The following is a 57,460-nucleotide window of genomic DNA, read 5'->3' on the forward strand; positions in this document are numbered from 1 at the left end:
GCTTCTTCGACGGCAATCTCGTCAAAGGGGTTCATGCTCATCTTGACGTTGGCGATGTCCACGCCTGTGCCGTCGGACTTCACGCGGACTTTGACGTTGTAGTCCACCACGCGCTTGACTGGGACCAATACCTTCATGGTTTTGCTCTTTCAGAAATTGTTGGTTAAAACGGTCGCTAACGCTTATACATCAAGCGCCAGCAGCTATGAATTCAATAATTTGAAATTGTGACTTCACAAATAGCGAGGTGATATGAGCAAAACGACTTACTCCGCCACCATGCCCTTGTCCTTCACCACCTTGGACCACTTGGTGTAGTCCGCTTCCAGACTGCGCTGCAGTTCTGCCGCTGGCATGAATTTGGCAATCGCTCCAGCGCCCAGAATGCGCTGCTGCACATCGGGCTGCGCCAGGATGTCCTGAACTTCCTGGTTCAGGCGCTCGACCACTGCAGGATCCATGCCCTTGGGGCCCAGCAATGCGCCCAGCGATACGGCTGAGAAGCCATCAATACCCTGCTCGGCAATGGTCTTGACTTCAGGGATGACCGAGACACGCTCGGGCGAGCCCACGGCAATCGCGACAAGCTTGCCGGACTTGATATGCGGCAGGGCCGCGACCAGGTCGGCATACATGATGGGCACCTGGCCACCAATGGTGTCGGTGATGGCGGGCACGCCGCCACGGTAGGCCACGTGCTGCATATCGAACTGGCCCATCTCCTTGAGCAGCTCCATGCTCATGTGGCCGAAGCTGCCAGCACCAGAGGTGGTGTAGTTCAGCTCGCCCTTTTTGGCGCGTGCAGTTTCAATCAGCTGCGGCAGCGTAGTCACGCCAGGCAGCTTCTCGGGATTGACCACCATGGCAATCGGCAGGTCATAGACCATGGAGATGGGTGTGAAGTCCTTGGTGACCTCATAGCCGGCGTTTCTGAAAAACAGCGGTGCAAACAGTGTGGGAGTGGCCAGCATCATCAGGGTGTGCCCATCAGGGGCTGCACGCTTGACCTGCTGTGCAGCAATCGATCCCGAAGCACCAGCCTTGTTTTCCACAATCACAGGTTGACCCAGGCGGTCTGCCAGCTCCTTGCCCACGATGCGCGAGACCACGTCGGTGGGCCCTCCGGGAGGGAAAGGAACAATCAGGGTAATGGGCTTGCTGGGCCATGCGGCCTGCGCCCAGGCCGATCCGGCCACCAGGGTGGCAGCGGCTGCCAGCAGGGTGCGGCGGGTGATGTTTGTCAAACGCATGATTCTGTCTCCGTTCGTTGTTGTTTAGTCGACCTTGGCCTCAGCCACTTCAATCAGCTGCTTCCAGATGGGGGCTGCCTCGGCATAGGACTGGGCAAAGGCCTCCGGGGTGCTGAACACGGGCAGAAAGCCTGCTCCGTCCAGGCGCTCCTGCACCTTGGGGTCCTGCGAGGCTTGCTGGAGCGCTGCATACAGCGCATCCACAACCTCTTTGGGCGTACCAGCAGGCAGCGCCATGCCGACAAAACCGGCGATGGTGTAGGCATCATCGGTCACGCCCTGCTCGTAGATGGTGGGCAGATCAGGCAGCACAGACATGCGCTGCTTGCCTGTTACGCCAATGGCCTTGAGGCGGCCAGTTTCAATAAAAGGCTTGGTGTTCTGTGCGCTGGAGAAGCACAGCTGCAGCTGACCGCCAATGAGTTCCTGAATCATGGGCGCCTCGCCACGGTAGGCCACATGGCTCATGTCGGCATCCATGGTCTTGCTCATATAGGCACCACCCAGGTGGGCGTAGGAGCCCACACCCCAGCTGCCGTACGACACCTTGCCCTTGTTGGCCTTCACCCAGGCCCGCAGCTCCTGCATGTTGTTGGCAGGCACAGAAGGATGGACCACCAGTGTGACGGGGGCGGAGGCAATCTCCGACAGCATCAGCAAGTCCTTCTGGGGGTTGTAGGCCATCTTGGAGTACAGAAACTGGTTGATGAGCAGCGAAGTGCTCAGCGACACCACCACGTTGTAACCATCGGGCGCCGACTTGGCGACCTGGTCCGTGCCCAGCATGGCCGATGCACCGGCCTTGTTTTCCACAATGATGGGCTGGCCCAGCTGCCTGGACATGGCTTCTGCCAGCACGCGCGCGACGATGTCGGTCGCACCACCGGGGTTAAAGGGCACGACAAAGCGGATGGGCTTGCTGGGATAGTTGGCCTGGGCCCAGGCAGGCAAGCCGATCAGGCTGGTACCTGCTGCCGCAGCCGCTGCTGCCAGGATGTGGCGGCGTGTTGTGGTGTGTGTGCTATCCATGTGGTTGTCTCCCAGAAATTGCGGTGTGGATATAGAAAGCAGCCGGGCCTCCTCCCTGAACACGCTGCCCTCTTTGGGAGCAGTCATGCACAGACCCGGCCAGAAAAATCAGCCCTGCTGCTCAGGCAGTGTGAGCACGCCTTTGTCCTTCAGGGACTGCAGCTGTTCATCGCTCATGGACAGCAGTTCCTGCAGCACAGCACGCGTGGAGTCACCCAGCGTGGGCGGTGCATTGCGGATGGGCAGGCGCTGACCGTCCAGACGATAGGGCGGCGCAAACACCCAGGTCTGGCCGACCACGGGGTGCGGCATCTGGTGGAACATGCCAGCCTGTCGTGTGCGCTCACTGGTCAGGGCTTCATGCAGGCCCGCAACTTCACCGCAAGGGATGCCTACGGCACGCATGCGTTCGAGCAACTGCTGACGTGGGTGGCTGGCGATGACCTGCTTGAGCAGCGGCAGGATTTCGTGGCGGTTCCGGGCACGTTCCACATTGGTGGCGTAGCGTGGGTCTTCAAACAGGTCGGGGCGCTCAATCACATGGCGACAGAAGGCCTCGTACTGGCGGTTATTGCCCACGCCGATGATGAGCGGGCCATCGGCCGCATCAAACAGGCCATAGGGCACGATGGAAGGGTGTGCATTGCCATAGCGCTGTGTGTCGTGGCCCAGCAGCATGGCGTCCAGCGCGTAGTAGCCATTGATGGTCAGGCCGCAGTCGTACAGTGCCAGCTCAATCTGGCGACCGCGCCCTGTGCGGCTCTTGCGGTAGAGCGCCGCCAGCACGGCCTGTGCGGCGTACATGCCGGTCATCAGATCAACCACGGCCACGCCAAACTTCAGCGGCGGTGTGCCCTCTTCACCATTGATAGCCATCAGACCCGCTTCAGCCTGGATGACCAGGTCATAGCCCGGGCGGTGTGCCTCGGGCGTGTCGCTGTTGTAGCCCGCAATGCTGCAGTAGATCAGGTCCGGCTTGATGGACTTGAGCTTTTCGTAGCCCAGGCCGAGCTTGTCCGCACCGCCGTGCTTGAAGTTGTGAATCACCACATCAAACTGCGGCAACAGCTCATAGATGATCTGCACACCTTCGGCGCTTTGCAGATCCAGCGTGATGGACCGCTTGTTGCGGTTCATGCTGTTGTAGTAGGTGGTTTCGGTCTTGCCAATGCGCATGCCCCAGTCGCGGGTGTCATCTCCGCGCAGCGGGTGCTCGACCTTGATCACCTCTGCACCAAAGTCAGCCAGTACCTGGCCACACAAAGGGCCTGCAAACACACGCGAGAGGTCCAGTACGCGCACTCCCTCCAAGGGAAAGTCCATGCCTTCAGGCAGTGTTGTCTGTGTCATTGTTCTCGTCTCCCTGAGCCTTGGGTTACACGCATCACACCTGTCTCCGCCGTGATGCGCAATGTGTTGGTCATGCCAGCCCTACTCTGTCAGCGGCACAGATGCAGGCTGGCGAAACTGCGGGCTGCGTTTTTCCAGAAAAGCGGCAATGCCTTCGCGAGACTCTGCGCTCTCCTGCGACTGCACCATGTACTGCGCTTCCAGCTCCAGCTGCTGCTCCAGCGTGTTGCGTGGTGCTTCACGGCACAGGTGCTTGATGCGCGACATGGCCAGCTCCGGTCCCTGAGCGACTTGCTGCGCCAGCGCCAGTGCATGCACGATGGCCTGCCCGGGCTCTGCCAGCCGGTTCACCACACCCAGCTGGGCCATGCGCTCGCCGCTGATGCGCTCGCCGGTCAGGCACAGCTCGGTCAGCACCTGGCGTGACACGAATTCCGAAAGAAAGGCCGTTGCACCACCATCGGGCGTGAGGCCGACCTTCACATAGGCCACCGAGAACACGCTGTTCTTGGCCGCCACCAGCATGTCGCAGGCCAGCGCCAGCGACAGCCCCGCACCTGCGGCTGCGCCTTCGACCGCGGCAATCACGGGCTTGGGGCAGTCGCGCACAGCGCGGATCAGGTGGTGCAGGCCCTCGAGCTTTTCGCGGCGCTCCTGCACAGGCAGTTCCCGGCGCTTGGCCAGCTGGCGCAGATCACCGCCTGCGCAAAAGTGGCCCCCCTCACCCGTGAGGATGACGGCGCCAATGCTGCTGTCCTCTGCCGCCTGCACCAGTGCCGTCGTCACGGCTGCATAGAACTCGGGCGACAGGGCATTGCGTGCAGCAACGTTGTTGTTGGAGAGGATGAGCACCTCTGCCTCACGGCGGATCAACAGGGGGGTATTCACAGCATGTCTCCGGATATGCAACGCTGGCCTTGCTGCCAGCGGGCAGCAGCCCCTGCACGGCAGGCAGGGGCTACACGTACCAGACAGCACCAGCTGTCTGGCGAGGCAGTGCTTACGCTGCCTGGTTCAGCGCAATAAAGCGCGCCAGATGGTGGTCTTCGTCACCGAACTGGTGGTCGATCATGACCAGACGCTTGGCGTAGTGCGCCAGTGGCAGCTCCCAGGTCATGCCAATGCCACCATGCATCTGGATGCTTTCCTGTGCCACCTTGGTGCCCACATAGCCCACGGTGTACTTGGCAGCAGCCAGCGCCTTGGCCTTGGCTGCACCTTCGGCGTTGTCGATGGCGTCTGCCGCATTGATCACGGCAGAGCGTGCCTGCTCCACTTCCAGCAGCACATCCGCCATGCGGTGCTGCAATGCCTGGAAGGTGCCGATGGCCACGCCAAACTGCTTGCGGGTCTGCAGGTACTCCAGCGTGTGCTGCTTGGCCACATCCATGGCACCGACGGATTCCGCAGCCAGTGCCAGCACGGCATAGCCGCTGATGCGCTCCAGCACTTCGTAGCCCTTGCCTTCAGCACCCAGCAGCGCGTCAGCGCTCAGCTGCACGTTGTCCAACTTCAGCTCTGCCACACGACCGCCTTCAAAGCGCTGCATGCTGCGCTTGGTGATGCCAGCCGCGCTGCCATCCACCAGGAACAGGCTGATGCCATCCTGGTCGTATTGGCTGCCCGATGTGCGGGCAGACACCAGCAGCAGATCCGCCTTGGCACCAAATGCCACCACGCCCTTGGCGCCGTTGAGTACCCAGCCGCTGGCCGACTTGGCTGCGGTGGTGGAAACATTGTTCAGCTCATAGTGGCTGCCGGGCTCGTCGTGCGCCAGCGCTGCAATCACGCCACCCGCGATGATGTCTTCCAGCTTTTGCTTTTGCGACTCGGTACCCGCAGCGATCAGGGCCTGGCCCACCACCAGTGCGCCCAGCAGGGGCTCGGCCACCAAGCCACGACCCAGGGCTTCAAACACCACGCTGATGTCAAAGCCTGCGCCGCCAAAGCCGCCGTCTTCTTCCTTGAACAGCGCGCCAATGGCGCCCAGTTCGGCAAACTGGGCATACAGCTCGGGGCTGTGGCCTTCTTCGCCATAGGCCAGCTTGTTGCGATGCTCGATGCCGTATTGCTCAGAGACAAAGCGGTTCAAGGTGTCCGCCAGCATGCGGCGGTCTTCGGTATGTTCGAAGTTCATGGTCTTGTTCCTTCTCTCGCCTGAATCAGAGGCCCAGGATCATCTTGGAGATGATGTTCTTTTGAATTTCATTCGAGCCGCCGAAGATCGACAGCTTGCGGTAGTTGAAGTAGGCCGCAGCGGCCGAGAATGCTTCCTCGGGGCCCACGGTAGGCTCCGTATTGGTGCCGTGCATGGCAGCTTCTTCAAACGGCACGGCATAGGGGCCCATGACGCGGCGGATCAGCGACAGAATTTCCTGGCGGATTTCCGTGCCCTTGATCTTGAGCATGGAGCTTTCTGCACCGGGCACACCGCCACCCGCCACGGCGGCGATCACGCGCAGATTGGTGGTCTTCATGTTTTCCAGATCGATCTCGACCTTGGCCAGACGGGCAGCGAACAGCGGGTCCTGAATCAGAGGCTTGCCGTTGTAGAGCGTGCGGCTGGCAGCCAGCTTGAGCTTTTCCAGCGAAGCCATGGAGAAGCCCACGCCCGCGATATTGGTGCGCTCGTAGGTCAGCAGGTACTTGGCGTAGGTCCAGCCCTTGTTCTCTTCGCCCACCAGGTTTTCCACAGGCACCTTCACATCGGTGAAGAACACTTCGTTGACTTCGTGCTCGCCATCCAGCGTGATGATGGGGCGCACTTCCACACCGGGGGTGTTCATGTCGATCAGCAGGAAGCTGATACCGGCCTGTGCCTTGACTTCCTTGTTGGTGCGCACCAGGCAGAAGATCATGTTGGCGTGCTGGCCCAGCGTGGTCCAGGTCTTCTGGCCATTGACGATGTAGTGGTCGCCATCGCGCACGGCCGTGGTCTTCACGGAGGCCAGGTCGGAGCCGGAGCCGGGCTCGGAATAGCCCTGGCACCACCAGTCAGCGCCATTCAGGATGCGGGGCAGCCAGTAGCTCTTCTGCTGCTCATTGCCGTACTTGATCAGGACGGGGCCCAGCATGTTCACGCCAAAGGGCACCAGGCGGGGGGCACCAGCCAGCGCGCACTCGGTTTCAAAGATGAACTTTTCGACCGCACCCCAGCCTGGGCCACCGTATTCCTTGGGCCAGTGGTTGGCCAGCCAGCCGCGCTCGTTGAGCACATCGTGCCAGCCCTGCAGGTCCTGCTTGCCCAGGATCTGGCCGCTCTGGACCTTGTGCGCCAGCTCGGGGCTGAGCTTTTCTTTCAGAAAGGCCTGCACTTCCGCGCGGAAGGCTTGTTCTTGGGGGGTAAATTGCAAATCCATTGCTATTCCTCGGGGAAAAACCAGATCAGAAAATTTCAAACAGGCCTGCTGCGCCCATGCCACCAGCGATGCACATGGTGACGACGCCGTACTTCACCTTCTGGCCCTGGGCCTTGCGGCGCTGGCCTTCGAGCAGGATGTGACCGGCCAGACGCGCGCCCGTCATGCCAAAAGGGTGGCCGATGGAGATCGCGCCGCCGTTGACGTTCAGGCGTTCCATGGGGATGCCCAGCTGGCGCTGGCAGTACAGCGCCTGGGAGGCAAAGGCTTCGTTCAGCTCCCACAGATCGATGTCATCCACCGTGAGGCCGTGGCGCGCCAGCAGCTTGGGCACGGCAAACACAGGGCCGATGCCCATTTCGTCAGGCTCGCAACCAGCGACGGCAAAGCCACGGAAGGCGCCCAGGGGCTTCAGGCCCAGACGCTCGGCCACCTTGGCCTCCACCACCACGCAGGCGCTGGAGCCATCGGACAGCTGCGAGGCATTACCGGCGGTGATGAAGTTGCCGAGGCCCTTCACGGGTTCGAGCTTGGCCAGGCCTTCCAGCGTGGTGCTGGCGCGGTTGCAGTTGTCCTTGGTGGCGACAACGTCACGGTAGGTGACTTCGCCGGTTTCCTTGTTCTTCTCCGCCATCTTGGTGGCGCAGGCAATGATTTCGTTATCAAACAGACCGGCAGCCTGTGCTGTGGCGGTGCGCTGCTGGCTCAGCAGCGAGAAAGCATCCTGGTCTTCACGCGAGATGTTGTAGCGCTTGGCCACCACATCGGCGGTGTCGATCATGGCCATGAAGAGTTCTGGCTTGTGCTCGACCAGCCAGGGGTCCATGTCGGTGGGCAAATTGTTGCCAGGGCGGATGCCGGAAATGCTTTCCACACCACCGGCAATCATGGCGTCCACCCCTTCAGCCACCACGCGGCCTGCAGCAATGGCAATCGACTGCAGCCCCGAAGCGCAGTAGCGCGTGATGGTCGTGCCCGCAATGCTCAGCGGCAACTCGGCACGGATGACGGTCTGGCGGCCCAGGTTGCGGCCCTGAAAGCCATCGGGGTTGCCGCAGCCGAGGATCAGGTCCTCGATCATCTCGGGGTCTACACCCGAGCGCTCCACGGCCGCCTTGACGGAAAACGCGGCCAGCTGTGCGGCTGGCGTGATGTTGAACTCGCCACGGTGCGACTTGGTCAGCGGTGTGCGTGCGGTGGAAACAATGACGGCTTCACGCATGGTATGTGTCTCGTTACTGTTTTTGATAGCTGCCAGCGCTTTCCAATACTTGTTTTCAAATAGTTTTCTATCTGAAAAGCTTGTCAATCAAGCGCTGGCAGCTACGTTTTTTATGAATATGGCAAGGAGCGTCTTTGCGCTCTCTCACCACGCTCCCTGATGGGGCTTGGTGCCCCTTCCTCCTGGTCACATGCCTCAGGCCGCAGCCTTGTTCAGCGAATCGAAGTTCTTGCCTTCGGCCACCAGCTTTTCCAGCAGCGCAGCAGGCTTCCAGAACAGCGGGTCTTCCTTCTCGAATTCCTTGATGTCCGCCAGGATCTTGTCCAGACCCTGCATGTCGGCCCACTTCAGCGGGCCACCACGCCAGCGGGGGAAGCCGTAGCCGGAGATAAAGGTCACATCCACGTCCAGCGGACGCAGGGCAATGCCCTCTTCCACGACCTTGGCACCTTCGTTGACCATGGAAGCCATGTAGCGGCGGATGATTTCTTCCGGCGTGAACTTGCGGGGTGTCACACCCTTCTTGGCACGCTCTTCGTCCACAATGGCCAGCACTTCGGGGTCAGGCTGGCCCACACGTGCACCCTGTGGGTACAGATAAAAGCCACGGCCGGTCTTCTGGCCAAACCAGCCACGCTCGCAGATGCGGTCGGCAACGTGAACGTAGCGTGCCTTGGGGTCACGGGTCGCAGCACGGCGCTTGCGCGTGGCCCAGCCAATGTCACCACCGGCCAGGTCCGTCACCTGGAAGGGGCCCATGGGGTAGCCAAAGGCGCGCACGGCTTCGTCGATTTCGTAGGGCGAAGCACCATCTTCCATGATGTAGTCAGCCGCCTGCTTGTACACCGCCAGAATGCGGTTGCCGATAAAGCCATCGCACACACCGGCACGCACGGGCACTTTCTTGAGCTTCTTGGCCAGCTCAAACGCGGTAGCCACCACGTCTGCAGACACCTTGGCGGGCACCACGATCTCCAGCAGCTTCATGATGTTGGCGGGGCTGAAGAAGTGCAGACCAATCACGTCCTGTGGGCGGCTGGTGGAAGCAGCAATCGCATCAATGTCCAGGTAGGAGGTGTTGGTCGCCAGCACGCTACCGGGCTTGCACACACGGTCCAGTTCCTTGAACACGGCTTTTTTCACGTCCAGGTCTTCGAACACGGCTTCGATCACCAGGTCCACGTCCTTGAGGTCGTCATAGCTGGTCGAAGGGGTGTAGCGCGCCATGATGGCGGCCTTACCTTCTTCAGTCATACGGCCCTTGGCGATCAGGCCGTTGTAGACCTTTTCCACATTGGCCTGACCACGGGCGATGGACTCGGCATCACGCTCAATCATGATCACGGGGAAGCCTGCATCCAGCGCCGCCACCGTGATGCCTGCGCCCATGGTGCCGCCACCAATGATGGCCAGCTTGGCAAACGCACGGGGAGCTGCGGCCTTGGCCTCGGGAATCTTGCTGACTTCACGCTCGGCAAAGAAGGCGTGAATCAGGCCCTGGCGCTGAGGGCTTTCCAGGCACTGCAGGAACAGCTCGCGCTCCTTGGCCAGACCCTGCTCAAAGGGCAGCTCCACCGCCGCCTTGGCGCATTCAATGATCTTCATGGGCGAGAACAGGCCACGCGCCTTCTTGGCCGTCTCGATGGCCAGCGCTTCCAGATCGGCCAGTGCAGCCATCTTGTCAGCGATCTCGATGTCACGGGTGCGGCGCACGGCGCCACCGGCTGCCAGCAGTTCACGGGTGTAGGCCAGGCCAGCGGCCAGGGCGTCGTCACCCTCGACCAGCTTGTCGACCAGGCCAGCTGCCGCTGCCGCCTTGGCGTTCAGGTGCTTGCCGCTGAGCATCAGCTCGGTCGCGGCCCTCACACCCATCACGCGGGGGGCACGCTGCGTACCACCGGCGCCAGGCAGCAGGCCCAGGTTCACTTCGGGCAGACCCAGCTGCGCCTTGGGCAGGGCCAGGCGGTAGTGGGCCGACAGGGCAATCTCCAGGCCACCGCCCAGTGCCGCGCCATGGATGGCAGCCACGACCAGCTTGCCGCTGGCTTCAATGGCGTTGCACACCTCGGGCAGCGAAGGAGGCATGGCAGGCTTGCCAAATTCACGGATGTCCGCACCGGCGATAAAGGCCTTGCCTTCGCCCACGATCAGCATGGCCTTGACGGCAGCATCCGCCGCAGCTTGTTCCACCGCAGCCAGCAGGCCAGCACGTACGGCCTGGCCCAAAGCGTTCACGGGTGGATTGTTGACAGTGACCACCAAAACCTCGCCATCGAGGCGGGTCTGAACTACGGATGCGGTGCTCGCAGAACTCATTACACAGGTCTCCGGATATGCGTTGTACGGGGAAAAGCCGTTTTTACTACGACAATGGTTCTTTACAATCGCTGCATAAGTTGACAGAGCGTCAAATAACTTTGAACAATAGCAAGGGAAAACCCTAGATGGACCTGCAATCGCTGACCTTGCTGGTGGAAATCATTGACAGCGGCAACCTCAGCCAGGCGGCACGCAAGCTCAAGATGACGCGCGCCAACGTGAGCTACCACCTGGCCCAGCTGGAAAAGCAGGTGGGCGTGCAGCTGGTCAAGCGCACCACCCGGCGTGTAGAGCCCACCGAGGTGGGGCTGCGCCTGTACGAACATGGCCGCAACATCCACAACGAAATGCTGGCTGCACGCGAGACCATCACCAGCCTGGGGCAGGAACTGCGCGGGCGCGTAGGTATCAGCGTGCCCAGCGGCTATGGGCAGATGGTGATGAGCCCGTGGCTGATCGAGTTCAAGCAGCTGTACCCTGGCATCGTGCTGGACGTACTGTTTGAAAACCGTGCCGACAACCTGCGCGATGAGGTCGATATTGCGATCCGGGTGATGCCGGAGCCCCCGCTGTCCGTGGTGGCGCGTGCGCTGGGCGATGTGCGCTATGTGGCCTGCGCCTCCAGAAGCTATGCCGCACAGCACGGCCTGCCCCAGACGCTACTGGAGCTGCGTGCCAGCCCCTTGATTACCTCGGGCGTGATTGGCCGCCAGCTGCGGCTTTCGGCCTATCAGGGGCTGGAGCGCCAGGAAGTGATGCTGGAGCCCACGCTCAGCTCCGAGCACTTTCCGTTTCTGCGCGAAGGCATTCTGGCGGGGCTGGGCGTCGGGCTGGTGCCGGACTATGTGGTCAAGGACCAGATTGCCAGCGGCGAGGTGCTGACCACCTTGAGCGAATACCGCCTGAGCATTTTTGGCACGCAAATGTATCTGCTGTATCTGCCCAACCGCCACCAGACCAAGGCGGTGCGCACCTGCATTGACTTTCTGCTGGCCAGAGCGCGTGGTGAAACGCCGCCCAGCCACTAAAACAGCAAAAAGCCCGCACCAGGCGGGCTCAGTACGCTGCGTTCAGACATCCGCTGTCAGGAACGTTGGCGTGCATCATCACGGTCACGCCGCGATGGCCTGTGCTCCCGCCCCTCATCACGGCGCTGCGGACTGGGCCGTGCATGCTCGGGCCGAGGCTGGCTGGGGCGAGCATGTTGCTGCGGTGCAGGTCTTTCATGCGGCCGCATCTGTGGGGGACGTGGCCTGCTGTCCGGGCGCAGCATCGGCGGGCGTGGCTGCGGCGCAGGCATGGCCTGATGCGGTCGTGGCGGCTGTATATGCGGGCGGTGTGGTGGTGGCGGAGGTGGTGCGGGGCGATGGCCCGGCGGCATCCAGTACCCAGGTCGCCAGTCATAGCGGCTGCCCGTCCAGAACCAGCCCCCTGCCTGCCAGACATGCCGGGGAGAAGGCGCGCGGTAGCGGTAATCCACACGCGGCGGTGGTGGGTAGCCATAGGTGGTGTAGACGGTCGTGCTGCTGTAGCTACTGTCTACCGGTGGCACCACACAGCCGCTGAGCAAGGCCGCGCCACCCAGGCAGGCCACCACGGCAGCGCAGCGCATCCAGCGGCTGTTAGGCAAGGCAATCGACTGTGGCATGGTGGCTCCTTGTTCATGGGCTGGGGCAGCCCGTACCTGTACATAACGAAAAACCCCGGTCAGATGCTGACCGGGGTTGGCGTCACGGCGGTAAAGCCTGCGTAAAGATGGGATGCAAGTTGTGACAGCGGATGAAGCCCTCAGGGCTTCATGCCTCTATCAATACTGGCTGCTTTGCAGGGCTGCAATACGCTCTTCAATCGGAGGGTGGGTAGAGAACAGCTTGCCGACATGGCCGGTAATACCCATGGCTGCCACCGTCTTGGGCAGCTCACCGGGCACCATGCCACCCAGACGTGCCAGGGCGTTGACCATGGGCTGCTTGCGGCCCATCAGCTGCGCAGCGCCTGCGTCGGCGCGGAATTCGCGCTGGCGCGAGAACCAGGCCACGATGATGGCAGCCACAAAGCCCAGCAGAATGTCCATGACGATGGTGGTCACGTAGTAGCCAATGCCGGGGCCGGAGTTTTCGCTGTCGCCCTTGCGCAGGAAGCTGTCCACGGCGTAGCCGATGATGCGCGACAGGAACACCACAAAGGTGTTCATCACGCCCTGAATCAGCGTCATGGTCACCATGTCGCCATTGGCAATGTGTGCCACTTCGTGGCCAATCACGGCCTCGACTTCTTCACGCGTCATGCCTTGCAGCAAGCCGGTAGACACCGCCACCAGGGCGTTGTTCTTGAAAGCGCCAGTCGCAAAGGCATTGGGTTCGCCTTCGTAGATACCCACTTCAGGCATGCCAATGCCGGCCTTGTCGGCGAACTTGCGCACGGTGTCCAGAATCCAGGCTTCATCAGCGTTGCGCGGCTGTGTGATCACATGCACGCCACTGGTCCACTTGGCCATGGGCTTGGAGATCAGCAGCGAAATGATGGCGCCACCAAAACCCATGATGAAGGCAAAGCCCAGCAGTGCGCCCAGATTCAGGCCGTTGGCGGTCAGAAAACGGTTGACGCCCAGCAGGCTGGCCGTAATACCCAGCACGGCCACGACGGCAATGTTGGTCAACAGAAAAAGTGCAATACGTTTCATGGGGTGTGATTCTCCTCAAAGAGGGGAAAACAAATGACTGTGTATGGATGTATGGGCAATGGCGCCCCATTTCAAGCAGCGCCCGCTGGTTAGCGTCATGTTGTGGGGCGCGCTGCGCGAAACACTAGAGGATCATCATAAAAGGAAAGTTCCTCGTTCTGTGCCCACCACCCCGGCACACCCAGTACGGGCAAAGGGCTGAAGGGCTTGGTGGCCAGCACATCGGCACAGACAAGCATGTCGCGTGCCATGTGTGCATCCAGCGCGCTACTGACCGCATCGCCAGACGCCTGCAGGGCGGCAGCTGTGTCTGGCGTCCACGGCAGGCACAGCACATGGGCGGTCATCGGCTTGCGTGGCTGCACCAGTTTTTCCAGCAGGGCATGGCCCACCGGCCACAGGCAGCTTTGCGCCCACAGCGGGCGCAGCTCCACCATCAGGCGCTGCCACTGGCGCGCACGCAAAGCCTCCACCAGCGGCTGCGGTGCCAGCCAGATGGCGCCGTTTTCGTCCAGCACGGTGATGGCATCGCGCAGCGGCCCCCGGCGCTGGCCCACACCATCGCGCGCAATGGCCTGTGCCTGCAGCTGGTTCAGATGGAGCTTGAGCTGTGGCCAGTGCAGCCAGATCAGCCCGTTGAAAACGTCGTGCAAATGGTCCCGCGTAGGCACGCAGCGCTGCTCGCGGATAAAGGTTTCATACGCCACACCGTCCGGCAGTGCCTCCTGCGGCACAAAGCGCAGACCAGCCTCCTGCAGCGCAGCAGGCAGATACTGGTTCAGCGCCGCATGCACAGGCAGCCCCTGCGCAATCTGCGCCACCATGGGCTGGCCAATGCGCGCCACGCTGGCCAGCCAGGGGCGGGACCAGTCGATGCTGGACACCCACGCATGCGGTGCAAAGGGGTTGATGGTGTCCATGACAGATGCGATACGTGCTTCATTCATAAAAAAGGAGCTGCCAGCGCAGCTCCTTCAAGGCTTTGGACTATAAAACTATTGCAAATGCTTGATTAGCAAGCGCAAGCAGCTATCAGTTTTAATCCACCATCTTCCAGGGCAGGGCTTCACCAAAGCGCAGTGGCTTGAGGATGGCACCTTCGCCGTATGCAAAGCTCGCAGGCGGTGTCCAGCTTTCCTTGACCAAGGTGATGGTGTCGGTATTGCGGGGCAGGCCGTAGAAATCTGCACCGTTGAAGGACGCAAAGGCTTCCAGCTTGTCCAGCGCGCCGGCGTTGTCGAACACCTCGGCATACATCTCGATGGCAGCATGGGCGCTGTAGCAGCCTGCGCAGCCGGTGGCAGCTTCCTTCAGATGGGCTGCATGCGGTGCGCTATCCGTGCCCAGGAAGAACTTCTTGCTGCCGCTGGTCGCAGCCTGCACCAAGGCCAGACGGTGGGTTTCGCGCTTCAGAACCGGCAGGCAGTAAAAGTGCGGGCGCACGCCACCCAGGAAGATGGCATTGCGGTTGAACAGCAGGTGCTGGGGCGTGATGGTGGCAGCCAGAAAGTCATCGGCCGCAGCCACGTATTCGGCCGCTTCCTTGGTCGTCACGTGCTCCATGACAATCTTGAGTTCTGGGAAGTCTTTGCGCAGTGGCTTGAGCTGCTGCTCGATGAACACAGCTTCGCGGTCGAACAGGTCAATGCTCTGGTCGGTCACTTCACCGTGCACCAGCAGCACCAGGCCTTCGCGCTGCATGGCTTCCAGCGTGGGGTAGATCTTGCGCAGATCGGTCACGCCGTGGTCGGAGTTGGTGGTAGCACCTGCGGGGTAGAGCTTGCAGGCCACCACGCCTGCGGCCTTGGCGCGCACGATTTCCTCAGGGGTGAGGTTATCGGTCAGGTACAGCGTCATCAAAGGCTGGAACTTGCTGCCTGCTGGCGCGGCCGACAGGATGCGCTCGCGGTAAGCGGCCGCCATCTCGGCCGTGGTGACCGGTGGCTTGAGGTTGGGCATGATGATGGCACGGCCCATCTGGCGTGCGCTGTGGGGCACCACGCAGCGCATGGCATCGCCATCACGCACGTGCAGGTGCCAGTCATCGGGGCGGGTAATGGTCAGGGTCATGGGGGAAGTCATAGCCCTATTGTCACATTGACTGCCTGCGCGCCACGCAACACATGGCGTGCATAATGAGAAACGCTCTCAATTGAAAAGAAGAAAAGTTATGACACAGGAAATGACAAAGACAGCACCCGCCTTTGAGCGCGTGCGCCACCCCTTCAAGGCCCGCCATCTGCAGCTGCTCTCGCGCGAACAGATCAGCCCCGGTTTTCTGCGCCTGACGCTGGTCGGCGAGCTGCGCGACTTCTGCAGCGACGGCTTTGATGACCATTTCAAGCTCATCCTGCCGCAAGATGGGCTGGAAAAGCCCCTGCTGCCCCAGATGGTGGATGGCAAACCCTTGATCGACGGCCCCCGCCCCACCATGCGCGACTACACACCGCTGCGCTGGACCACCAACACCCTGACCGTGGACTTTGCCCTGCACGAGCACGGCCCCGCCACCGAATGGGCACGCACGGCCCCCATGGGATCCTGGGTAGGCGTGGCTGGCCCACGCGGCTCCATGGTGATTCGCAAGGACTTTGACTGGTACTGGATGCTGGCCGATGCCAGCGGCATGCCTGCCGTAGAACGCGCGCTGGCCGAACTGCCTGACACGGCACGCGTGACCGTGCGCCTGGCCGTGCCTGCCGCCGACCGCCGCACTCTGACCTCGGAAGCACAGGTTGATCTGCAGTGGGTAGATGCGCTCACCGATGCCGCCCAGGCACTGGAGTGGCCAGAAGGCGAAGGCTTTGTCTGGGCCGCAGGCGAGCACAGCGAGATGGCAGCACTGCGCAAGATTGCTGTGGCCAAGGGTGCATCGCCCAAGCGCATGCGCATTGCCGCCTACTGGAAACAGGGCGAATCTGCACACCACGCAGAACTGGCCGATCAGGCATAAAAAACCATAGCTTCCAGCGCTTGATGCATGGGCGCTGAAGGCAGTTTGGGCATAAAAAAAGCCGCTGAAACCAGCGGCTTTTTTGTGGGGTGATGCCTGCTGACTCAGTGCTGCAGGATCTTGCCCAGAAAGTCCTTGGTACGGGGCTGGCGGGCTTCGGGATTGCCAAAGAACTCGTCCTTGGAGCAGTCCTCCAGAATCTTTCCGCCCACGTCCATGAAGATCACGCGGCTGGCCACCTTGCGGGCAAAGCCCATTTCGTGCGTCACGCACATCATGGTCATGCCTTCGTTGGCCAGGCCCACCATCACGTCCAGCACTTCACCCACCATTTCGGGGTCGAGCGCTGAAGTGGGTTCGTCAAACAGCATGACCATGGGGTCCATGGACAGGGCACGCGCAATCGCCACGCGCTGCTGCTGACCGCCCGAGAGCTGACCGGGGAACTTATCCTTATGCGCCATCAGGCCCACACGGTCCAGCATCTTCAGGCCGCGCTGCTTGGCGTCGTCCATGCTGCGGCCCAGCACCTTGACCTGGGCAATGGTCAGGTTCTCGGTCACGGTCAGGTGGGGAAACAGTTCAAAGTGCTGAAACACCATGCCGACCTTGGAGCGCAGCTGAGGCAGATTGGTCTTGGGCTCATGCACGGCAATGCCATTGACCCAGATCTCCCCCTTCTGGATGGGCTCCAGCGCGTTGATGGTCTTGATCAGTGTGGACTTGCCCGAGCCCGAAGGGCCGCACACCACCACCACTTCACCCTTTTGGATGCTGGTGGAGCAGTCGTTCAGCACCTGAAAGCTGCCGTACCACTTAGAGACGTTCTTGAGTTCAATCATGAATAAATCCTCAATCCTTCAGACCACGCATCAGCGGATGATGGCAATCTTCTTGTGCAGACGTTTGACCAGATACGACAGGCTGTAGCAGATCACAAAGTAGGCAGCTGCCGCGGCCAGATAGGCTTCCATGGGGCGACCAAAGTTCTTGCCCGCCACTTCAAAGCCCTTGAGCATGTCGTAGGCGCCAATGGCATACACCAGCGAGGTGTCCTGAAACAGAATGATGGTCTGTGTCAGCAGCACGGGCAGCATGTTGCGGAAGGCCTGTGGCAGCACCACCAGACGCATGTTCTGGCTGTAGCTCATGCCCAGCGCCTGACCGGCATAGACCTGGCCACGCGGAATCGACTGAATGCCCGCGCGCATGATCTCGGAGAAGTACGCCGCCTCAAACGCGATGAAGGTGATGATGGCCGACAGGTCTGCGCCAATGGGCTTGCCGATGATCATGGGCATCAGCAGGAAGAACCACAGGATCACCATCACCAGGGGAATGGAGCGCATGCCGTTGACGTAGATCGTCGCAGGCAGCACCAGCCAGGCCTTGCCAGACAGGCGCATCAGCGCCAGCAGCGTGCCAAAGAAGACACCACCCAGCGTGGCAATCACCGTCAGCATCACGCTGAAGTAAAAGCCCTTGAGCACGAACTGGCTGATCAGCTCCCAGTTATAAAAAGACCAATCAAGTGCGAGATTCATGGCTTAGTGCCCTCCTGCCGCAGAGGCTGCAGACAAGCCCGGCACGCGGGTACGTTTTTCAATGAAAGCCATGATGCGGTTGATGGCGAAGGCCGAAATCACATACAGCCCCGTCACCGCCATGTAGACCTCAATGCCACGGCCGGTTTCTTCCTGCGCCTGCATGGCAAACAGCGTCAGCTCTGTCACCGACACCGCAAACGCCACGGACGAGTTCTTGAAGATATTCATGGTCTCGCTGGTCAGCGGCGGAATGATGATGCGCAGCGCATTGGGCAGCAGCACATAGCGGTAGGTCTGCCAGGTGGTAAAGCCCATGGCCAGACCGGCATAGCGCTGACCGCGGGGCAGCGCCTGAATGCCGGAGCGCACCTGCTCTGCAATACGCGCCGAAGTGAAAAAGCCCAGCGCCAGCACCACAAGGATGAAGCCGGAAACCGACTTCATGGCAGGGAAGATGGCTGGCACCACGTGGTACCAGATAAAAATTTGCACCAGCAGCGGGATATTGCGAAACAGCTCCACCCACGCATTGCCAAAACGCACCGTCCAGGGGCGGTTTTCCAGAGTACGCAAGGTACCGATCACCAGGCCAGCAGCCAGGGCCAGCGCCAAAGCCAGCAAAGACACAGACACGGTCCAGCCCCAGGCCGACAGCATCCAGTCCAGATAGGTGATGTCGCCGTCAGAGCCGAAGCAGCTGCCGCGCACTTCACGATCGATGGTGTCCTCACAGAACACCTGCCAATCCCAATTCATAGGATTTCCTTCCACTTAAACCTGCAATGGACCAGCGGTGCAGCTGGCCCGGAAGCAAAAACGCCCCGCTCCGCGTTCCGGCAGGCGGGGCGTTTTTCACTGATGGATCAGTTGTTGTAGGCTTCCTTGGGCTTGTTGTTGGGGTTGTTCCATGCCTCACGCGTAGCGTCAGACAGGGGCAGACCCACGGCCACATTGGCAGGAGGGATAGGCTGCATGAACCACTTGTCCCACAGCTTTTCCAGCGTGCCGTCCTTGACCTGGCGGGCGATGGATTCGTTCACGGCCTTCAGGAACTCAGGATCGTTCTTGCGCACCATGCAGGCGATGGGCTCGGTAGACAGTGCTTCACCCACGATCACGAAGTCACCCGCGTTCTTGGACTTGGAGATATTGCCCGCCAGGATGGAACCATCCATCACGAAGGCGTCCGCACGGCCGGTTTCCAGCAGCAGGAAGCTGTCGGCATGGTCCTTGCCCATTACGTTCTTGAATTCAATACCTTCGGCACGCTTGTTCTGGCGCAGCAGCTGCACCGATGTGGTGCCTGTGGTGGTGGCCACGGTCTTGCCGTTCAGGTCCTTGACATCCTTGATACCAGAGTCCTTGCGGGTGGCAATGCGCACCTGCTCGATATAGGTGGTGTTGGCAAAGTCCACGTCCTTCTGACGGTTCATGTCATTGGTGGTCGAGCCGCACTCGATGTCCACCGTACCGTTGACCACCAGAGGAATACGGTTCTGCGAGGTCACAGGCTGGTATTTCTTGTCAATCTTCTTGCCCAGCTTCTTTTCCAGATCAGAAACAATGTTCTCGGCCATTTCGGTGTGGAAGCCCACGTACTTGCCATCACCCAGGGTATAGGCCAGCGCGCCCGAAGACTCGCGTACCCCCAGCGTGATGCTGCCCGACGAATTGATCTTGGACAGCGTGTCATTGGCCTGCGCCATTGCACTACCTGCCGCCAAAGCCATCACCGCTACCGCCAGCAAATGTTTCTTCATAGAGTGCTCCTCTGATCAAACTTGGTGAACATGCATGCTTGTATACGAATGCATAGAGTCATGCCTGCTACGCATAACGAGAAACTATTGTCATGCAAGCGACACGTCAAATTCCAGCCTCAGCATCGCCAAGTGGAATGACTACCATCGTAAAAGCTATATCTGTGCCAGAAACACAAGTTTCTTTAGTGAAAACCCTGAAATCGCATATTGCGTGGAGACCATAAAAAAGCGACTTCCTGAAGAAAGTCGCTTTTTTTCACAGTCTGATTGCAATGGTGGTCAGTCTGCCTTCTTTTTCTCCTGCTGCACCGCCTGATGCTGCAGAAAGCTCCACAGGGCTTGGCCTACGGACTTGTGGTTGTCCTTGCTGGTTGGCTTTTCACGGTAAGCCAGCACATCCATGGGCAGCTGGAATTTGCTCGAACCAGCGGGCACGGCACTGACCAGACGCCCGCTTGCCAGTTCATTGCGTACGGCACTAAAAGGCAGGAAGGCCACACCATGGCCTTCAATGGCCATGGCCTTCAGACCTTCAGCCATATCGGTTTCATAGACACGCTCCAGATGCACGGGCATGTCCGCTTCCTTGAGCAGCAGCTCCGTCAGGCGGCCCAGATAGGCTCCGGGACCATAGGCCAGGAAGGGCAGGGACTGCGTTGCCGTGCCGGGCAAGGTAAACAGAGGATTGCCATCGGCATCCGGCTTGGCGTAAGGCGCCAGCAGCTCTTCGCCCAGACGCACCATTTCGTAGCGCGCAGGGTCCAGCTGCAGAGGCTGGGAGCTGTGGTGATAGGCAATCAGAAAGTCGCAGCCGCCCTCGACCAGGCGCATCACGGCGTCGTGCACATTCAGGGCAATCAGACGGCTTTTGAACGGCCCGAACTGCTCCTGCACCTGCGACACCCAGGCAGGGAAAAATGTGAAGGCCAGGGTATGGGGCACAGCAAAGCCCACCATGCCCTTGTCACTACTGGCATGGGCACGCAGCATGGAGCGGGTGCTTTGCAATGCCTGCAGCATCTCCAGCGCCTGCTCATACATGGTCTTGCCTGCGGGGGTGAGACGCGTGGGATAGGAGCTGCGGTCGACCAGATCAGTCCCGGCCCATGCCTCCAAGGCCTGTATCCGGCGCGAGAACGCCGGTTGGGTCACATGTCGCAGCTGGGCGGATCGGCTGAAGCTGCGCGTTTCAGCCAGACTGACAAAGTCTTCAAGCCATTTGGTTTCCATAACCGCGATTATCGCCTTGCCGCAATCTGACGGCAGGTGAACTTGCACATAGTCAATATGAATAAATCCACCAATAATGTGGCACGGCGTGCTGGCCACCCTTGCCTGCGCCCCGCATCCGGCTGACGTGCACAACACGGACCAGTCCGGAATCGATATCGAACGCTGGGCCACCCCCAGTTGCCTGCTGCAGTGCAGGGGCACGTTCGGTCATTTGCCTAGCTCTTGTTTCCGATTCCGCGACATGTCTGACCACCATCCCAGCCCGGCCGCCAAGGCCGAAGGCTCTGCCGAGCCACGTTCTCTGCGTATTGAAGACTGGCTCACCGTCATCATCATGGCCCTGCTGGCCCTGATTACCTTTGCCAATGTGCTGGTGCGCTACTTCACAGATGCCTCGTTCGCCTGGACCGAGGAAATCTCCATCTTTCTGATGATTGTGCTGGCCCTGGTCGCAGGCAGTGCCGCTGTCGCACGCGACCAGCACATCCGCATCGAGTTTTTCACCAGCAGTGGTTCTGCAGCCCGAAAAAAGGCGCTGGCGCGTCTGGGCTCTGCCTGTACTGCTCTGCTTTTTGCCATCATCGCTGTGCTCAGCACCCGCCTGGTCTGGGATGAATGGCGCTATGAAGAAACCTCGCCCGGTATCGGCGTGCCGCAGTGGTGGTACTCCATCTGGCTGCCAGTTTGCTCGCTGGCCATCACGCTGCGTGCCATCGGCCTGTTCATCCGCCAGGGCAAGCGCTCGTATGAAGACGTGACCCCAGAAGACAAGCAGGGAGACAAGGCATGATTGTGACCCTGCTGTTTGTCGCCTTTCTGGTGCTGATGTTTCTGGGCGTGCCCATCGGGGCTGCACTCGGCCTGGCAGGCGCAGCCTGTATCGCACTGGCCAATATGGACGTGCAGTGGTTCGGCCTGCTGGCCGTGCCACAGAACTTCTATGCAGGCCTGGGCAAGTACCCCCTGCTTGCCATTCCCATGTTTGTGCTGGTGGGCTCCATCTTTGATCGCTCTGGCGTGGCGGCCCGTCTGGTGAACTTTGCGGTGGCCATCGTGGGCCGCGGCCCCGGCATGCTGCCGCTGGTTGCCATCTGCGTGGCCATGTTCATGGGCGGTATCTCTGGCTCTGGCCCCGCCACGGCAGCTGCCGTAGGTGGCGTGATGATTGCCGCCATGGCACGTGCAGGCTACCCGGCCCCCTTTTCCGCCAGCGTAGTGGCAGGCGCTGCCGCGACGGACATTCTGATTCCACCTTCGGTGGCCTTCATCGTGTACTCCGTGCTCGTGCCCGGTGCTTCCGTACCTGCGCTGTTTGCTGCGGGCGTTTTCCCCGGGATTCTGGCCGGGCTGGCGCTCATCATTCCCGCCGTATGGATGGCGCGCCGCCACAAGATGGGCCAGCTGGAAGCCAGCCTGCCCCGGCCACCGTTCTGGAAAAGCCTGCGTGAAGCCATCTGGGGGCTGGCTGCACCCGTGGTGATTCTGGGCGGCATGCGCGCTGGCTGGTTTACTCCGACCGAAGCCGCCGTAGTGGCGGTGTTCTACGGTCTGTTCGTCGGCATGGTGATCCACCGCACCATCAAGCTGCGCGATCTGTTTGCCATCTTCCGCGAGGCGGGTGAGCTGTCCGCCGTCATCCTGCTGGTGGTCGCGCTGGCTGGGGTCTTCGCCTTTTCGCTGTCCACACTCGGCGTGATTGACCCGATCACCCGCGCCATTGTGAGCTCGGGCCTGGGCGAAACCGGCATCCTTGCACTGCTCATCGTGATGCTGCTGGTGCTGGGCATGTTCCTGGACGGCATTTCCATCCTGCTGATCTTTGTGCCACTGCTGGCGCCGCTGATGCTGCACTTCCAGTGGGATGTGGTCTGGTTCGGCGTGCTGCTGGTGCTCACGGTGGCCATTGGCCAGTTCACCCCGCCCATGGCCGTGAACCTGATGGTGGCCAGCAAGATTGCTGCCGTACGCATGGAGCAGACCACCCGCTGGGTGATCTGGCTGGTACTGGCCATGTGCGTCGCCATGCTGCTGGTCGCTGTTTTCCCCCAGATTGCGCTGTGGTTGCCGCAGCGGCTGGGCTATTGATTTTTCTTTCGCACAAAAACTCAAGCTTCATAAGGAGACAAGCCATGAAACTGCGTAGCTTTCTGACGGCCACCGCCGCTGCCGCCACCTTGCTGACTCTGGGCCTGCCCACGGCCCATGCACAGCCCAAGTACAAGGATGAGTACCGCCTGTCGGTCGTGCTGGGCACGGCCTTTCCATGGGGCAAGGGTGCAGAAATCTGGGCCGACAAGGTGCGCGAGCGCACGGATGGCCGCATCAATATCAAGCTCTACCCCGGCACCTCGCTGGTGCAGGGTGACCAGACCCGTGAATTCAGCGCCATTCGCCAGGGTGTGATCGACATGGCCGTGGGCTCGACCATCAACTGGTCGCCCCAGGTCAAGGCCCTGAACCTGTTCTCCCTGCCCTTCCTGTTCCCGGACTACGCCGCCGTGGACGCCGTGGTGCAAGGCCCCGCGGGTGAAGAAATCTTCAAGACCATCGACAAGGCCGGCGTGCTGCCACTGGCATGGGGCGAAAACGGCTACCGCGAAATCTCCAACTCCAAGCGCCCCATCACCAAGCCTGAAGACCTCAAGGGCCTGAAGATCCGTGTCGTGGGCTCTCCCCTGTTCCTGGACACCTTCACCGCACTGGGCGCCAACCCCACACAGATGAGCTGGGCAGACGCCCAGCCTGCCATGGCCAGCGGTGCCGTGGATGGTCAGGAGAACCCCATCCCCGTGTACATGGCCGCCAAGCTCAACACCGTGGGCCAGAAGTACCTGACCCTGTGGGGCTACATGAACGATCCGCTGATCTTTGTGGTGAACAAGGACGTGTGGAAGAGCTGGACGCCTGAAGACCAGGCCATCGTCAAGCAGGCTGCACTGGATGCTGCCAAGGAGCAGATCGCCATCTCCCGCAAGGGCACCATGGAAGCTGACAAGCCGCTGATCAAGGATCTGAATGCCCTGGGCGTGGAAGTGACCGATCTGACACTGGAGCAACGCAAGGCCTTTGCCGATGCCACCAAGAGCGTCTATGCCAAGTGGAAGCCACAGATTGGCACCAACCTGGTGGAAATGGCAGAAAAAGCCATTGCCGAGCGCAAGCAGTAACTGCCAGCCGGTGAATCGCGCTATGGAGGGAGCCTTCGGGCTCCCTTTTTTTATAGCTTGCAAGGCTTGCTACATCAGCGCTGGAGCCTAATTTTTCTATTAAAACACTGACCGCTGATACAAGCCGCAACAACCATCAAAAAAGAGCTGCCAGCGCCCATGTAGCAAGCGCTGGCAGCTCTTTTTTTTACAGCGTATCAGGCTGCAGTCTGAATCAGCGGCGCCTCCCCCATCAGCAGCTGCTCCTGGCGAATGGCTTCATGCCCCTCACCCAGCAGCAGCACCTGGCGCAGCACATGGATGATGGTCTGAGCAAAGCCCAGGTCATTCATCAAAGAGCTGACGGTCAGACTGTCAAGCAGACCACCGCGGATGGCTGCAAACAGATGCTTGCGGAACTGGGCATCAAACGCGGCGATGCTGGCATCCAGCGCATGCAGCTCCTGCGTCCATTGCGACTCAGGCATGTCCGCCACACTCAGGGCATGGATGTCGCGCAAGGTCTGCAGCATGTACAGGCGCAGCTCCAGATAGCTGCTACGCGCGGCGGAGTCATCGGGCTGCATCAGGAATTTGTGCATATTGCGCTGCAGGCGGTGGGCATCCTTGACCGCATCTACCAGCTGAAAGGCCGCCACCTGGCTGCTGTGCCAGAACGCCTGCTGCGCGCCATCCAGCGGCTGATCCATGCGCCCCATGAACTCCAGCAGATCGGCATACACCCCCTTGATGTGGTTGCGGTAGAGCACATCGGCATTGATGGCCTGGTGCTCCAGACGGCTGCGCAGCTGCGGGTCTTCGCGCTCCGGGCCATGGCGCACATCAGGTGGTGCATACAGCGCGTGGGCCACCACCTCCAGCGCCAGACGTGCCATGTGCTGCAACTCCTTGGCCACGGCACTGCTGGCACTTTCTGCCGTCTGCAAGGATGTGGTCTGCAGATAGCGCGCCCGTGTGAGCTGTACCACCTGCCCGGCACCGGTTTCAATCAGCACCGAAGGCTCCTGCGCGTCAGGCAACCAGCGCTCCAGCGCCTGGGCCAGCTGCTGCTGAAAAGGCCAGAACACCAGCACGCCCATGGCATTGAACAGGGTATGGAACATGGCCAGCTGAATCAGGGTGTTGTCACCCATACCCATCCAGCCTGTGGCGTGTACGACCAGCCAGGTCATGGGCGGCAGCAGGAAGAAGGCAATCACCGTCGTCGTACCGTTGAACACCATGTGTGCCACCGCCAGACGCTGACCGCTGCGCGCGCTGCCAATCAGGCCCATGACACCTGTTGATACGGCCGATCCCAGGTTGGAGCCAATAGCAATGGCCAGCGCCTGATCCAGCGCCAGCTGCTGGCTGGCCAGTGCAGCCAGTGTCAGCATCAGCGTGGCGTGGCTGGACTGCACGACCACCGTGATCAGCGTCCCCACACCCACGAACAGCAGTGCACCCATCGCACCATCGGCGCTGTAGCGGTCCAGCCGCAGATCCCCAAAGCTGGAGAAGCCGGACTTGATCTCATCAATGCCCATGAAGATCAGCGAAATGCCCAGCAGCAGACGACCTACGGCCTTGCCCCTGTCGCCCGACATGCCCAGCAAAATGCCAAACACCAGCAGCGGCATGGCCACTTTGGACATGCTGATGTTCTGCCCTGCCAGTGCCAGCAGCCAGATACCGCTGGTGGCACCCAGGTTGGCACCAAACAGCACGGCGATGCTGCCCACCAGCGTGATCAACCCGGCACTCAGAAAAGCAATGGTCAGCAGCGACACCAGTGTGCTGGACTGCAGCAGCAGACTGGCGACCGAGCCAAACAGCAGCCCCTTGAAGGGCGTGGATGTGCTTTTGCCCAACCACTGCTCCAGCCTGCCGCCGGCCAGGTTCTTCAGGCCCTGCTCCAGGCTTTGCATGCCGAACAGAAACAGCGCCAGCCCGGCGCACAGCTGCAGCCAGCCGCTACTCCACCAGAACGACCACGCCAGCGCCGCCAGCGCCAGAACCATCAGCGAATGTTTGGAATACACAGGGCTGAACACATCACACCTTTTTTTCAGTTGTTCTTTTTGCTGGGGTCTCTAACTACCCCATACACCCAGCTTGCATGGGCGTGCACAGCGCGCAATGCTGCAGGCAGTGCTGCATGACTAGCGCGCAGAATGTAAGCAGTTGTCAACGAAACCGCGCAGTGTAAGTGGCAGACTGCACTTAGATCGGGGTGATCAGGGATTGCCCGGAGAAATATCGCAAGCTGTTGTCTAGGAACAAATCCACGGTGGCCTGCACGGCCTCGGGCGACCAGCCCGCCACATGCGGTGTCAGCACCACCTTGCTGCTGTCCAGCAGCTCGGCAGGCGGCAGCGGCTCGCTCTCATACACATCCAGCCCGGCTCCCGCCAGACGACCTTCACGCAGGACCTGCGCCAGTGCGGCGGTGTCGATCACCGAGCCACGCGCGATATTCACCACATAGCCCTGTGGGCCCAGCGCATCGAGTACCTGGGCATTCACCAGATGCCTGGTGGCTGCGCCACCGGGCGTGGCAACCACCAGCACATCGGCCCACTCGGCCAGCCCCAGCACGCTGTCGAAGTAGGTGTGGGACACACCCGCCTTGGGCTTGCGGTTGTGATAGCCCACAGGCATGTCAAAGCCCTCGGCGCGGCGGGCAATCTTCTGGCCGATGGTGCCCAGCCCCAGAATGCCCAGGCGCTTACCCGAGACATTGGGCGGCAGCTCAATGGCATTGCGCCATACGCCCTGGCGCGTGAGCTTGTCCAGATGCACGATGCCGCGCACAGCCGCCAGCACCAGGCCAAAGGCGTGATCGGCCACGCAGTTGTCGTTGGTGCCAGTACCATTGAACAGGCCAATGCCACGCGCACGGGCATGGGCCAGATCAATGTTTTCATAGCCTGCGCCCAGCGCCCCGACCAGACGCAGGCGAGGCATGGCCTCCATCTGCGCAGCGCTCAGGCCAATTGCACCAATGGTCAGCACCACCTCCACCTGCGCGCCATGCTCGGCAATGGCCTGTGCACACTGCTGGGCATCGGGGGCGTACAGCACCTCAAAGTGCTGGGCCAGCTGGTCACGGTGTGCTTCCGAGAGCACATGCAAAACAAGGAGAACAGGCTTCAAGGCAGACATGGCAGAAAAGGTCGGTCAAGGTCAAAGCGCCTATTCTGAATGCTCTGCGCTTTGTTGCAGCGCCCACATTTGGGCATAGCGGCCACCTTGGGCCAGCAAGTGTGCGTGTGTGCCGCGCTCGATGATCTGGCCGCCGTCCATGACCAGAATCTCATGGGCATCGACCACGGTAGACAGGCGGTGTGCAATCACCAGCGTGGTCTTGCCCTGAGCGGCGCTGGCCAGTTCCTGCTGAATGGCACGCTCGGTCTGGCTGTCCAGCGCTGAGGTCGCCTCATCAAAGATCAGTATCGGCGGGTTCTTGAGCAGGGTGCGCGCTATGGCCACGCGCTGCTTTTCGCCGCCTGAGAGCTTGAGTCCACGCTCCCCCACCCTGGTGGCATAGCCCTTCGGGGTAGAGATGATGAAGTCATGAATGCGCGCAGCCTTGGCGGCTTCCTCCACCTCCTGCTGGGTGGCTCCCGTGCGGCCATAGGCGATGTTGTAGGCCACGGTATCGTTGAACAGCACGGTGTCCTGCGGCACGATGCCAATGGCGCGGCGCAGGCTGTCCTGCGTCACACCACGGATGTCCTGACCCGCAATGGTGATGCGGCCGCTTTGCACGTCATAAAAGCGGTACAGCAGGCGTGCCAGCGTGCTCTTTCCTGCGCCGGATGCACCGACCACGGCCACGGTCTTGCCCGCTGGCACGCTAAAGCTCACGCCCTGCAGGATGGGACGTTCTGGGTCATAGGCAAAGCGTACCTCTTCAAAGCGTACCTCGGGCTGTTCGTGCAGCTGCAGCGGCTGGGCCGATGGCTGATCTGCCACCTCGCGCTCGCGGTCCATGAGGGTGAACATGCGCGAAAGGTCTGCCATGCTCTGCTTGATTTCGCGGTACAGCGTGCCCAGAAAATTCAGCGGTATGTACAGCTGAATCATGAAGGCATTGATCATCACAAAGTCGCCCAGCGTCAGCGTACCTGCCACCACCCCCTGCGTGGCGCGCCAGAGCATGGCCACCAGCGCCGTAGCAATGATGAGCTGCTGCCCGCCATTGAGCAGACTCAGCGTGCGCTGGCTTTTCAGACGTACGCGGCGCAGCTCCTGCAGGTTTTCGTCATAGCGGTGCGCCTCAAAGTCTTCGTTGTTGAAGTATTTGACGGTTTCGTAGTTCAGCAGCGCGTCCACCGCCTTGGTGTGGGCGGCCGAATCCTGCGCATTCGCGGCGCGCCGGAACTGCGTGCGCCACTCCGTGAGCTTGACGGTGAAAGTGATGTAGCACACCAGCGCCACGGCTGTGATGGCTGCAAAGCCCCAGTCAAAGCTCACCGCCAGAATGCCCAGCACCAGCAGCATTTCCATCAAGGTGGGCAGGATGCTGTAGAGCGAGTAGGACACCAGTGACTCGGTGCTGCGCACTCCACGCTCGATGTCACGCGTCATGCCGCCGGTCTGGCGCTCCAGGTGAAAGCGCAGACTCAGACTCATCAGATGGCGGAACGTGGACAGTGCTATCGCGCGCGATGCCCCCTGCGTAGCCTTGGCAAAGACCAGATCGCGCAGCTCGGTAAACAGCGAGGTCGAAAAGCGCAGCGCCCCGTAGGCCAGCAGCAGCCCTACGGGGACGACCAGCAGCGCCTTGCCATCGCCCGGCTTCACGTCCAGCGCATCCACCAGTTCCTTGAGCAGCAGCGGCACACCCACTACTGCCAGCTTGGCTGCCACCATGAACAGCAAGGCGGCCAGCACGCGCCATTTGTACTGCCACAGATAGGGGAGCAGGCGCCGCAGGGCGGCCCATTCCGCAGCATTAGCCACTGAAGTGCTGGAGGGATCTGGTGTTTCGTGTGAACCGCTGCGACGCATGGAGGACAATTCGGGTCTGTTTGTTTTACTGCCGAATTGTCACCCATGCCTCGTTCTCCTGACTTGCCCAGCGTTGCACTGCCTACTGATAAAGAGCTGGTGCTCAAAGTCGTTCCCATGCCTGCCGACTGCAATGCCAATGGCGACATCTTTGGTGGCTGGGTGATGTCTCAGGTGGACCTGGCAGGCTGCACACTGGCCATGCGCCTGGCCGGTGGTCGCATGGCCACCGTGGCTGTGAAAGAGTTCATCTTCAAGCACCCCGTGCGCGTGGGCGATGTGGTGTCGCTGTATGGCTGCATTACCCACGTAGGTCGCACTTCGGTGACCGTGGACATGGAAGTGTTTGCCGAGCGCATGAGCCACCAGGGCCAGTACGTCAAGGTGACTGAAGCCGTGCTGACCTATGTCGCCATTGATGACGAAGGCCGCCCCCGCCCGCTGAATACACCTGCACCGGAAACTGCACCTACGGCCATCCTGCCCCAGCAGGACTGAGGCGGGGCAGGCTTTTTCTCCCACTGTTTCTTTTCCCTCCCCGCTGGGTGAGGGTGAGGGTGGGGGCCAAGCTGGTGCATGCTGCCCAACCTGCTCAGATTCCAGGCACTGCCGGCCCCCATCCCTGCCTTCCCCCAGAGAGGGGAAGGAGAAAATGCCCCTCACCCTGACCCTCTCCCGTAAACGGGAGAGGGAACAAAGCTGGGATGCAACGCCCTCTCCCACTTGTGGGAGAGGGCTGGGGTGAGGGTTTGCCAAGGCTTATGCATCACCTCGATGGTGAGGCCCTGCACCACCTGGGCCGCGCGGGCACTCAAGCTGATGTTGCTTCTGCCGTCTTGGGCTTGGCAGCTGCTGAAGTGCTGCTGGTCACGGCCTTGGTACGCTGCCCTACGCCCACTTCAATCTCGCCCGAGAGCTGGCCACCCTCCTCAATCACGATCTTGCCGTAGCGAATCTTGCCGCTGACGCGCCCGGTGCTGTGGATCACCAGCTTTTCACGCACGGTCAGCGAGCCCGCAAACTCGCCATGAATCTCGGCAATATCAATTTCTGCAGCACCGTGAAAAGCGCCCTGCTGCGCAATGTGGATGACGCGCGAATCCATGGTGGCCTCAACCGTCCCCTCGACCACCAGTGTGTCGCAGTCCGTAATTTCTACGCCCTTGAGCTTGATGTTGGGGCCTACGGTCAGCTTGCTGCCGCCCTGGTCTGCCGTATTGCTGGAAGCACTTGCCGCAGCAGGCGCAGCAGGCGCAGCAGGCGCAGCACTGTTGCCATGGACCATGCTGCTGGGAACAGATTCGTGCACGGTGGATGCAGCAGGCTCTGCTGCGGCGTTGCCTGCAGGTCTGAAGCCGCCCACGGGATTGCTGGGGCGGTTGACGAAGCTTTGCGGCTCTCGCTTGGAAAAGAATGGGTTGCTCACGGCCATGGATCCTCCTCAATGAAAGTCTTGAGCATAGGAATCCTGCCGCTGCACACGCTCGCTGGTTTCGCAACAGCCGTAAGCAAAGACTACGGTTGTGGCGTCTGCTTACGTGTGTTGCGCTCTCAAACAAATAGCACGGCGCTGCAGACTCAGGAAACAATATACGCAGCCATGCCAGCGGAGAGCAGCTCGCCCGTTTCACTCAGAAACTCCATGCGGGTCGTGGCCACGCGCGAGCCCAGACGCAGCACTTCGGCACGCACCACAAAGCGCTGACCAATGCCTGGGCGCATATAGTCCACGCGCAGGTCAATGGTGCCAATACGGCCAAAGCGTTCCACGCGCTGCTGCCACGGCTCTGCCATGTGCTTGGCACCCAGGGCGGCCATGACGGCTACGCCACCCACCGCGTCCAGCGCCGCGCTGATGGCACCGCCGTGGATGCGGTTGATGGCAGGGTGTCCCACCAGATCTGGCTTCATCTCCATGCTGGCCACGGCCGTGGTCGCATCGGTGCTTTCCAGCTTCAGCCCCAGCACCTTGTTGAAGCTGACGTATTCCTCCGTCACATGCTTGAGCGCGGCCAGAAACTCGGGCTCGAACTGCAACGCCTGTGCAGACTGGGATGGCTTGGGTGTCATGGCATGAACCTCTCTTAAAAAAAGAGCTGCCAGCGCTTGATATTGCTTGGTTTTCGAAATGAATTCCATGTGAAACCAAGCAATTTCGGGCGCTAACAGCTTTTGTTTTTATAGCTCGGTATTCAGGCCAGCCTAGAGCTGGCTGAAGTCGGGCTTACGTTTTTGGTGAAAGCGCAAACCTTGGCTTCGCCATTCAGCGGAGACAAGCTCCGCCTCGATTTCAGCACTTGCTGAAATCAGGTTTTCTCTTTTGGCGAAAGCACTCGCCCGCTGCGCGGTACGGCCTGCTTACGCATGCCTACCGACTTCAGCATTTGCTGAAGTCTGGCTTTCTTTTCTAGTGAAAGAGCAAACCTTGGCTTCGCCATTCGGCGGAGACAAGCTCCGCCTCGATTTCAGCACTTGCTGAAATCAGGTTTTCTCTTTTCCATAAACGCGGTAAAGGCTTCGCGGGCAGCGGGCTCAACCAGCATGCGGCTGAAGCTCTGGCCTTCGGTCGCCATCTGCGCATTGATGGCGTCGCGCTGGCCGGCCTTCATCAGGCGCTTGGTTTCGATCAGTGCCGACATGGGCTTGGCCGCCAGCTTGGCCGCCTGCGACTGGGCGTAGGCATTGACCTCGGTCGGTGGCACCACGCGGTTGACCAGGCCCACTTCGAGCGCGGCTTCTGCCATGAAGGGCTCACCCAGCATCAGCGCTTCGGCGGCGCGGTGGTAACCCATCAGGCGGGGCAGCAGCAGGCTGGACGCTGCTTCAGGGCACAGACCCAGGTTCACAAAGGGCAGCGAGAAGGCGGCGTTGTCACCGGCATAGACCAGATCGCAATGCAGCAGCATGGTGGTGCCAATACCAACGGCCGGGCCTGCCACAGCAGCAATCAGGGGCTTGGGGAAATCTGCCAGCGCATGCAGGAACTGGAACACGGGCGCTTCCTGGGTCAGTGGCTGGCCACTCTGGCGAGAGAGAAAGTCGCCAATATCATTGCCTGCGCTGAACACGGTGGCATCGCCCTGCAGCACCACCACACGCACGGCCTCGTCGGTCGCAGCGCTGCGCAGCGCTTCGGCCAGCGCCGCATACATGGCCTGGGTGATGGAGTTTTTCTTGTCCACACGGTTGAAGGTAATGGTGCGCACACCGGCTTCGGTGTGCACCAGGATGTCTTGGTGAGCGGTTTCTGTCATAGGTTTTCCTGAATAAAGCAACAAGGCGGCACAGCACAGCGCTGACTGTGCCGTTGCCGCCTTATTCCTTGTAATAAACGATCTGGTGGCTGGTCGCCAGCAGGCTGCCTTCGGCATCCCACAGCTGGGCGGTCTGGTCAAAATAGCCATTGCGAAATGCCTGTGCACTGGCCTGTGCCAGCACATGGCGATCTGCCTGCTGTGCCAGCTGTTCCGAGCCAGCGTGGAAATATACGGTCATACCGACCGTGCCTGCAGGTACCCGGCGCGCACGCTGCAGCCAGATACGGGGAAAAAACACATCGCACAGGGCCGCCAGCGCCGGAAAGTCCAGCGGACGTGGCGGGTCATCGCGCACCCACAGCTGGGAAATGCTTTCCTGCCCGCTGTCGTCCCAGACCGTGGGAATCGCCCCCTGCACCACACGCATGTCGTAGCGGTGCAGCCATTCCATGGCGCCCTGGGTGTCGTAACGCTCGCAGGTTGCAGGATCTGGCATGGCAGGCGGGTCCAGGCTGTCCATGCTGAAGGTCTCGCGCCGCACGGCGGTGATCACCGTGGCTGTGGTGCAGATCTCGTATTCGCCTTCCGCATTGCGCTGGCCCATGCTCACGGTCCAGTGCTGGGTCGAACGGTTGGTGCGCACAGCCACGGCTTCGATGCGCATATCACCACTGGCCACAGGCCCGGCAAAGTTGACGGTGATGGAAACCGGCTCACCCAGCAGGTTGGGCTGGGCCAGCACAGCCTGCAGCATCTGTGCGGCCGTAATCCCTCCATAGGGGCCGACCATGTTCCAGTAGGCCGCAGGCGCAGTGGCCTGCATGCTGCCGTCGTGCTGCGGCGTCATGCGCAGCGCGACATCCAGCGGATGGAAACCTGACACAACGGTGGTGTTGGCGTCTTGAACGGTGCTCATATCATGGGTTCTCCGAGAAAAGCTCACCCTGACCACACTGCCTGCTGGCAGCCATGGCCCTGCGTTCCATGCCCATGACTGTAGCGCCATTGCTTGCAGAGGGCTGACCTTTAGGCGTCACCTCTCCCAGGTTCCAGCGCTCCAGCACCGCGAGTGCGCGGGGCCACAAGGTGTGCTCCATCTCGGAACGAAAGAACCCAAAGTGCCCGATACGGCGTCCGGGCACATCCAGCATGCGCAGGCGTTCGATGCGCTGCGCGCTGTTGCGGTACCAGCCGACCAGTGATGCCGTGGAACGCCACGACATCATCTCGTCGTCCTCGACCGAAAACGCATGCACGGGGTAACGTGCCGCTGCATATGCCTTGCGCAGTGCTTCCCCCTCTACCCCAATGCCATAGTTGGGGTGGAGACACCATCTGCGCCACTGCCAGAGCACGCCCGCAGGCAGATTGCCCACCAGCCCCAGCTTTTTACCCGGCAGGCAGCCGCACACGGCCGTGACCACCGGCGCAATCACATGCCACCACAGCAGCACCTTGCGCCGCGTGGGTGTGGCGTTGTCACGCCAGTAACCACTGCCGCTGGCAATGGCCAGCATGCCGTCAATGGGCATATCACTGCCGTTGATGCCAGGCAGCTGCGCCCCAACGCTGTGGCCCAGCCAGTACAGCGGCAACTGCGGAGCCTGGGCACGCACATGCTGGGCCACGGCGGCGCAGTCGGCTGCCCAGTCCAGCAAGTTGGCCTTGGCCTTGCGCAGCGGCCCATGCAGTGACTCCGCATGTCCACGGTAGTCAAACGTGGTCACGGCATAGCCGTGAGCAGCCAGCCACTGGGCAAACGCCGTGTAGTAGCGCTGTGGCACGCCCACCGCCGCCGCAATCACTGCCTGGGCATGTACCGGTGCATCCACAGGCTGGCAGCGCCGCAGCGCCAGAGGGCCAGCGACGCCGGGCACCTCCAGACTGAGCGACTGCCAGCGCACGGCGACTGCGTAATCCGTGGCTGCATCGTCCATGGCTTAAACGCGCTCGAAGATGCCCGCCGCGCCCTGGCCGGTGCCCACGCACATGGTGACCATGCCGTACTTCAGGTTGTGGCGGCGCAAGGCGTGCACCACAGTCGCGGCACGGATGGCGCCAGTCGCCCCCAAGGGGTGACCCAGCGCAATTGCGCCGCCCATGGGGTTGACCTTGGCGGGGTCCAGACCCAGCGTGTTCATCACGGCCAGAGACTGGGCCGCAAAGGCTTCGTTCAGCTCGTACCAGTCAATATCCTGCTGGTTGATGCCTGCATAGCGCAGCGCGGCAGGAATGGCTTCGATGGGGCCAATGCCCATGATTTCGGGTGGCACGCCACGTGCGGCAAAGCTCACAAAGCGGGCCAATGGTATTAGACCAAACTGCTTGACGGCTTTTTCGCTGGCCAGAATCAGTGCACCTGCACCATCGCTGGTCTGTGAGGAGTTGCCGGCCGTGACCGAGCCACGTGCCGCAAACACGGGCTTGAGCTTGCCCAGCGCTTCCAGCGTGGTGTCTGGGCGAGGGCCTTCATCCAGGTTCACGGTGCGGCTCTTGGTGATGACTTCACCGGTCGCCAGATTGGGCGTGCGCTCGATGACTTCGATGGGCGTGATTTCGTCGGTGAACTCCCCCGCCTGCTGCGCCTTGATGGCACGCAGGTGGGACTCCAGCGCAAAGGCATCCTGCTGCTCGCGGCTCACCTTCCACTGCTGGGCCACTTTCTCGGCCGTCAGGCCCATGCCGTAGGCAATGCCGACGTTCTCATCCTGGGCAAACACCTCGGGGTTGAACGAAGGCTTGTTGCCGCCCATGGGTACCATGCTCATGGACTCCGCACCACCGGCGATCAGCACATCGGCCTCACCCACACGGATGCGATCTGCCGCCATCTGGATGGCCGAGATACCGGATGCACAGAAACGGTTGACGGTAATACCGCCCACAGGGTGCTGGAACACCATGCCCATGACCATGCGCGCCATGTTCATGCCCTGCTCGCCTTCGGGGAAGGAGCAGCCAATGATGGCATCTTCAATCGCCTTGGGGTCCAGCGCAGGCACCTGCTGCAGCGCAGCGCGGACGGAGGCGGCCAGCAGATCATCCGGACGGGTGTTCCTGAAGTAACCGCGCCCCGAACGACCGATGGGGGTACGTGTAGCGGCAACGATGTACGCGTCTTGTACTTGTTTCATGGAGATTACTCCTTGGGTATTTAACTCCTTCCCCCTCTGGGGGAAGGCGGGGATGGGGGCCAGCCCAGCACGGACAACTGCTGTGCTATCGCCTGCAAAATCCCATCCAGATTTCTGAAAGGGGCATCGGATGCAAAACGCATCACCACAAAGCCCTGCGCCTGAAAAAATGCATCGCGCTGAGCGTCATAAGCCTGTTGCTGCTGATGCTGTGAACCATCAAGCTCCACAATCAGCTTGGGCGACAGGCATGCAAAATCCGCCACGTAGCAGCCCAGTGGGTGCTGGCGACGAAACTTCACCCCCAGCTGCTCTGCGCGCAAAGCATCCCAGAGCTTGCTTTCGGCATCCGTCATCGCACGTCGAAGCTCACGCGCATGAGAACGAGCTGAACGGGTAGATTGGTTTTGCATGGTCTTATGACTGCATCAGGCCCCCACCCTCACCCTCCCCCAGAGGGGGAGGGAATGGAATGGCGAAGCCACAGCGGTTTCATCAATTACGCACCGGCTTGCCCGTATTGAGCATGCCCAGAATCCGCTCATGGGTCTTGGGCTGACCAATCAGGTGGCAGAAGGCCTTGCGCTCCATGGCCAGCAGGTATTCTTCGGTCACCAGCGAATTGGCCTCCACTTCGCCGCCGCAGACAATCTCCGCAATCATCGAGGCGATCTTGAAGTCATAGGCGCTGATAAAGCCGCCATCGCGCATGTTCACCAGCTGCGCCTTGATGGTGGCGATGCCGCTGCGGCCTGCCACGGGGAAAGGACGCTTGAGCGGTGCACGCCAGCCTCCGTCGGCCATGGACTTGACCTCATTGATGGCCACAAACAACACTTCGTCCTTGTGCGGCACGATGATGTCGGAATCGAGCAGATAGCCCAGCTTGCGCGACTCGATGGCCGATGTGCCCACCTTGGCCATGGCGGCTGCGGTAAAGCCTTCGGTCAGGAAGGGCAGCAAGTCCTTGCCCGTGCTGGACTTCGCGTTTTCCGCCGCGCGGCGGGCGATATAGGTCAGGCCACCGGCACCGGGAATCAGCCCCACGCCCACTTCCACCAGACCGATGTAGCTTTCCATGTGGGCCACGCGGCGTGCTGAGTACACGGCCAGCTCGCAGCCACCGCCCAGCGCCATGCCGTGGATGGCAGACACCACAGGCACCTGGGCATAGCGGATGCGCAGCATCAGGTTCTGCAGCTCCTGCTCAATGCTTTCGATGGCATCTGCGCCACCAATCACAAAGGCTGGCATGGTGGCTTCCAGGTCAGCGCCCACGCTGAAAGGCGCGTCGCCCGACCAGATCACCATGCCCTTGAAGTCCTGCTCGGCCACGTCCACGGCTTCCATCAGGCCTTCCATGACTTCGGGGCTGATGGCGTGCATCTTGTTCTTGATGCTGGCGATCAGCACCTCGCCTTCCAGCGTCCAGGTGCGCAGTGCCTTGGATTCAAAAATGGTGGTGCCAGCGGTCTTCCAGTCGGGCAGATTGGTTTCACCCAGCAGGCGCTCGGGGAAGATCTGGCGCTCATACACGGGCAGCACGCGGCGGGGCACAAACTTGCCCTGCGCGGGGCTCCACGAGCCTTCGGCGGTGTGCACGCCACCAGCCTCGGCCACAGGCCCTTCAAACACCCACCTGGGCAGCGGCGCCTTGCACAGCGCCTTGCCTGCGTCGATGTCTTCCTGAATCATCTTGGCCACTTCCAGCCAGCCCGCTTCCTGCCACAGCTCGAAGGGGCCCTGCTTCATGCCAAAGCCCCAGCGCATGGCCTGGTCCAGATCACGTGCTGAATCGGCAATGCTCTCGAGATGCACAGCGGCGTAATGGAAGCCATTGCGCAAAATCGCCCACAGGAACTGACCGGGCGCACCTTCAGCATTGCGCAGCAGCTTCAGGCGTTCCGCCGCAGGTTTTTTAAGCATGCGGGCGTACACGGCATCGGCCTTTTGCCCAGCAGGGATGTAATCCTCGCTGTCCAGCTCGAACTGCAGAATTTCGCGGCCCACCTTCTTGTAAAAACCGGCCTTGGTCTTCTGACCCAGGTGGCCCAGCTCCAGCAGCTTTTGCAGCACAGGCGGCGTGCCAAAGCTGTCGTAGAAGGGATCGGTCTCCAGGCTCAGGTTGTCCTGCAGCGTCTTGATCACATGGGCCATGGTGTCCAGGCCCACCACGTCGGCGGTGCGGAAGGTGCCGGACGAGGCGCGGCCCAGCTTCTTGCCCGTCAGGTCGTCCACCACATCGTAAGTCAGGCCGAAGTTTTCCGCCTCCTTGATGGTGGAGAGCATGCCTGCAATGCCGATGCGGTTGGCGATGAAGTTGGGCGTGTCCTTGGCGCGCACCACGCCCTTGCCCAGATCGCTGGTCACAAAGGCTTCGAGCTGGTCGAGCACTTCGGGCTCGGTGGTCGGCGTGGCAATCAGCTCCACCAGCGGCATGTAGCGTGGGGGGTTGAAGAAGTGAATGCCACAGAAGCGTGGCTTGATGGCTTCTGGTAAAGCTTCGGAAAGCTTGGTAATGCTCAGGCCCGAAGTGTTGGATGCCACCAGCGCATGCTTGGCCACATGGGGAGCGATCTTGGTGTAGAGATCCAGCTTCCAGTCCATGCGCTCGGCAATGGCTTCGATGACCAGATCGCACTGCTTGAGCAGCTTCAGGTGCTCTTCATAGTTGGCAGGCTGAATCAGGTCGGCATCTTCGGCCACGCCAATGGGCGAGGGCTTGAGCTTTTTCAGATTGGCAATCGCCTTCTCGGCAATCGCGCTCTTGGGGCCTTCCTTGGCGGGCAGGTCAAACAGGATGACCGGCACCTTCACGTTCACCAGATGGGCCGCGATCTGCGCCCCCATCACACCGGCACCCAGCACGGCAACTTTTTTCACATTGAATCGGGACATGGGAGTGTTCCATTGAATGCCGAGCCTCGGCGCTGCATGGCACCCCACCAGGATGGTGCACAGCAGGCCGGGTCAGCGAAGTACTTCTTACTGCACGCGCACCCAGGTCTGGGTGCGTCCAAACGGACCGATGGAGCCGCGCACTTCCAGCTTCTGGCCGCCGTCCACAGGCGTCAGGCGCAGGGTGTAGGTCTTGCCGTTTTCAGGGTCGAGGATCTTGCCGTCTTCCCAGACGGTCTTGCCCTCGGCCTGCTTGGCACCACGGATGATTTCCAGGCCCACGATGGGCTTGCCCTTGCGGTCGTCCGTGCACTGGTCACAGACAGCGCTGGGGTCCGCCCCTTCGCGCAGAATGCGCTCCACCTTGCCGATCAGCACGCCGCTGCTTTCGGAGATGCGCACTTCCGACTTGGGGGCACCGGTTTTTTCATCCACGCTCTTCCAGAGGCCGACGGGCGACATCTGGGCCATGACGGGCGTACCGATAGCTACAAAAACCAGAGCTGCTAGCGCTTTTTTCATGGGGATCTCCGAATTAAAAACCTACACATTGCTGGAAATACAAGCGGCTGCAGCTATTTAAAGCAGAGCAGCATCCGTATCCATCAACACCTTGCTGCCAGCACGTGCCGTGCGCATCAGCGAAGCGGTCTCAGGGAACAGGCGCGCAAAGTAGAAACGTGCGGTCTGCAACTTAGCCTGGTAGAAGGGGTCGGTATTGCCTTCGGCGATCTTGCGCAGTGCCACCTGGGCCATGCGGGCAAAGAAGTAGCCAAACACCAGGTGACCGGCCACGCGCAGGTAGTCCACGGCAGCAGCGCCCACTTCGTCGGGGTTTTGCATGCCCTTAAAGCCGATTTCGGTGGTGAACTTGGTCATCTGCTCGCCCAGCACGGCGATGGGGTTGATGAATTCGGCCATCTTTTCGTTGACGCCTTCTTCCTCCACCAGCTGCGCCACCAGCTTGCCGAACTTCTTCAGCGTTGCGCCCTGGTTACTCAGCACCTTGCGGCCCAGCAGGTCCAGCGCCTGGATGCCGTTCGTGCCTTCGTAGATCATGTTGATGCGGTTGTCGCGCACAAACTGCTCCATGCCCCATTCCTTGATGAAGCCATGGCCGCCAAACACCTGCTGCGCAGCGGTGGTGGAAATCCAGCCGTTGTCGGTCAGGAAGGCCTTGACGATGGGGGTCAGCAGCGCCACCAGCTCGGCGCTGTCCTTGCGCACCTTTTCGTCGGGGTGGTTCAGTTCCTTGTCGATCAGCAGCCCGCAGAAGGTAGACAGCGCACGGCCACCTTCGGCATAGGCCTTGGCTGTGAGCAGCATGCGGCGCACATCGGGGTGAACGATGATGGGGTCCGCAGGCTTGTCCTTGGCCTTGGTGCCGGACAGGCTGCGCATCTGCAGACGGTCCTTGGCATAGGCCAGCGCGTTCTGGTAGGCCACTTCGGTCAGGCCCAGCGACTGGTTGCCCACGCCCAGACGGGCTGCGTTCATCATCACAAACATGGCCTGCAGGCCCTTGTTGGGCTGGCCCACCATTTCGCCCACAGCGCCGTCCATCACGATCTGGGCGGTGGCGTTGGCCTTGATGCCCATCTTGTGTTCCAGACCGCCGCAGTAGATGGCGTTGCGCTCACCCAGCGAGCCATCGGCGGTCACCTTGTACTTGGGCACCACAAACAGGCTGATGCCCTTGGAGCCTGCAGGTGCGTCAGGCAGACGCGCCAGCACCAGGTGCACGATGTTGGAGGTGAAGTCATGCTCACCCGCAGAGATAAAAATCTTGTTGCCGGTGATCTTGTAGGTGCCATCGGCCTGAGGTTCTGCCTTGGTACGCAGCAGGCCCAAGTCGGTACCGCAGTGGGGCTCTGTCAGGCACATGGTGCCCGTCCACTCACCGCTGGTCAGCTTGGGTAGGTACTTGGCCTTCAGTTCATCAGAGCCGTGTGCGTGCAGGGCTTCATACGCGCCGTGCGACAGGCCGGGGTACATGGTCCAGGCCTGGTTGGCGCTGTTGAGCATTTCGTACAGGGCCGAGTTCACCACAAAAGGCAGGCCCTGGCCGCCGTAGGCAGGGTCGCAGGACAGTGCAGGCCAGCCTCCTTCCACAAATTGCTGATAGGCCTCCTTGAAACCCTTGGGCGTGGTCACCTCATGCGTGGTGGCGTCCAGCTTGCAGCCTTCTTCGTCACCGCTGATGTTCAGCGGGAACACCACATTGGCCGCGAACTTGCCTGCTTCTTCGAGCACGGCGTTGATGGTGTCGGCATCCACCTCCGCGTGCTTGGGCATGGCCTTGTATTCTTGTTCAACGCCAAACACTTCGTGCAGCAGGAACTGCATGTCGCGCAGCGGTGGGTTATAGCTAGGCATGGTTGGTCTCCTAATGAATCAGCAATAACAACAGAAAGCGGCTTACGCCTGGGTGGGGGATGCGCCGTAGCGCAGCAAAATGTTTTCAAAGCCCGTCAATGCGCGCTGCAAGGCACCAGGGCTGCGCAGAAAGCGCGCCTCGTAGTGCAGCACCAGAATCAGGCCGTGAATTTCCGAAAGAATCTGGTTCTCGTCTGCATCGGGCTGTAGATGGCCCAGTTCCTTGCACAGACCAATGGCGCGGCGCAGCGCCACATGCCAGGCACCCACGGAGTTGACCAGCGCCTCACGCACGGGGCCGATGTTGTCCTGGAACTCAATGGCACCGCTGATGTAGATACAGCCGGAATCGAGCTCAATGGTGGTGCGCTTCATCCAGTTATCAAACAGCGCACGCAGACGCGGCAGGCCGCGCGGTGCCTGCATGGCGGGCAGAAATACCTCCTGCTCAAAGCGCTGGTGGTATTCGCGGATCACGGAAATCTGCAGCTCTTCGCGCGAACCAAAATGCGCAAAAACGCCTGACTTGCTCATCTGGGTGGCTTCTGCCAGACTGCCAATCGACAGGCTTTCCAGCCCGTTGTGCATGGCCAGCTGCAAGGCCGTATCAATGATGTAGGCCTTGGTCTGCAGCCCCTTGGGGGAAGCACGGTGCCCCGTGGCTACGCTGCGCGTTTTACGCTGCAGCTCGGAAGGAGAAGATGGGACCGTGGGGAAAATATGTGGGATAGAGGACATGCATTCACAAATAAAACGAACGTTCGTTCTTTTTTGAATCGTAAAAACATTGCCCCACTTTGCGCATAGGTGCTAACCCTTGCGTGATGCACTTTCCGCCTGACGCATTCCGGCAATATCCGGCTGCCTGCAGACAATAAAAAAAGGGTGACCACCGAAGCGGTCACCCTGCATGTTTTTGCTCGCCGTGAACGATGCTCCGGCCTGCTCAGATCAGCATCGCCAGGCTGGCATCCAGATGCTCGGTAGGCTGGCGACGGAAGCCTGTGCGCACAAAGCGCAGCAGACGGCCCTGCACAAAGCTCATCAGCACGCTGGCGGCGACCTGTGCTTCCACCGTAGGTGTGGCCGAGCCCAGTGCGCCAGCCGCAGGGCGCAGGCACTGGCGCAGCGTAGATTCGATGCGCTCAAAAAACTGGTTCATGCGCACCTGCAGGCGCTCGTGCTCCAGCAGCAGGGCGTCGCCCACCAGCACACGCACCATGCCGGGGTTGCGCTCTGCGAACTGCAGCACCAGGGCCACGATGCGCACCGCACGGCGTGCGCCGTCTTCGGGGGTGAATTCCAGCACCTCGCCATCTCTGCCCATCACTTGCTGCACCAGAGAGAAGACCGACTGCTCGATGAAATCGATCAGGCCTTCAAACATCTGCGCCTTGCTCGCAAAGTGGCGGTACAGCGCAGCTTCACTGACAGAAAGATTTGCCGCCAATGCAGCCGTGGTGATGCGGTCGCTGCCGGGCTTTTCCAGCATGGCCGCCAGCGCCTGAAGAATCTGCTCACGACGCTCGCCGGGTTTGGGACGCTTGCGCGTACGAGGAACCTCTTCCAACGTAGCAGTTGCAACAACAGTCTCGGCTGTTTCGGTCAGAGGGTTCAGAACTTCAGATTCGGACATAAGGCAAGCAAATCAACAGGTAAATCGACTCATTCTCTCACAGAGAATCCGCAAGGTAACTGATTGTCAAATCAGCAAAATCATACCGCGTTACTCTTTAAATAAGAGCAGTACACGCAGGCCCCGCCCCGCTAATCCGGCAGAAAAACTCAATTGCGCCGCATGCGCCTGTGCGATTTCCTGCACGATGGCCAGCCCCAGCCCGGAGCCATCCGCCGTAGACCCTGCCACTCTATAAAAACGCTGTGTCAGGCGTGTGTACTCACCCACGGGCACCCCGGGGCCATCGTCTTCCACCTCCACGTAGACCCGCGATTGTCCCCCTTCCGCATGACGACGGCCACAGCGCAAAGTCACTTGACCACCATACTGGGAATACTTGATGGCGTTGTCCAGAATGTTGCCAAGCATTTCACGCAGCAGCCACTCATGGCCAGAGACATGGGCGGCCTCGGCCTCTAGCCCCAGATCAATCTCTTTGGCAATCGCGCTGTCCAGAAATGACTCAAACAAAGCCTCGCACAGGCTTTTGATATCCACGCGCTCCATCGCCGTGCCCTGCTTGAGGCCGCTGTCCACGCGCGACAGCGCCAGCAGCTGGTTCGCCAGCTGTGTGGTGCGGCGCGATGCATGGCGCAGGCGCTCCACCTGCTCACAAGGCAGCACAATGCTTTGCTCGGGCGCAGCCCTGGCCATGAGCGCCCAGGCCTCGACCTGGGACTGCAGCGCCGCCAGCGGTGTACGCAGCTGGTGCGCGGCATCCGCCACAAAGCGCTGCTGTGCATCGGTAGACGCACGCTGACGCTCCAGCAGGCGGTTGAGCGCATGTACCATACTGCGCACCTCAGGGGCATCCGTGGCCTGCAGCTCCACAGGCCGCAAATCCAGCGGCGCGCGCTCCTGCGTCAGCTGGGCCAGTGCGGCCCACGGCTGCAGCACCTTGCGCAGCCACAGCCATGTCACGCCCAGACACACCAACAGCATCAGCACCAATACCAGGCCAGGCACTGCCAGCGCAGACCATCCAGCCAGCGGCTCACTCTGCTGCTGGGCCAACTGCTGGGCCAGTCGCCAGCCCAACCAGACGGCGGCAGCCAGCAAGGCCAGCACTGGCACAGTCAGCCAGCACAGCAGCTGCAACCAGCGCTTGTGCGTGCTCAGGCGCATGGGCTGAACCTCAAAAACAATAGCTGCCAGCGCTTGTCAAATCTCGTATTCAGCATGAAAAGTATTTGAAAAGCTTGATTGATCAGCGCTGGCAGCTACTTTTTTCATACAACGCCTCAGACAGTGGCGACTGCTTCGGCCTGAATCACATCCAGCCGGTAGCCAAAGCCCCGGATGGAGCGCAAGGCCACGCCATACGGCTCCAGCTTGGCGCGCAGGCGCGAGACGTAGACCTCTACGGCATTGGGCGTGATTTCCTTGTCCCAGCCCGTGAGCGCCTGCAGCAGCTTGTCCTTGCTGGCAGGCTTGGGCGCGTGGATCATCAGATACTCCAGCACCGTCCACTCACGTGGGCCCAAATCAATGGTCTGGAACTCCCCCACGCCCTCCTGCCCGCCCAGCCACGCGCCGGCGCTGCGTGCTGCCGTATCCAGCGTCAAGGGGCCAAAGTGCAGCACCGCGCTGTTGGCAGCCTGAGAGCGACGCAGCAGCGCACGCAAGCGCGCCAGCAGCTCAGGCAATTCATAGGGCTTGACCATGTAGTCGTCCGCGCCCAGATCCAGCCCCCGCACACGGTCATGCAGCGCATCGCGCGCTGTCAGGATCAGCACCGGCATGCTGGCACAGTCCATGCCCTTGCCGCGCATGCGGTGCAGCAGCTCCAGCCCGTCCATGCCTGTCAGGCCAATATCCAGAATGGCAATATCAAACGACTCACTGGACAGCGCCTCCAGCGCACGCTCTGCGCTGCTGACCCAGTCCACCGCATAGCCCGCATCGGTCAGCCCCAGCTTGATGCCGCTGGCCACCATCAAATCATCTTCTACCAACAAAAGGCGCATGACTGTCTCCTCCCCTTTTTTGGATGTGCATGCTTTGTTTGCGCTGGTACAGATCTACCGTAGCTGGCGGTGCAATCCCCCAGCAGGTTTTTTGTCGTTATTGATCTGCAGTGAAATCCAGCACCCGATTTTGCATGCTTTGGCCGATAAGAAAGAGAAAAAGCTGGCCCCCCCCTCACCCCCGCCCTCTCCCACAAGTGGGAGAGGGAGTGAAGGCCATCCCCTCTCCCGTTTACGGGAGAGGGTCAGGGTGAGGGTGCTCCTTCCACCAGCCCACCTTTGTTCCGCCCCCTCTGGCCTTCTCTCCTTCCCCCTCTGGGGGAAGGCAGGGATGGGGGCCGGGCACGGCCCTGAATATGAGCAGGTGAAGTAGCAAATGCCAGGTTGGCCCCCACCCTCACCCTCCCCCAGCGGGGGAGGGAAAGAATCACCCTCACCCCTGCCCTCTCCCACAAGTGGGAGAAGGAGTACACACAGGCGATGGTCAGGCAGGTAGTAGGGATGCATTGGGTTGCCCCACACCCTCACCCAGCGGGGGAGGGATTTCTTGTTCCCTCTCCCGTTTACGGGAGAGGGTCAGGGTGAGGGTGCTCCTTCCACCAGCCCACCTTTGTTCCGCCCCCTCTGGTCTTCTCTCCTTCCCCCGCTGGGGGAAGGCAGGGATGGGGGCCGGGCACGACCCTGAATATGAGCAGGTGAAGTAGCAAATGCCAGGTTGGCCCCCACCCTCACCCTCCCCCAGCGGGGGAGGGAAAGAATCACCCTCCCCCTGCCCTCTCCCACAAGTGGGAGAGGGAGTGCATGCACCAAAGAAAAAATACCCTCTCCCGTTTACGGGAGAGGGTCAGGGTGAGGGTAAATCGCTCGCTCAGTGGCTACGAATCATGGTGCCGTAGGCCTGGTCCGTCAGAATCTCCAGCAGCATGGAGTGCGGCACACGGCCATCGATGATATGCACGGCATTCACACCCGCCTTGGCCGCATCCAGCGCGCCGCTGATCTTGGGCAGCATGCCGCCAGAGATCGTGCCATCCGCAAACAGGCCATCAATCTCACGCGCGGTCAGATCGGTCAGCAGCTCACCAGACTTGTTCAGCACGCCGGGCGTATTCGTCAGCAGCACCAGTTTCTCTGCCTGCAGCACGGTCGCCAGCTTGCTGGCCACCACGTCGGCATTGATGTTGTAGCTCTCGTTTTCTTCGCCAAAGCCGATGGGGCTGATCACAGGAATGAAAGCATCGTCCTGTAGTGCTTTCACCACACTGGGGTCAATCGACACAATATCGCCCACCTGGCCCACATCGTGCTCAATGCTGGGGTCTTTGTTGTCCAGCATCTTCAGCTTCTTGGCACGAATCAAACCACCATCACGCCCCGTCAGGCCCACGGCCTTGCCACCTGCCTGATGGATCAGGCCCACGATGTCCTGCTGCACCTCACCAGCCAGCACCCACTCCACCACTTCCATGGTCTCGGCATCCGTCACACGCATGCCCTGGATGAACTCACCCTTCTTGCCCAGTCGGTTCAGTGCAGTCTCAATCTGCGGCCCCCCGCCATGCACCACCACCGGGTTAATCCCCACCAGTTTCAGCAACACCACGTCTTCGGCAAAGTCTGCCTGCAGCGCAGGGTCGGTCATGGCATTGCCGCCATACTTGATCACCATGGTCTTGCCATGGAACTTGCGGATGTAAGGCAGCGCCTGCGCCAGAATTTCTGCTTTGTCGCGGGGGGTGATGTGGGAAAGGGTTGTCATGGTCATCTACCAGCAGTACATGGGACAATAAGGTCAAACAAACTTCGCATTGTGCCCCAGTCCACGCTGGCGGCACACATAGCCACGCCCCCACATGTTTTTCAGTCACTTTTCCCCGCTAGAGCTGGCTCGGCTTGATGCCCTCATCGCCGCTATAGCATCTTTGCTCACCTGCCTGTTCCTCGTAGGCACCAAGAAGTGGCATGGTGCCTTCTCCATGGACTCCAGCACCGGCGTGCAAAAGTTCCACACCGCTCCCACCCCGCGCATTGCAGGCATTGCTCTGGTCGTGGGTGTGCTGGCAGGCTATGCCTTCTCCAGCCACAGCCCAGCCGCTGCAGAAAAGCGTCAAATCCTTAGTGCTATTTTGATGGCAGGCATGCCCGCCTTTATCTTTGGCCTGCTGGAAGACATCACCAAAAAAGTCTCGGTCAAAACCCGCCTGCTCGCCACCATGGCCTCTGGCCTGCTGGGCTGGGGCATTACAGGCGTGTCGCTCACCAGCGTAGATATCTGGGGTGTGGACTGGCTGCTGGGTTTTACTGCTGTGTCTGTGCTGTTTACCGCCTTTGCCGTTGGCGGTGTAGCCAATGCCATCAATATCATTGATGGTTTTAATGGTCTGACTGCAGGCGTTGCCCTCATCATGCTCGCAGCCTTTGGCCTTATTGCACGTGAAGTAGGCGATATTCCCCTGGCCTTTGCCTGCCTGATTATCGCAGGCGCTGTACTAGGCTTTTTTCTGGTGAACTGGCCCTTCGGAAAAATTTTCCTCGGCGATGGGGGGGCATATTTCCTGGGCTTTACCTTGGCATGGATTGCCATTTTGCTGCCTCAACGCAATGCACAGGTGTCGCCTTGGGCCAGTTTGCTGATTTGTTCGTATCCTATTATTGAAGTTGGCTTTAGCTTTGTACGCAAATCACTGCGAGAAGGCTACCACCCCAGCCAACCTGATGGAGTACACCTGCATATGCTGGCCAACAAACGCTGGGCTCGCAAGATTTATGGTGAATTTTCACAAACACTGCAAAACGGCCTGACTTCGCCCTTTTTATGGCTGTATGCAGCCCTTCCTTGTGCTGCAGCGGTTTTTAGCTATCAGTACACATGGCTGTGTGCTGTGCTGCTGGTTGCTAGCATTTTGGTGTATCTGGCTATGTATAGTAAGTTGGCTTTTTTTAGCTGGGTGCCAAAGAAATGAAAATTTGTCTGATCGGTACTGTAGCCAGCAGTACGTTGAACTTTAGAAAAACATTTATTGAACTCCTGATCCAAGAAGGTCATGAGGTATATGTCTTTGCCACAGATTACAGCAAAAAAACTTCTGCAGCCATTACAGCGCTAGGTGCTGAGCCTGTCAGCTACCAGCTCAATCGAGGCGGGCTAAACCCTTTTGCTGATATAAAAAGCACTATACAACTCAAAAACAAAATCAAGGCAATTTCTCCTGATATTGTTTTTTCTTATTTTGCAAAACCTGTCATTTTTGGCACACTTGCTGCAAAACTTGCCAAAGTACCACGCATTGTCGGTATGCTGGAAGGCTTGGGCTATGCCTTTACCCCAGAGCCACCGCACAAAAAAGAAAGCTTCAAGAAAAAACTGGTTCGAGCGGTACAGATTTTCTTGTACAAGATATCTTTCAGATATCTGGATAGAATTATTTTCCTCAACCCAGATGACCCTGTTGACCTGCTTGAAAAGCACAAAATTAAAGTCAAAGATGTGCAAATTCTGGGTGGCATTGGTGTTGACCTTGAAAAATTCAAACCCACCCCACCCTCACTCAACCCCATACGTTTCTTGTTTATAGGTCGCCTGCTTGCAGAAAAAGGGATTTTTGAATTTCTTAAAGCCGCTGAAATTGTCAAAAAACAGCATCCAGAAGTTGAATTTATTGTCTTGGGTGCCATTGACAAAGACAACCCCAGCAGCCTTTCACAAAGTGATCTGGACTACTATAAACAAGCCAATATCATCATCCACCCTGGCCATGTTGACAATGTGCAGGCGTGGATTGAAAAGTCCAGTGTTTTTGTCTTACCTTCATACTACCGTGAAGGTGTTCCTTGCAGTACGCAAGAGGCTATGGCATGTGGGAGAGCGGTGATTACTACGGATGTTGCCGGATGCAGGGAAACTATAATAAATAATTTCAATGGATTATTAACACCCACAAACAACCATCAACTATTAATAGGGAATTTTCTATTTTTTATCGAAAATAAAGAAAAAATTATACAATTCGGAGATAAAAGCAGAATACTTTGCTCAAAAAATTTCGATAGCAAAAAACAAAATCAAAAACTAAAAGAAATCATCCTTTATGAATAATCAAATATCCGTAATAGTACCCTGCTTTAATAATGAAAAAACCATTAATAGAGCAATTCAATCCATTTTAAATCAAAGCGTTAAACCAAAAGAAATAATAATTATTGATGACAAAAGCAAGGACAAAACAATTGAAAATGTAAAAAAAATTCAAGAAGAAAATAATTCACAAAAAATAACATTGATTGAATTAAAAGAAAATTACGGCGCAGCCAACGCGAGAAATATTGGCTGGGATCACGCAAAGACAAATTATATAGCATTTTTAGATGCTGATGATACCTGGCATCATAGAAAAATTGAATTACAATTATCTTTTATGTTAAATAACCCCCATGCCGATCTATCAGGGCATGCAATGGAGCTGTACTCAGAGAAAAAAATAATTAATCACAAAGAAGTTTTTTTTAGAAAAATTTCCAAAACACATCTTCTTTTAAAGAATAAATTTCCAACACCATCAGTAATGCTAAAAAGAAGCATTCCAATAAGATTTAAAAAAAATCAGCGTTATTCTGAAGATTACTTACTATGGCTTCAAATTATTCACAATAACTATCAATGTTATTTTTGCAACCAAATTTTAGCTTTTGTTCACAAACCATTTTACGGAAGCGGCGGCCTTAGCGCCAATTTATCTGAGATGCAAAAACATGAAATTGGAAATTATAAGTCATTGCTTAACGAAAAATTCATCTCTACACCTACTTTTATATTAGCATCAACTCTATCTTACCTAAAGTACACAAAAAGGTTAATTTTAAACTCAACTAAATAAAATCTTCAAAAATTATCATATCGACAAAACAATCAGTAATTCAAAATAATATTTAAAAAAATACAAAAAAATAGCAGCAAAATAGCAGCAAAATATCAGCAAAATATCAGCAAAATAAATTAAACACTGCAATTAAAATGTTACCCTATATAGTTTCATATTTATCCTCTTTACTTTACATCTTCTTCCAAGGGAGAAAAAAATCAAAACTAATATTCTTTTTCTGCTTATTCCCAGCATTTTTTATTTCAACACTCAGAGGATACGTAGGAACAGACACGCACGCATACAACTCTATTATTTCAAAAATAATAGAATATGACCTAAGACTAGAATCGATCAATATTGAGCCCATTTTCTACATAACCGCAAAGCTATTAGGCTTTCTTTCACCAACCCCCCATTCAACGCTATTAGCTTTAACTGCATTTTATTGCTTTTTATACTACAAAGCATTTTCAAAAAATTTCACCAATAGACTCATTTCTTGCACTTTAATTTTCCCATTATTTTTTTTTGACAGCGCTATGAATGGCATTAGATACGGAATATCTTTTTGCCTGATAAAAATAGCGATCGACTTTTTTATTCAAAGAAGTTTTTTAAAGTTCACAATATTTTTTATACTGTCTATTGGTTTTCACATTAGCAGCATATTAATACTTATAATAATATTGACTAAAAAATTAAACTTCAGAGGATTTTTTGCAATCGCCTTTATATCCACAATATTTTTAGGATTATCATCAAATCATTTACTTGAAAAATTCAATCTATACTCAGAATATGAGTCACCAAATTCTATATCTGGACTATCACTAGTTTTAATCGGATTAATTCTATCGTCTCATTCTATAATATTCCTCAGAAAATCATTATTTTTCTCTTGGCCTCAGATTTTTACATCTTCTTTATTTTTATTTTGTTTTTATTATTTATCTTTATATAGTTACGCAGGCCTCAGACTAATGCAAATTGTCGTATGGACACAAATTATATTAATAATATATTGCTACCCTGATTCAACAAGTAAAAATTTACAAAAATTTTTATTTTTAATTTTATCTTTAATATTTTTCATTATTAAATTTAGGCACTTTTATTTGGATAACACTGGATATAGTCCATTTAATCCTTTTCACTTTTTTTGGCAGTTAAACGGCGCTTTTTCGTAAATCAAATTTAAAACGGTAATCCCCTGTATCCCCCTGAGTCAGAATAGTTGTCGCTTCGATAGAAGTCGAATGAACAGGGGCGAAACGAACAGAGGAACAAGTGGCGAGATACGGACAAGCATTCAAAGACAACGTGGTGGCAAAGTTACTGCCTCCCGAGAGTGCGGTACATGTCAAGATAGTTGTCGCCTCATTTATGCCGCTAGACGTATTTTTTGCGTGATGCTTTCGATCCTTTCTGGCCCCCCCCTGAGTCAGAATAGTTGTCGCCTCGATAGAAATCGAATGAACAGGGGCGAAACGAACAGAGGAACAAGTGGCGAGATACGGACAAGCCTTCAAAGATAGCGTGGTGGCGAAGTTGCGGCCTCCCGAGAGTGCCTCCTTGCAGCAGGTGTCGTTGCAAACGGGTGTGAGTGAATCAACGTTGCCCCCCCCCCAAAACAGCGGCTTGCCATGGCAACATAGCTCTACTTCTCAGAGCGATGGTTTAAGGGGAGATTACCCACGCTTCAATTGTGCCCAATCGGAAGCAAGCACTTTGCAAATTTCAACAGACCCAAGTTCTGGATTCTATAATTTTTTATAATTTTTAAGCAATCTTAGAATAAATAATAATGTTTGAACACACTTATTTTGCCCTAAAACTAGCTGAATCCTATATAACTCAGTAAGAGTACCTAAAACATCAACACTACTAACACCAGAATCATTAAAAAAACCAACTTCCTTTTTAATTATTTTAACATTGGCACCTCCGCGAATTGCTTTTAATGTAAACAACTGATCTGCAGCTATTGGAAATTTTCTTGAATAAAAACCAAATTTATCGTGCAAGCTTCTTCTATAAATAGCACCAACAGCATGTGATGATACATATTCCGCCATTCCTGAAAACCAGCTTCTTCCTCGACATCCAGCAAAATAAATTTTGCTCCCACATTTTATAGAAGCCGTTACAATATCAAAATTTCCGCTAATTTCCGATTTATAATTCTTAATAGCATTTGGATACAGAAAATCATCCGCCCCTACAACCAAATAAAACTCACCACTCGAAATCTTAATAGCTCGATTCAAAGCATCATAAATACCAAAATCTTCTTGACTTGATATTTTTATATTCAAATCAGTAATGGATTGCAGCAACTCCAAAGTACCATCCGTAGATGCCCCATCTGCGACAACCCATTCAAAATCTTTGTCTTCTTGATTACGCAAACTCTCAATGAGTTTTGGCAAATGCTCAACAGCATTATATGTTGCGGTAATAACACTTAACTTCAAAATCAACCTCTTATATCTTATAGGACATCAAACTCGTCCATATTGGTCTTTGAGCCTCACAATATCATCCTCACCCAAATACGTCCCAGACTGTACCTCAATCATCTCCAAAGGAATCACACCGGGGTTCTCCAGGCAATGCACCTGCCCAATCGGGATATAAGTAGATTGATTTTCTGTTACCAAAAAAGTCTTCTCGCCATTTGTTACTTTGGCGGTGCCAGATACAACAACCCAATGCTCTGCACGATGGTGGTGCATTTGCAGAGAAAGTTTAGCGCCAGGTTTTACTGTAATACGTTTGACCTGATAACGATGACCGCTATCAATGGAGTCATATTTGCCCCATGGACGATAGACGAGTCGATGATTTTCATGCTCTTTCCGACCTGATTTTTTCAGCTTGGCAACGATATTTTTAATATCCTGTACACGTGACTTTTCGGCAACGAGCAGGGCATCGTCAGTATCTACGATAACCAGATTTTCTACACCCAATACCGTCACTAGCTTGCTATGGGCTGATACCAAACAATTTTGGCTATCTTGCAAAATGACATCGTTGTCAGATATTTTTTCGCCTGTGTTGATAACGTTGCCGTTATTATCTTTTTCACTGATTTCCCACAGCGTAGTCCAGCTACCTACATCGCTCCAGCCTGCATCCAGCGGTGTCACTACTACAGGGTTATCAGTCTGGCTACAAAGGGGTTCCATCAATGCGTAGTCAATGGAGTTATCAGGGCAGGCAGCAAAGGCCTGTGCATCAATACGAACAAAATCCTGATCAGCTTTAGTTGCCGCCATTGCCTTTTCGCAGGCTTGCAGCATTTCAGGCTGGTACTGCTTGAGTGCTTCCAGATAGCGATCGGCGCGCAGCATGAAAATGCCACTGTTCCATAAATAATTGCCGCTATCCAGATACTGTTGTGCTGTCGCAGCAGAGGGTTTTTCTACGAACTCCTGCACCTGACGAATGCCGCTTTGTATTTCATGCGCCATGCGGATATAGCCATAACCGGTCGCAGGCGCTGTGGGCACAATGCCCAAAGTACCAAATCCACCAGCTTCGACTTGTGGCCGCAAAGTACGCACGGCCTGCTGGAAAGCAGCCCCATCCTGAATGACATGATCTGCAGCCAACACCAGCAGAACTGGTGGTTGTTCTGCTTGAGTGTTTTGCATGGCGTGCAAGGCTGCAAGTGCAATGGCAGGAGCTGTGTTGCGCCCTACGGGTTCCAGCAAGATGTCTGCGCTCTGTGCCTGCTGGCGTAGTTGTTCAGCCACCAGAAAGCGGTGCTCTTCGTTGCAGATCACGATGGGGCGTGTAACCTCCAGCCCGTTCAGCCTGGCCAGAGTTTCCTGCAGCAAGGTGTGCTGACCATGCAATGCCAAAAACTGCTTGGGATAGGCGGTGCGTGACAAGGGCCAGAGACGTGTACCAGAGCCTCCGGCCATGATGACGGGAATCATTGGAAATACCATTTTGTATGTTCGTGTACTTGCGGATCATGCAGCAGTTGCTCAGGTGTGCACCAGCGCCAGGCACTGTGCTGGCTTAGCGGAAGTACGTCGTCTAAGCCTATCTCGAGCTTGAAGGCATTGACCACATAGTGCGTGCTGATATGCGCGTAAGCGGGGTCATCAGCGAACACATTGTCGCTGTAAAAGTGCTCGAACAGGCCTTGATGCGCTGCATCCTGCAAGCTGAACGCTTGCCCCAGCTCAGCCAGCGTCAGACGTTCAAATGCCTGTGCCAAGGTTTCACCTTTGCGCACTCTGCCACCCGGCACAAACCAGAAACCTTGGGCTGGGCGGTTGGTGCGCAACCCCAGCAGAAACTCGCCTTGGCCGTTTTCCACCAGAAGATCTAGGGACACCAAAGGTGTTCTGTCTATGACTTGCGCAAACTCATGGACCGGCAAAAGCATTTACATGCGTGCCTTATCTTGGTGCTGCAAAAACCACTCGTAGGTGCTGCGCAGGCCATCTTCCAGCGTAATGCTGTATTGCCAGCCTAGCGCCTTCAGGCGTGACACGTCCATGAGCTTACGGGGTGTGCCATCCGGCTTACTGCTGTCAAACTTCAGCGCTCCAGCAAAACCCACTACTTTTTTCATGGTCTGTGCCAGTTCGGCGATGCTGCAATCCGTGCCGGTTCCGACATTGATATGTGAAAGCATGGGCTGGGTATGTGCCTGGTAAACCTCAGGTGCCAGATTCACCACATGCATGCAGGCTGCGGCCATGTCATCCACATGCAAAAACTCTCGCATGGGTTTACCACTGCCCCAAACCACAACTTCGCTGGCATTCGCCAGCTTGGCTTCATGAAAACGGCGCATCATGGCAGGAATAACGTGGCTGTTTTCTGGGTGAAAGTTGTCACCGGGGCCGTACAAATTGGTGGGCATGACGCTGCGGTAATCGCGCCCATACTGACGGTTGTAGCTTTCGCACAGCTTGATGCCTGCAATCTTGGCAATGGCATAGGGCTCATTGGTGGGCTCCAGCGTGCCTGTGAGCAAGGCATCTTCACGCATAGGCTGCGGCGCCAGCTTGGGGTAAATGCATGATGACCCCAGAAACAGCAACTGCTGCACACCAGCCATGTGGGCTGCATGGATGACGTTGGCCTGAATCATCAAGTTTTCATACAAAAACTCTGCAGGGTAGGTGTTGTTGGCATGAATGCCACCAACCTTGGCAGCAGCCAGATACACCTGATCCACACGCTCTTCCGCCAGAAAGCGCTGCACTGCAGCCTGATTGGTCAAATCCAGCTCTGCACGGTTGCGGGTCACCGGTTCCACATTGCCATCGCGCTGCAGCGCTCGTACCAGTGCAGAGCCCACCATGCCGTTATGCCCGGCCACAAACACACGTTTTTTCATGGCTTACTCCATGCTCACCGGTACTTCATAGCCGTGTGCCTTCAGCAAGGCATGGCGCTTGGCAACTTTCAGGTCCTCACGCACCATCTCAGCGCACATTTCCTGTACCGTAATCTGTGGCACCCAGCCCAGTTCGCGCTTGGCCTTGGCTGGGTCGCCCAGCAGGGTTTCCACTTCAGCAGGGCGGAAGTAACGTGGGTCAATACGAACCAGTACATCGCCTGGCTTGACGGCAGGGGCTTTGTCTCCCGACACCGATTCCACAATGCCCACTTCATCAATGCCTTTACCTTCAAAGCGTAGCTTGATGCCCAGCTCTGCGGCAGACCATTCAATAAAGGTGCGCACGCTGTGCTGGACGCCGGTGGCAATCACAAAGTCTTGCGGCTGGTCTTGCTGCAGCATCAACCACATCATGCGTACATAGTCTTTGGCATGGCCCCAGTCACGCAGAGCATCAATATTGCCCATGTACAAGCAGGTATCCAGCCCCTGCGCAATATTCGCTAGGCCGCGGGTGATCTTGCGGGTGACAAAGGTTTCACCACGGCGGGGGCTTTCGTGGTTAAACAAGGTGCCATTGCAGGCAAACATGCCATAGCTTTCACGGTAATTCACCGTAATCCAGTAGGCATACAGCTTGGCTACTGCGTAGGGTGAGCGTGGGTAGAAGGGCGTGGTTTCTTTTTGCGGTACTTCCTGTACCAAGCCAAACAGTTCACTGGTGCTGGCCTGGTAAAAGCGGGTTTTCTTTTCCAGCCCAAGCAGGCGAATCGCTTCCAGCAAACGCAATGTTCCCATTGCATCTACGTCTGCGGTGTATTCGGGCGACTCAAAACTCACGGCCACATGCGACTGAGCGCCCAGGTTGTAGACCTCATCAGGCTGCACCTCTTGCAGGATGCGTGTGAGGTTCGAAGAATCCGTCAAATCACCATAGTGCAGAATAAAGTTTTTATTTTCAATATGCGGATCTTGGTAAATATGATCCACACGCTGGGTATTGAACAAAGAAGCACGGCGTTTGATACCGTGAACCTCATAGCCTTTTTCCAGCAGAAACTCAGCCAGGTAAGAGCCGTCTTGGCCAGTAACACCTGTAATTAACGCAATTTTTTGAGCCACAACAACCTTTCAAAAACTATTCCCCAGATAAAATCTTCCCATGAAATCTTCGCCACAAATAGAAAGATATTAACGCACAACCAAAAAATTCAGTTATCAAGAGTGTGATAGCAGCCCCTTTTTCAGCGGCAATATCTATCATTGGCCACATCATCGCCAAGCATAACAGTGCAGCAAACATAAATGATCGATTAAATTCACGACCCATGCCCAATGGTATCATTATTTGAACACCTAGCAAGTTAGACACCCCCACAAAAAAAGGAATAGGCGACATCCATTGCAATACAACAACAGCCTGCTCATATCCAGAGCCAGCAATAATTTTTATCAAATCTTCCGCAAAAAAGTACAACAAAAAGCTTGCTACCAGTGACACAAAAAAAATACCTATCGCACTCTTTCTCAATAACGGAAGAATTGCATCTTTGTTATTCTCCATGAGAAAACTTATTCTCGGAAAAAATGCCTGTGTGATAGGATTAATTAAACTTTGTGCACCTGATCGAAGCTTGTCTGCCACGTTGTAGCAAGCAAGAGCAACTGGCCCCATCATCCAACCCAATACCAAAGGCATCAATATTGCGTATGAACTAATATAGACGCGTGATGTAAATAATACCCAACCTTCTTTCAACTCCTTCACAACACCATAAAGACTAGGTTTACAAAAATAAAAAAAATCCCCTCTAAAAATAAAAATCAAAGAAAAAATTCCAACCAATACAGTAGATATAGAACTTGAAAATATAGCCCACTCTACATCTGAACTATTTTTTACCACCAAAAACAATAAAATCAATCCAAAAAATTTCCCAAAAAATTGAAAAAATGCCGCCATACGCATTTTTTCAATTCCCTGAAGGAACCACAAAGGGAACAAAGCACTCCCAAAAACTGACAAAAAAGCCAGCGCATAAAAATGCGCATCTACTCTTAAGTTGTCAAACAAAAAAACCAAGCCGCTGCAGGCAAAAGCACTAAAAATAACAAGAAGCCATTGTGAGCAGAAGACATTGATAAAAATTTTCCCAAGTTGCCTTCGATCATTTCGACTAGCAGCAACTTTACGAGTACCACTCCAAGAAAACCCATATTCAACAAGCAATATAAAATACATCATAAATGCTTGCGCAAAAATCACCTTTCCAAAATTTTCCACCCCTAAAATTCTTGCCAAATAAGGCACGGAAACCAAAGGCAAAATGTAATTACTTGCCTGAACAACAGCCAATGCAATGACGCTTGACTTTAAACTATCTGTTTTTTTCATCTTGCAATATTCACAGGTCAACTTAAATAAATAGCTGACCTGTGAATCTTTAGGCAACCAACTTCGCCAAATCTGCCACCCGATTCATCGCAGCATGCAGCGTAGCCAGCAAGCCCAGGCGGTTGGCCTTCAAAGCCGCATCTTCGGCATTCACCATCACATGCTCAAAGAAAGCATCCACAGGTGTACGCAATGCTGCCAAAGTTTGCAGGCTGGCCTTGTAGTCGCCTGATTCAAATTGCTGCTGCGCCTTGGGGGCCACAGATTGCAGCGCGGCATACAAATCTTTTTCTGCCTGCTCCACCAGCAGCGCTTCATTGACCTGTGCCTGAATATCGCCTTCGGCCTTTTTCAGGATATTGCTTACACGCTTATTCGCAGCAGCCAGCGCTTGCGCTTCTGGCAGGGCGGCAAAGGCGCGCACGGCTTCCAGACGCTTTTGCACATCCGACAGGCGCTGTGGGCGCAGAGCCAGCACGGCTTCCACTTCCTGAGCGGTATAGCCTTGCTCGCGCAGGCTGACGGACAGGCGGTCAAAGAAGAAGTCTTCCAGCTGGGCCGTGGCGTCAGTGATCTTGTCGCCAAAGGCTGGCACAGCGCTTTGGAGCAGGGCGTGCAGTTCCAGCGGCAGGTTCTTTTCGACCAGCATGCG

Annotated in this window: 52 protein-coding genes and 1 pseudogene (1 of these 53 cut by a window edge); 10 read left to right on the forward strand and 43 right to left on the reverse strand. The window is 57.6% G+C overall.

Annotated features, from left to right (window positions below; genetic code table 11):
• The 9 genes and pseudogenes from F7P80_RS14910 to F7P80_RS14950 form a co-directional block, all read right to left on the reverse strand.
• Positions 1-137, reverse strand: a pseudogene (locus F7P80_RS14910) (electron transfer flavoprotein subunit beta/FixA family protein); the annotation flags it as partial.
• 129 nt (positions 138-266) lie between these two features.
• On the reverse strand, positions 267-1,250 hold the full coding sequence (locus F7P80_RS14915) for a Bug family tripartite tricarboxylate transporter substrate binding protein (protein WP_058879638.1): 984 nt from the start codon (positions 1,248-1,250) through the stop codon (positions 267-269).
• A gap of 24 nt (positions 1,251-1,274) precedes the next feature.
• A complete protein-coding gene (locus F7P80_RS14920) occupies positions 1,275-2,279 on the reverse strand; it encodes a Bug family tripartite tricarboxylate transporter substrate binding protein (RefSeq protein ID WP_058879639.1) in 1,005 nt (334 codons plus the stop codon).
• Positions 2,280-2,387: 108 nt separating this feature from the next.
• Positions 2,388-3,629 (reverse strand): CaiB/BaiF CoA transferase family protein, encoded by a 1,242-nt coding sequence (locus F7P80_RS14925; RefSeq protein WP_054066174.1) that lies wholly within the window; start codon positions 3,627-3,629, stop codon positions 2,388-2,390.
• A gap of 81 nt (positions 3,630-3,710) precedes the next feature.
• Positions 3,711-4,517 carry an oxepin-CoA hydrolase, alternative type gene (locus tag F7P80_RS14930; RefSeq protein WP_151045786.1) on the reverse strand — a complete coding sequence of 269 codons (807 nt, stop codon included), beginning with the start codon at positions 4,515-4,517 and terminating at the stop codon, positions 3,711-3,713.
• A gap of 112 nt (positions 4,518-4,629) precedes the next feature.
• Entirely contained in the window at positions 4,630-5,766 is a 1,137-nt protein-coding gene (locus tag F7P80_RS14935) for an acyl-CoA dehydrogenase family protein (protein WP_054066172.1), read from the reverse strand.
• A 25-nt stretch (positions 5,767-5,791) separates the two neighbouring features.
• A complete protein-coding gene (locus tag F7P80_RS14940; RefSeq protein WP_151045788.1) occupies positions 5,792-6,988 on the reverse strand; it encodes an acyl-CoA dehydrogenase family protein in 1,197 nt (398 codons plus the stop codon).
• Positions 6,989-7,013: 25 nt separating this feature from the next.
• Positions 7,014-8,210: an acetyl-CoA C-acyltransferase gene (locus F7P80_RS14945; protein WP_151045790.1), complete on the reverse strand. Its 1,197-nt coding sequence runs from the start codon at positions 8,208-8,210 to the stop codon at positions 7,014-7,016.
• A 195-nt stretch (positions 8,211-8,405) separates the two neighbouring features.
• On the reverse strand, positions 8,406-10,526 hold the full coding sequence (locus F7P80_RS14950; RefSeq protein WP_151045792.1) for a 3-hydroxyacyl-CoA dehydrogenase NAD-binding domain-containing protein: 2,121 nt from the start codon (positions 10,524-10,526) through the stop codon (positions 8,406-8,408).
• A 128-nt stretch (positions 10,527-10,654) separates the two neighbouring features.
• On the opposite strand from F7P80_RS14950, the gene F7P80_RS14955 reads away from it, so the two are divergent.
• Positions 10,655-11,557: a LysR family transcriptional regulator gene (locus F7P80_RS14955; RefSeq protein WP_151045794.1), complete on the forward strand. Its 903-nt coding sequence runs from the start codon at positions 10,655-10,657 to the stop codon at positions 11,555-11,557.
• Between the two features lie 56 nt (positions 11,558-11,613).
• On the opposite strand, the gene F7P80_RS14960 is transcribed toward F7P80_RS14955, so the two are convergent.
• The 4 genes from F7P80_RS14960 to pyrC all read right to left on the reverse strand — a co-directional run bounded on the left by F7P80_RS14960 (position 11,614) and on the right by pyrC (position 15,294).
• Entirely contained in the window at positions 11,614-12,177 is a 564-nt protein-coding gene (locus F7P80_RS14960) for a YXWGXW repeat-containing protein (RefSeq protein WP_151045796.1), read from the reverse strand.
• Between the two features lie 159 nt (positions 12,178-12,336).
• Entirely contained in the window at positions 12,337-13,212 is an 876-nt protein-coding gene (gene htpX, locus F7P80_RS14965; protein ID WP_151045798.1) for a protease HtpX, read from the reverse strand.
• Between the two features lie 95 nt (positions 13,213-13,307).
• On the reverse strand, positions 13,308-14,132 hold the full coding sequence (locus tag F7P80_RS14970; protein ID WP_151045860.1) for a DUF3025 domain-containing protein: 825 nt from the start codon (positions 14,130-14,132) through the stop codon (positions 13,308-13,310).
• Between the two features lie 118 nt (positions 14,133-14,250).
• Complete coding sequence (gene pyrC / locus F7P80_RS14975) at positions 14,251-15,294, reverse strand: dihydroorotase (protein WP_151045800.1); 1,044 nt, start codon at positions 15,292-15,294, stop codon at positions 14,251-14,253.
• 100 nt (positions 15,295-15,394) lie between these two features.
• On the opposite strand from pyrC, the gene F7P80_RS14980 reads away from it, so the two are divergent.
• Positions 15,395-16,165 carry a siderophore-interacting protein gene (locus F7P80_RS14980; protein ID WP_249041498.1) on the forward strand — a complete coding sequence of 257 codons (771 nt, stop codon included), beginning with the start codon at positions 15,395-15,397 and terminating at the stop codon, positions 16,163-16,165.
• Positions 16,166-16,269: 104 nt separating this feature from the next.
• Here F7P80_RS14980 and F7P80_RS14985 read toward each other — a convergent pair whose 3' ends face one another.
• The 5 genes from F7P80_RS14985 to F7P80_RS15005 form a co-directional block, all read right to left on the reverse strand.
• Positions 16,270-17,007 (reverse strand): amino acid ABC transporter ATP-binding protein, encoded by a 738-nt coding sequence (locus F7P80_RS14985; protein WP_054066164.1) that lies wholly within the window; start codon positions 17,005-17,007, stop codon positions 16,270-16,272.
• Positions 17,008-17,037: 30 nt separating this feature from the next.
• The gene (locus F7P80_RS14990) at positions 17,038-17,709 is read right to left on the reverse strand and encodes an amino acid ABC transporter permease (protein ID WP_054066163.1); all 672 of its coding nucleotides are present in this window, start codon (positions 17,707-17,709) and stop codon (positions 17,038-17,040) included.
• Between the two features lie 3 nt (positions 17,710-17,712).
• Entirely contained in the window at positions 17,713-18,468 is a 756-nt protein-coding gene (locus F7P80_RS14995) for an amino acid ABC transporter permease (RefSeq protein WP_054066162.1), read from the reverse strand.
• A 107-nt stretch (positions 18,469-18,575) separates the two neighbouring features.
• Positions 18,576-19,472 carry an amino acid ABC transporter substrate-binding protein gene (locus F7P80_RS15000; RefSeq protein ID WP_151045804.1) on the reverse strand — a complete coding sequence of 299 codons (897 nt, stop codon included), beginning with the start codon at positions 19,470-19,472 and terminating at the stop codon, positions 18,576-18,578.
• Positions 19,473-19,754: 282 nt separating this feature from the next.
• Positions 19,755-20,705 (reverse strand): LysR substrate-binding domain-containing protein, encoded by a 951-nt coding sequence (locus tag F7P80_RS15005; protein ID WP_054066160.1) that lies wholly within the window; start codon positions 20,703-20,705, stop codon positions 19,755-19,757.
• Positions 20,706-20,949: 244 nt separating this feature from the next.
• Here F7P80_RS15005 and F7P80_RS15010 point away from each other — a divergent pair, with 244 nt between their 5' ends.
• The 3 genes from F7P80_RS15010 to F7P80_RS15020 are packed head-to-tail and all read left to right on the forward strand — an operon-like array spanning position 20,950 to position 23,875.
• Positions 20,950-21,498: a TRAP transporter small permease gene (locus F7P80_RS15010; protein ID WP_058879646.1), complete on the forward strand. Its 549-nt coding sequence runs from the start codon at positions 20,950-20,952 to the stop codon at positions 21,496-21,498.
• On the forward strand, positions 21,495-22,793 hold the full coding sequence (locus tag F7P80_RS15015; protein WP_151045806.1) for a TRAP transporter large permease: 1,299 nt from the start codon (positions 21,495-21,497) through the stop codon (positions 22,791-22,793). The genes F7P80_RS15010 and F7P80_RS15015 overlap by 4 nt, the downstream gene beginning before the upstream one ends.
• Before the next feature lie 44 nt (positions 22,794-22,837).
• A complete protein-coding gene (locus F7P80_RS15020; RefSeq protein WP_151045808.1) occupies positions 22,838-23,875 on the forward strand; it encodes a DctP family TRAP transporter solute-binding subunit in 1,038 nt (345 codons plus the stop codon).
• Between the two features lie 197 nt (positions 23,876-24,072).
• Here F7P80_RS15020 and F7P80_RS15025 read toward each other — a convergent pair whose 3' ends face one another.
• From F7P80_RS15025 to F7P80_RS15035, 3 genes are all read right to left on the reverse strand, one after another.
• Positions 24,073-25,896, reverse strand: coding sequence for a Na/Pi cotransporter family protein (locus F7P80_RS15025; protein WP_211372052.1), 1,824 nt, complete (start codon positions 25,894-25,896; stop codon positions 24,073-24,075).
• Between the two features lie 181 nt (positions 25,897-26,077).
• Entirely contained in the window at positions 26,078-27,010 is a 933-nt protein-coding gene (locus F7P80_RS15030; protein WP_151045864.1) for a 2-hydroxyacid dehydrogenase, read from the reverse strand.
• A gap of 39 nt (positions 27,011-27,049) precedes the next feature.
• Positions 27,050-28,870 carry an ABCB family ABC transporter ATP-binding protein/permease gene (locus tag F7P80_RS15035; protein ID WP_151045866.1) on the reverse strand — a complete coding sequence of 607 codons (1,821 nt, stop codon included), beginning with the start codon at positions 28,868-28,870 and terminating at the stop codon, positions 27,050-27,052.
• Between the two features lie 45 nt (positions 28,871-28,915).
• Here F7P80_RS15035 and F7P80_RS15040 point away from each other — a divergent pair, with 45 nt between their 5' ends.
• A complete protein-coding gene (locus F7P80_RS15040; protein ID WP_054066154.1) occupies positions 28,916-29,368 on the forward strand; it encodes an acyl-CoA thioesterase in 453 nt (150 codons plus the stop codon).
• Positions 29,369-29,681: 313 nt separating this feature from the next.
• On the opposite strand, the gene F7P80_RS15045 is transcribed toward F7P80_RS15040, so the two are convergent.
• From F7P80_RS15045 to argB, 15 genes are all read right to left on the reverse strand, one after another.
• Positions 29,682-30,302, reverse strand: a complete 621-nt coding sequence (locus tag F7P80_RS15045; protein WP_151045810.1) for a bactofilin family protein — start codon at positions 30,300-30,302, stop codon at positions 29,682-29,684.
• A gap of 146 nt (positions 30,303-30,448) precedes the next feature.
• Complete coding sequence (locus F7P80_RS15050; protein ID WP_151045812.1) at positions 30,449-30,940, reverse strand: thioesterase family protein; 492 nt, start codon at positions 30,938-30,940, stop codon at positions 30,449-30,451.
• Positions 30,941-31,335: 395 nt separating this feature from the next.
• The gene (locus tag F7P80_RS15055) at positions 31,336-32,124 is read right to left on the reverse strand and encodes an enoyl-CoA hydratase (RefSeq protein ID WP_151045814.1); all 789 of its coding nucleotides are present in this window, start codon (positions 32,122-32,124) and stop codon (positions 31,336-31,338) included.
• A 61-nt stretch (positions 32,125-32,185) separates the two neighbouring features.
• Entirely contained in the window at positions 32,186-33,043 is an 858-nt protein-coding gene (locus F7P80_RS15060) for an acyl-CoA thioesterase (protein WP_054066150.1), read from the reverse strand.
• 1 nt (position 33,044) lies between these two features.
• Positions 33,045-34,064 carry an alpha/beta hydrolase family protein gene (locus tag F7P80_RS15065; RefSeq protein ID WP_151045816.1) on the reverse strand — a complete coding sequence of 340 codons (1,020 nt, stop codon included), beginning with the start codon at positions 34,062-34,064 and terminating at the stop codon, positions 33,045-33,047.
• Between the two features lie 3 nt (positions 34,065-34,067).
• Positions 34,068-35,261: an acetyl-CoA C-acyltransferase gene (locus F7P80_RS15070; protein ID WP_151045818.1), complete on the reverse strand. Its 1,194-nt coding sequence runs from the start codon at positions 35,259-35,261 to the stop codon at positions 34,068-34,070.
• Between the two features lie 20 nt (positions 35,262-35,281).
• A complete protein-coding gene (locus F7P80_RS15075; protein WP_151045820.1) occupies positions 35,282-35,674 on the reverse strand; it encodes an endonuclease domain-containing protein in 393 nt (130 codons plus the stop codon).
• A gap of 82 nt (positions 35,675-35,756) precedes the next feature.
• On the reverse strand, positions 35,757-38,159 hold the full coding sequence (locus F7P80_RS15080) for a 3-hydroxyacyl-CoA dehydrogenase/enoyl-CoA hydratase family protein (RefSeq protein WP_151045822.1): 2,403 nt from the start codon (positions 38,157-38,159) through the stop codon (positions 35,757-35,759).
• Between the two features lie 87 nt (positions 38,160-38,246).
• Positions 38,247-38,681 carry a DUF2147 domain-containing protein gene (locus tag F7P80_RS15085; protein WP_151045824.1) on the reverse strand — a complete coding sequence of 145 codons (435 nt, stop codon included), beginning with the start codon at positions 38,679-38,681 and terminating at the stop codon, positions 38,247-38,249.
• Between the two features lie 57 nt (positions 38,682-38,738).
• The gene (locus tag F7P80_RS15090) at positions 38,739-40,535 is read right to left on the reverse strand and encodes an acyl-CoA dehydrogenase C-terminal domain-containing protein (protein ID WP_151045826.1); all 1,797 of its coding nucleotides are present in this window, start codon (positions 40,533-40,535) and stop codon (positions 38,739-38,741) included.
• Positions 40,536-40,577: 42 nt separating this feature from the next.
• Complete coding sequence (locus F7P80_RS15095) at positions 40,578-41,273, reverse strand: TetR/AcrR family transcriptional regulator (RefSeq protein ID WP_151045828.1); 696 nt, start codon at positions 41,271-41,273, stop codon at positions 40,578-40,580.
• Positions 41,274-41,481: 208 nt separating this feature from the next.
• Positions 41,482-42,171, reverse strand: a complete 690-nt coding sequence (gene slmA, locus F7P80_RS15100; RefSeq protein ID WP_151045830.1) for a nucleoid occlusion factor SlmA — start codon at positions 42,169-42,171, stop codon at positions 41,482-41,484.
• Between the two features lie 90 nt (positions 42,172-42,261).
• Positions 42,262-43,338 carry a sensor histidine kinase gene (locus F7P80_RS15105; protein WP_054066144.1) on the reverse strand — a complete coding sequence of 359 codons (1,077 nt, stop codon included), beginning with the start codon at positions 43,336-43,338 and terminating at the stop codon, positions 42,262-42,264.
• Between the two features lie 116 nt (positions 43,339-43,454).
• Positions 43,455-44,180 carry a response regulator gene (locus F7P80_RS15110; RefSeq protein WP_151045832.1) on the reverse strand — a complete coding sequence of 242 codons (726 nt, stop codon included), beginning with the start codon at positions 44,178-44,180 and terminating at the stop codon, positions 43,455-43,457.
• An 868-nt stretch (positions 44,181-45,048) separates the two neighbouring features.
• A complete protein-coding gene (argB, locus tag F7P80_RS15115) occupies positions 45,049-45,939 on the reverse strand; it encodes an acetylglutamate kinase (RefSeq protein ID WP_054065842.1) in 891 nt (296 codons plus the stop codon).
• A gap of 295 nt (positions 45,940-46,234) precedes the next feature.
• Between argB and F7P80_RS15120 the strand changes: the two genes are divergently transcribed.
• The 4 genes from F7P80_RS15120 to F7P80_RS17450 all read left to right on the forward strand — a co-directional run bounded on the left by F7P80_RS15120 (position 46,235) and on the right by F7P80_RS17450 (position 50,229).
• Complete coding sequence (locus F7P80_RS15120; RefSeq protein WP_249041499.1) at positions 46,235-47,143, forward strand: MraY family glycosyltransferase; 909 nt, start codon at positions 46,235-46,237, stop codon at positions 47,141-47,143.
• On the forward strand, positions 47,140-48,276 hold the full coding sequence (locus F7P80_RS15125; protein ID WP_151045836.1) for a glycosyltransferase family 4 protein: 1,137 nt from the start codon (positions 47,140-47,142) through the stop codon (positions 48,274-48,276). The genes F7P80_RS15120 and F7P80_RS15125 overlap by 4 nt, the downstream gene beginning before the upstream one ends.
• Positions 48,269-49,054 (forward strand): glycosyltransferase family 2 protein, encoded by a 786-nt coding sequence (locus F7P80_RS15130; protein ID WP_151045838.1) that lies wholly within the window; start codon positions 48,269-48,271, stop codon positions 49,052-49,054. Before F7P80_RS15125 ends, F7P80_RS15130 begins: the two co-directional genes overlap by 8 nt.
• A 137-nt stretch (positions 49,055-49,191) precedes the next feature.
• Positions 49,192-50,229, forward strand: coding sequence for an EpsG family protein (locus F7P80_RS17450; RefSeq protein WP_151045840.1), 1,038 nt, complete (start codon positions 49,192-49,194; stop codon positions 50,227-50,229).
• Positions 50,230-50,802: 573 nt separating this feature from the next.
• Here the strand turns inward: F7P80_RS17450 and F7P80_RS15140 are convergent.
• The 7 genes in view from F7P80_RS15140 to glyS are tightly spaced (at most 49 nt apart) and all read right to left on the reverse strand, a layout consistent with a single transcriptional unit that may run on beyond the window.
• Positions 50,803-51,516, reverse strand: a complete 714-nt coding sequence (locus F7P80_RS15140) for a glycosyltransferase (RefSeq protein WP_170265399.1) — start codon at positions 51,514-51,516, stop codon at positions 50,803-50,805.
• A 27-nt stretch (positions 51,517-51,543) separates the two neighbouring features.
• Positions 51,544-52,989 carry a mannose-1-phosphate guanylyltransferase/mannose-6-phosphate isomerase gene (locus F7P80_RS15145; protein ID WP_151045844.1) on the reverse strand — a complete coding sequence of 482 codons (1,446 nt, stop codon included), beginning with the start codon at positions 52,987-52,989 and terminating at the stop codon, positions 51,544-51,546.
• Positions 52,986-53,447: a GDP-mannose mannosyl hydrolase gene (locus tag F7P80_RS15150; RefSeq protein WP_151045846.1), complete on the reverse strand. Its 462-nt coding sequence runs from the start codon at positions 53,445-53,447 to the stop codon at positions 52,986-52,988. Before F7P80_RS15150 ends, F7P80_RS15145 begins: the two co-directional genes overlap by 4 nt.
• Positions 53,448-54,410, reverse strand: a complete 963-nt coding sequence (gene fcl, locus F7P80_RS15155) for a GDP-L-fucose synthase (protein WP_151045848.1) — start codon at positions 54,408-54,410, stop codon at positions 53,448-53,450. It abuts the gene before it with no gap.
• A gap of 3 nt (positions 54,411-54,413) precedes the next feature.
• A complete protein-coding gene (gmd, locus tag F7P80_RS15160) occupies positions 54,414-55,535 on the reverse strand; it encodes a GDP-mannose 4,6-dehydratase (RefSeq protein ID WP_151045850.1) in 1,122 nt (373 codons plus the stop codon).
• A 16-nt stretch (positions 55,536-55,551) separates the two neighbouring features.
• Positions 55,552-56,808, reverse strand: a complete 1,257-nt coding sequence (locus F7P80_RS15165) for a flippase (protein ID WP_151045852.1) — start codon at positions 56,806-56,808, stop codon at positions 55,552-55,554.
• Between the two features lie 49 nt (positions 56,809-56,857).
• On the reverse strand, positions 56,858-57,460 hold the 3' portion of the coding sequence (glyS, locus tag F7P80_RS15170; RefSeq protein WP_151045854.1) for a glycine--tRNA ligase subunit beta. 1,512 nt of this gene lie beyond the right edge of the window; 603 of the gene's 2,115 nt are visible here — the last part of the coding sequence; its start codon lies off the right edge, out of view — the gene reads right to left on this strand; its stop codon occupies positions 56,858-56,860.

The organism is Comamonas kerstersii (assembly GCF_008801935.1).
GTDB classification, from domain to species: domain Bacteria; phylum Pseudomonadota; class Gammaproteobacteria; order Burkholderiales; family Burkholderiaceae_C; genus Comamonas; species Comamonas kerstersii.

What these genes read in the sequence shown, in the direction of transcription:
- F7P80_RS15020 (WP_151045808.1), top strand. Translation starts at nt 22,838, where the DNA reads ATGAAACTGCGTAGCTTTCTGACGGCCACCGCCGCTGCCGCCACCTTG.
- F7P80_RS15005 (WP_054066160.1), bottom strand. Translation starts at nt 20,705, where the DNA reads ATGGAAACCAAATGGCTTGAAGACTTTGTCAGTCTGGCTGAAACGCGC.
- F7P80_RS15010 (WP_058879646.1), top strand. Translation starts at nt 20,950, where the DNA reads ATGTCTGACCACCATCCCAGCCCGGCCGCCAAGGCCGAAGGCTCTGCC.
- F7P80_RS14985 (WP_054066164.1), bottom strand. Translation starts at nt 17,007, where the DNA reads ATGATTGAACTCAAGAACGTCTCTAAGTGGTACGGCAGCTTTCAGGTG.
- F7P80_RS15040 (WP_054066154.1), top strand. Translation starts at nt 28,916, where the DNA reads ATGCCTCGTTCTCCTGACTTGCCCAGCGTTGCACTGCCTACTGATAAA.
- F7P80_RS15145 (WP_151045844.1), bottom strand. Translation starts at nt 52,989, where the DNA reads ATGATTCCCGTCATCATGGCCGGAGGCTCTGGTACACGTCTCTGGCCC.
- F7P80_RS15065 (WP_151045816.1), bottom strand. Translation starts at nt 34,064, where the DNA reads ATGGACGATGCAGCCACGGATTACGCAGTCGCCGTGCGCTGGCAGTCG.
- F7P80_RS14940 (WP_151045788.1), bottom strand. Translation starts at nt 6,988, where the DNA reads ATGGATTTGCAATTTACCCCCCAAGAACAAGCCTTCCGCGCGGAAGTG.
- F7P80_RS14995 (WP_054066162.1), bottom strand. Translation starts at nt 18,468, where the DNA reads ATGAATTGGGATTGGCAGGTGTTCTGTGAGGACACCATCGATCGTGAA.
- htpX (WP_151045798.1), bottom strand. Translation starts at nt 13,212, where the DNA reads ATGAAACGTATTGCACTTTTTCTGTTGACCAACATTGCCGTCGTGGCC.
- F7P80_RS15070 (WP_151045818.1), bottom strand. Translation starts at nt 35,261, where the DNA reads ATGAAACAAGTACAAGACGCGTACATCGTTGCCGCTACACGTACCCCC.
- F7P80_RS14970 (WP_151045860.1), bottom strand. Translation starts at nt 14,132, where the DNA reads ATGGACACCATCAACCCCTTTGCACCGCATGCGTGGGTGTCCAGCATC.
- pyrC (WP_151045800.1), bottom strand. Translation starts at nt 15,294, where the DNA reads ATGACTTCCCCCATGACCCTGACCATTACCCGCCCCGATGACTGGCAC.
- F7P80_RS14980 (WP_249041498.1), top strand. Translation starts at nt 15,395, where the DNA reads ATGACAAAGACAGCACCCGCCTTTGAGCGCGTGCGCCACCCCTTCAAG.
- F7P80_RS15085 (WP_151045824.1), bottom strand. Translation starts at nt 38,681, where the DNA reads ATGAAAAAAGCGCTAGCAGCTCTGGTTTTTGTAGCTATCGGTACGCCC.
- F7P80_RS15045 (WP_151045810.1), bottom strand. Translation starts at nt 30,302, where the DNA reads ATGGCCGTGAGCAACCCATTCTTTTCCAAGCGAGAGCCGCAAAGCTTC.
- F7P80_RS14925 (WP_054066174.1), bottom strand. Translation starts at nt 3,629, where the DNA reads ATGACACAGACAACACTGCCTGAAGGCATGGACTTTCCCTTGGAGGGA.
- F7P80_RS15035 (WP_151045866.1), bottom strand. Translation starts at nt 28,870, where the DNA reads ATGCGTCGCAGCGGTTCACACGAAACACCAGATCCCTCCAGCACTTCA.
- F7P80_RS15050 (WP_151045812.1), bottom strand. Translation starts at nt 30,940, where the DNA reads ATGACACCCAAGCCATCCCAGTCTGCACAGGCGTTGCAGTTCGAGCCC.
- F7P80_RS15015 (WP_151045806.1), top strand. Translation starts at nt 21,495, where the DNA reads ATGATTGTGACCCTGCTGTTTGTCGCCTTTCTGGTGCTGATGTTTCTG.
- F7P80_RS15110 (WP_151045832.1), bottom strand. Translation starts at nt 44,180, where the DNA reads ATGCGCCTTTTGTTGGTAGAAGATGATTTGATGGTGGCCAGCGGCATC.
- F7P80_RS15150 (WP_151045846.1), bottom strand. Translation starts at nt 53,447, where the DNA reads ATGCTTTTGCCGGTCCATGAGTTTGCGCAAGTCATAGACAGAACACCT.
- F7P80_RS14950 (WP_151045792.1), bottom strand. Translation starts at nt 10,526, where the DNA reads ATGAGTTCTGCGAGCACCGCATCCGTAGTTCAGACCCGCCTCGATGGC.
- F7P80_RS15000 (WP_151045804.1), bottom strand. Translation starts at nt 19,472, where the DNA reads ATGAAGAAACATTTGCTGGCGGTAGCGGTGATGGCTTTGGCGGCAGGT.
- F7P80_RS14990 (WP_054066163.1), bottom strand. Translation starts at nt 17,709, where the DNA reads ATGAATCTCGCACTTGATTGGTCTTTTTATAACTGGGAGCTGATCAGC.
- F7P80_RS15055 (WP_151045814.1), bottom strand. Translation starts at nt 32,124, where the DNA reads ATGACAGAAACCGCTCACCAAGACATCCTGGTGCACACCGAAGCCGGT.
- slmA (WP_151045830.1), bottom strand. Translation starts at nt 42,171, where the DNA reads ATGTCCGAATCTGAAGTTCTGAACCCTCTGACCGAAACAGCCGAGACT.
- F7P80_RS15165 (WP_151045852.1), bottom strand. Translation starts at nt 56,808, where the DNA reads ATGAAAAAAACAGATAGTTTAAAGTCAAGCGTCATTGCATTGGCTGTT.
- F7P80_RS14955 (WP_151045794.1), top strand. Translation starts at nt 10,655, where the DNA reads ATGGACCTGCAATCGCTGACCTTGCTGGTGGAAATCATTGACAGCGGC.
- F7P80_RS14915 (WP_058879638.1), bottom strand. Translation starts at nt 1,250, where the DNA reads ATGCGTTTGACAAACATCACCCGCCGCACCCTGCTGGCAGCCGCTGCC.
- fcl (WP_151045848.1), bottom strand. Translation starts at nt 54,410, where the DNA reads ATGAAAAAACGTGTGTTTGTGGCCGGGCATAACGGCATGGTGGGCTCT.
- F7P80_RS14945 (WP_151045790.1), bottom strand. Translation starts at nt 8,210, where the DNA reads ATGCGTGAAGCCGTCATTGTTTCCACCGCACGCACACCGCTGACCAAG.
- F7P80_RS15130 (WP_151045838.1), top strand. Translation starts at nt 48,269, where the DNA reads ATGAATAATCAAATATCCGTAATAGTACCCTGCTTTAATAATGAAAAA.
- F7P80_RS15080 (WP_151045822.1), bottom strand. Translation starts at nt 38,159, where the DNA reads ATGTCCCGATTCAATGTGAAAAAAGTTGCCGTGCTGGGTGCCGGTGTG.
- F7P80_RS14960 (WP_151045796.1), bottom strand. Translation starts at nt 12,177, where the DNA reads ATGCCACAGTCGATTGCCTTGCCTAACAGCCGCTGGATGCGCTGCGCT.
- F7P80_RS15090 (WP_151045826.1), bottom strand. Translation starts at nt 40,535, where the DNA reads ATGCCTAGCTATAACCCACCGCTGCGCGACATGCAGTTCCTGCTGCAC.
- F7P80_RS14935 (WP_054066172.1), bottom strand. Translation starts at nt 5,766, where the DNA reads ATGAACTTCGAACATACCGAAGACCGCCGCATGCTGGCGGACACCTTG.
- F7P80_RS15060 (WP_054066150.1), bottom strand. Translation starts at nt 33,043, where the DNA reads ATGAGCACCGTTCAAGACGCCAACACCACCGTTGTGTCAGGTTTCCAT.
- F7P80_RS14920 (WP_058879639.1), bottom strand. Translation starts at nt 2,279, where the DNA reads ATGGATAGCACACACACCACAACACGCCGCCACATCCTGGCAGCAGCG.
- argB (WP_054065842.1), bottom strand. Translation starts at nt 45,939, where the DNA reads ATGACAACCCTTTCCCACATCACCCCCCGCGACAAAGCAGAAATTCTG.
- F7P80_RS15105 (WP_054066144.1), bottom strand. Translation starts at nt 43,338, where the DNA reads ATGCGCCTGAGCACGCACAAGCGCTGGTTGCAGCTGCTGTGCTGGCTG.
- F7P80_RS15075 (WP_151045820.1), bottom strand. Translation starts at nt 35,674, where the DNA reads ATGCAAAACCAATCTACCCGTTCAGCTCGTTCTCATGCGCGTGAGCTT.
- F7P80_RS15095 (WP_151045828.1), bottom strand. Translation starts at nt 41,273, where the DNA reads ATGTCCTCTATCCCACATATTTTCCCCACGGTCCCATCTTCTCCTTCC.
- F7P80_RS17450 (WP_151045840.1), top strand. Translation starts at nt 49,192, where the DNA reads ATGTTACCCTATATAGTTTCATATTTATCCTCTTTACTTTACATCTTC.
- F7P80_RS15125 (WP_151045836.1), top strand. Translation starts at nt 47,140, where the DNA reads ATGAAAATTTGTCTGATCGGTACTGTAGCCAGCAGTACGTTGAACTTT.